Below are 57,671 nucleotides of genomic sequence, written 5' to 3'. Positions count from 1 at the left end.
ACGCGCGAACCCCACCTCCGGGCTATTGCTACGACAGTTGCCGATCGAAGGCATCGACACGAAATGGATAGGCGCACACGAGAGCCTGGTCCTCGCACTCCTCGGAGACGAACCGAACCCCGACCTCTCCAACGACGAGCCGCCCCAATCCCGCAAGCGCACCCTGCACGCCCGACTGGGCCTGCGGGTCGTCCCCGAACTCGTCCAAGTCACCGTCTGCGATCCAAAGCTGCGCCATCAACTGGCAGGTATGCGCCACCTCGCTGCCCCGGTCGACGATCTCAACCGATGGCCGCATCACCCCACCACCGTGGTAATTCTGGAAAACAAGGAAACCGCCTTCGCCGTGCAAGATGACCACCTCGGCACGGTCATCTTGCACGGCCACGGCTTCTTCGTCGATCAGTACGCCCGAATCACCTGGGTACGCGACGCCGAACGCGTCATCTACTGGGGCGATATCGATATTCCCGGCCTGCAGTTCGTCAGCGACCTACGCGGCCACGATATCCCCGCCATCACCATCCTCACCGATACCACCGTCCTCGACCGCTACCGGCACCTGTCAGTTGAAGGTGCACTGCCGCAACGCAACTCGACACCCCCACATCTGACCGACCACGAACTCCAGCTGTATCGTCACCTCGTCGAGCACGCGACCGAACACGGGACAGGACTGTTACTCGAACAGGAGCGAATCCCCTGGGAGAGCGCCTACCCGCAGCTCGTGAACGCACTCCGGCAGGAGGTTTCTCGCCGCGACCGAAAGCCTTATCCGGCCTGATCGCCGGAGGTTGCGTCCAATCGACTGCAAGGGACCAAACGCATCTGGGCTACAGGGGAATCCGCACGGACCCGGATGATAGCCGTCCGATTCGGTGCCCCGGCCGGGGTTCACTGATCTTGCGAGCTTCGAGGACGTCCACGGTCAACGCGCGCGGCAGCGCGACGGATCGGGGCATTGGCAGGTAGGTCCTAGTGCTCGGCGATATTCTGCCGGTTTCTCCTCCGCAAAGCTGCGGCGTGGGTAAATCTTTCAAAATCGGCAATATTCCGCTGATTTTGGTGTTCATTCGGGTAGTCTGGTTGAATCTGCACGATATCGGCAGAATGTTGCCGATTGATGGAGGTGATGCGATGACCGTGGCATTGAGCATCGGGGATGCCATTCGCGCGGCACGCCGCCGTCACCGACTGACGCAGGAGCAGTTGGCGGAGCTGGCGGGCACCTCCACTCGCACAGTACGCGAGATCGAGCACGGCAGCGGCTCGACCAGTATCGCCACTGTCGCCGCCGTAGCCGACGTGGTCGGACTCACCCTGGGTGTCGTCGGTTGAAGGATCTCGAGGAGCTCCGGCGGGTTGCCCGCGCAGAGGTGTACAAGGCCGGTCGACGCGCCGCTGTCCTGAAGCGGACAGCGGAGGGCGGGACCGAATTCCGCTACGAGAAGGACTATCTCGCCGACGGTACGCCGGTAGCCACGACGCTCCCACTCGGCCCGGACCCGGTGCGCAGCATCGCCGGTGCGGTGCCGCCCTTCTTCGAAGGTCTTCTGCCCGAAGGACATCGGCTCACGGTGTTGCAGCGTGCGGTCAAAACCAGCATCAACGACGAACTGAGCCTGCTGCTGGCGGTGGGGAACGATGTGCCCGGGGACGTGCAGATCATCCCTGCTGATCAGCCACTCACCGACAGTCCGTCACTGGTTGAGGGGGACTCGCCCGCTGAACTCGAGTTCGCGCGATTCGTAGACGAAGTCGATACCCATGCGCTGCCGGGAGTGCAGCGTAAAGCCAGTGCCTCGATGATCAGTGTGCCGTTCTCTGCTCGGTACGGGCGGTTCATTCTCAAGCTCTCGCAACCGGAGTACCCCCATCTGGTGGAAAACGAAGCGGTGCATCTGAAAGCGGCCAGGTTGATGAAAATCCCTGTCGCCGAGGCGAACCTGGTAACCGACCGGATTGGCGACACCGGTTTGCTGGTGCGGCGGTTCGATCGGGTGCACGAGGGTCGGTCGTGGCGACGCTTGGCGTTCGAGGACGCGACACAGGTGCTCGGCCTCCCCCCGGCCTCGAAGTATCAGCCAGATGCGGCCACCGTCGTCAACGCACTCGCGCAGATCACCGAGGCTCCGACAGTGGCCCGCCGCAACCTCTACTTGCAGTTTCTCTTCGCCTGGCTCACCGGAAACGGTGACCTGCACGCAAAGAACGTCGGCGTCGTCGAGGTGCCCGGCGGGAAATGGGGTATCGCACCGATATTCGACATCCCGTGCACTCTGGTCTACGGAGACGACTCGATGGCGCTGCCGATCTCCGGCCGGACCCGGAAGGTACGGTCCCGCGACTGGGCCGCGTTCGCCGCAGAGATCGGACTCACCGAGCGAGCCGCGGATTCGGCGCGCGCCGTCGCACTCCGAGCGGCCACAGCGGTCGACTACGCCGCCCTGCCGTTCTCGGGATCGCCCATGCACAGAGCGGAGCGCGAATTGCGTTGGCGACGTGCCGAACTCGGCCACTGAACGCTGAAGGGAACGGCTTCTGAGTGCCGCCACGTCAAGGCCCCACACTGCCCCTCGCGTCGAAGCTGCGAGCGATGCTGGTAAGCGCCCTTCGGCAACCGTCGGGGACCTGGCCGGAGGCGAGATTTGGCATCAGGAAGTACTGACCGAGGTTGTCGGGTCGCTGGAGACCAGACCAGATTCTCGGCGGCGGTGAGGGTGTTCGGATTCGACCCATCCCAAACCTTCCCCAAAAATTCAAGACCGCTACGCGTAATTCGGATCGCAAACCTGCACGTCGTGCGCCGCCACTGTCAGCATCTACTTGATCCCAGAACCCTGTCTACCATTGGATATCTAGGTACTACCTGCGCGCTGACTGGAACTCTCCAACAGCGGGTTCGGGGTTCGAGTCCCTGATGGCGCACAACAATGAAGCCTCCCAGACGAGCCCTCGTTGCCGCTCAGCAGTGCTTCCGTATCCGATCGGTGCCGCCGCTTCCAGACGAAACCGACATCTGCCCACCGACTCATACCGACCACGGTGTACAAGAATGAAGGGCGAGACCTGGTGGTCTCGCCCTTCTCTGGACGTACCCTTGTTCAGCCCCTGTTCCAGAACTCGGTCAGGACGGCACCGATTCTCGCCAGGGAGGCGTGCTCGGACATCCGCCAGTGGGTGACCGGGACCGGGTGGTCGTGGACTGTGCCGTCGACCGTGTTCGACCAGGTGGTCGCTCCTGTCGTGCCGGGTGGGGTGGTTTCGGTGGCGGTGAAGTAGACGATGTCGCCGTGGAACTTCACGGGGGCCTGGTAGCCGGATGTCAGCGCGGCCATGTCGAGGTTCGACTGGACGAAGCGGGTGATCCGCTCCGCGCCGAGGGAGGCGAACGGCTCGGGCAGGGCGGCCAGTTGGTCGGCGATGGCCGACACGTCGGTGCTCTCGTCGAGCCGCAGTTCGACCGCGCGGTCGCCCAGTAGGCCACCCAGCAGCTCCTGCAGGGGAATCGCGCCCGGGCCGGCGTTGTCGGCGGCCTCCGCGCCCTCCCGGAGGTGGCTGTCCATCATCGCCAGCAGGGCCACCTGCTCGCCCTCGTCCTGCAGTTGCACGGCCATGGCGTGGGCCAGGACGCCGCCCAGGGACCAGCCGAGCAGGTGGTAGGGGCCCGTCGGCTGGACCGAGCGGATCTCCTTGACGTACCGCTGTGCCCACTCCTCGATCGAGTCCGGCAGGGCCGACTCGTCGGCGGACAGACCCGGGGACTGCAGACCGTAGATGGGGCGGTCGGGATCCAGGTGCGCGGCCAGACCCGCGAACGACCACGCGATGCCGCCGAAGGGATGCACGCAGAACAGCGGCTCGGCGGTACCCGACGCACGCAGTGGCAGGAGCACGTCGAAGGCGGCCTCGACGTCCACACCGCCGGCGCGGTGGTTCTCCAGTTCGACCGCCAGCGCGCCCGGTGTCGGTGCGGTGAACAACCACACCATGGGAACCTTCCAGCCGAGTTCGGTGCTCAGCCGGGCGGCGGCGCGGGCGGCCAGCAGCGAATTGCCGCCGAGCCCGAAGATCGAATCGTCCAGGCCCATGCGGTCGACGCCGAGCAGATCCGCGAAGACCTCCGCGACGAGCTGCTGCATGGGTGTCTCCGGGGCACGGAACTCCCGCGCCTCGAACACCGGCTCCGGCAACGCCTTCCGGTCCACCTTGCCCGAACTGCTGAGCGGCAGCGCATCCAGCACGACCACCGCGGACGGCACCATGTAGGACGGCAGGCGCGCGGCGGCGAACCGGATCAGCTCGGCCGAATCCACCGGAACGCCCTGCGCGGCAACCACATACGCCACCAGCTGCTGGCCGGTCACCGCATCGACCACCAGCACCGCCACCTGCGACACCGACGCGTGCGCCAGCAGCGCGGCTTCGATCTCACCCAGCTCGACACGCTGACCGCGCAGCTTAACCTGGAAATCGGTGCGGCCGATGTACTCCAGTTCGCCGGAAGCGTTCCAGCGCACCAGATCCCCGGTCCGATACATCCGCTCACCAGCCGCACCGAACGGGTCGGCCACGAACCGATCCGCCGTCAGATCCGGGCGGCCCTGATAGCCGCGCGCCAACTGGGAACCCGCCAGATACAACTCGCCACGCACACCCACCGGCACCGGCCGCAGCCGCGAATCCAGCACGTACGCACGGGAGTTCCACACCGGGCCACCGATCGGCACCACCGCACCCGGCACCGCCTCGTGCACGCGCCGGCCGGTCGCGGTGATCGTGACCTCGGTCGGGCCGTAGGTGTTGTACACCGCCGCGTCCGACACCGCGCGGAACTCGGTCACCGTGGCGGGTGAGAGCACTTCGCCGCCCGCGAGAACCGTTCGCAGCGAACGGATTTCGCCGGGCGTGGCGGCCGTGGCGAGCACCGACAGCAGCGACGGCACGATTTCCATCATGGTGACCCCGTGCCGCGCGATCAGCTCGATCTGCTGGTTCGGATCGCGATGGCTGTCGGGTCCACCGACGACCAGGCGCGCGCCGATCAGCAAGGGGGTGAACAACTCCCACACCGACGGATCGAAGGTGAAGGGCGTCCGCTGCAGGATCACGTCCGTGTCGTCGATCCGGTAGTCGCCGATCATGCAGCTCAGCTGATTCAGCAGCGCCGCATGGCCGACGGCCACGCCCTTCGGGCGACCGGTGGAACCCGAGGTGTAGATGACGTAGGCCGTATTCTCCGGCCGCAGCGGCGCGGACCGCTCCGCGTCGGTGACCGGCGCATCCGAGAAGCCCGACACATCCAGGGTGTCGATCTCCACCCGGCGCACCGTCTCCGGCAGCTCCAGCGTGTTCCCGGATGTCGTCAGCACACACGCCGGGAGCGCGGTATCGAGAATGTGGGCGATGCGCTCGGCCGGATGATCCGGATCGACCGGCACGTACGCGCCACCGGCGGCCAGCACCGCGTAGGCGGCCACCAGCGTATCGACCGAGCGGCGGATCGCGATCGCCACCAGGGTCTCGGGACCGACGCCGGCGCCGATGAGCGCACGCGCCAGGCGATTGACCCGGCCGGAGAATTCGCCGTAGGACAGCTGCCGCACCACCGCGCCGGCGCCCGGATCGGAGATCAGCGCGATGGCGTCGGGCCGAGAGCGGACCTGCTCCTCGAACAGATCCAGCACACCGACGACGGCGGGCACCGGCGCAGCGGTGTCGTTCCACTGCCGCAGCACCACGGCCCGCTCGGTCTCACCGAGCAGATCGATATCGCGTACCAGCCGTCGCGGGTCCGCCGCGATCGCCCGCAGCACCCGCAGATAGCGATCGGCGAGCGCCTCGATCGCCGCCGCGTCGAAGATGTCGGTGGCGTAGTTGAAGCCGATGACCAGCTCGCCGAGGGTCCGGTCCGCGTGCACGACGGGATCCATGCCGATGGTCAGGTCGACCTTCGCCACCGCCTCACCGTGGTGCACGCCCGCGATGGTCAGTCCGGGCAGCTCGAGCTTCGGGGCCTCCATGTTCTGGAATGCCAGCAGCACCTGGAACAACGGATTCTGACCACGCGCCCGGTCGGGCACGATCTCGTCGATGACATGGTCGAAGGGCACATCGGCGTTGTCGAATGCGGCCAGATCGGTGTCCCGGACCCGATCGACGAAGGCGTCGAACCCGAGCGTGTCGTCCACCTCGGTGCGCAATGCCAGGGTGTTGACGAACATGCCCACCAGGTCGTCCAGCACGCGCGCGCCCCGGCCGGCGATCGGGGTGCCGATCGCGATGTCGGACCGGCCGCACTCCCGGGCCAGCAGTACCGCGAGCGCCGCGTGCACCACCATGAAGAGCGTCGCATTCCGTTCGCGCGCAATACGATCCAGTTCCCGGTGCAGCTCCGCCGGTATCGTGAGCGTGGTCACCGCGCCCTGCAGGGACCGGGCCGGCGGGGTGGGGCGGTCCTGCGGCAGACCCGGGTGGGCGGACAGCCCGGCCAGATGATCACGCCAGTACGCCAACTGGCGTGCGGCGAAGGAATTCTCGTCTTCCTCGTCGCCGATCGTCCGGTGCTGCCACAGCGCGAAGTCGGCGTACTGGATCTCGAGCGGGGACCAGGCAGGCGCGTTGCCGGCGCTGCGGGCGAGGTAGGCCGTCATGAGGTCGCGCGCCAGCGGCGCCTCCGAGGAACCGTCGCTGGCGATGTGGTGCACCACCATCGTGAACAGGTACTCCTGCTCACCGTGGGTGAACAGCACCGCCCGCACCGGAACCTGCTGTGTCACATCGAATCCGATGGACATCAGCGCGGTGGCGTCGGCCAGGGGGTCGGTGGTCGTCCGGACCGCGAGGCCGCCCGGCAGCGCCTCGTCCGCGGAGAGAATCTGCTGATAGGGCAGGCCGGTGGCGCCGTCTGCCGGATACCGGGTGCGCAGCGACTCGTGGCGTTCCAGCACGTCGTGAACCGCCGCGCGGAGGGCGTCTACATCCAGGGTGCCGGTGAGCTGCAACGCCATCGGAATGTTGTACGCGGGCGACGCGGGATCGATCTGGTTCAGCGTCCACATCAGCTGCTGGGCCAGCGACAGCGGAATCCGGTCGGGCCGTTCGACCGCGACCAGTTCCGGGCGCGGGGTTGCGAGGGCTCCGGGCACGATGCGTTCGGCCAGTGCGGCGACGGTGGAGGCCTCGAACAGCACCCGGACCGCGACGCTGCTCTCGGTGGCCTCACCGAGTCGCGCGGCGGCGCGGGCGGCCAGCAGCGAGTTGCCGCCGAGCTCGAAGAAGGAATCGTCCAGGCCGACCCGCTCGACGCCGAGCAGATCGGCGAACACGCCCGCCACGATCTCCTGCATCGGGGTCTCCGGGGCGCGGAACTCCCGCGCCTCGAACACCGGCTCCGGCAACGCCTTTCGATCCAGCTTGCCCGAGGTGTTGAGCGGGAACTCGTCGAGCGCCATGAACACCGACGGCACCATGTAGGACGGCAGGCGCTCACCGGCGACACCGGTGAGTTCCAGCGAATCGACCGAGAAACCCTGTGCGGCAACCACGTATGCCACCAGATGCTGGCCGGTGGCGGTATCCACCACCAGCGCGGCCGCCTGCGACACCGACGGATGCTCCAGCAGCACGGCTTCGATCTCGCCCAGTTCGATCCGCTGACCGCGGAACTTCACCTGGAAGTCGGACCGGCCGATGTACTCCAGCAGGCCGGAAGCATTCCAGCGCACCAGGTCTCCGGTGCGGTACATGCGCTCGCCGTCGGCGCCGAACGGATCGGCGACGAAACGCTCGGCGGTCAGGTCGGGGCGGCCGTGGTAGCCGCGCGCCAGCTGCGCACCCGCGAGGTACAGCTCGCCGCGCACACCCACCGGTACCGGCCGCAGGGCCGAATCCAGCACGTACGCCCGCGAATTCCAGCCCGGACCACCGATGGGAACCACACCGGCACCGGCCGCGCCCACGCGTCCCAGGCTCGCGCTGACGGTGAATTCGGTGGGACCGTACGAGTTGACCAGGGCCGCGTCCGACACCTGCCGGAAGGCAGTCACCAGGGCGGGCGGCAGCACCTCGCCGCCGACGAGAACGGTGCGCAGCGAACGGATCTCGTCACGCGCGGCGACCGTGGCGAAGACCGACAGCAGTGACGGCACGAATGCGGTCACGGTGACCCCGTGGCGGGCGACGAGCTCGGCCAGATGCCGCGGATCCCGATGACCGTCGTGCGCCGCGATGATGGTGCGCGCACCGATCATCAAGGGGGCGAACAGTTCTCGCACCGACGGGTCGAAGGTGAACGGCGTCTTGAGCAGCACCACGTCGGAATCGGCGAGACCGATTTCGTCGATCATCCAGCTCAGGTAGTTGACCAGCGCGGCATGGCTGACGGCCACGCCCTTCGGCCGGCCGGTGGAGCCGGAGGTGTAGAGCACGTAGGCGGTGTTGCCCGGACGCAGCGCGCCGCGCCGCTCGTGCGCCGCGATCGGTGCGGCCGAACGCGCCGACAGGTCGAGTTCGTCGAGCCGCAGCACGGGCGCACCGGCGGAGCCGATGGCGTCCCCGTCCGCGCGCGTTGTCAGCACGACCGCCGGACGCGCACTGTCCAGCACGTAGTCGATGCGCTCGGCGGGGTATTCCGGATCCACGGCCACATACCCGCCACCGGCGGTCAGGACCGCGTGGACGGCCACCAGCATGTCGACCGAGCGGCGGATGCCCACCGCCACCAGCACTTCGGGTCCGACGCCGCGGTCGATGAGTTCCCGCGCCAGCCGGTTCACCCGGGCGGCGAACTCCGCGTAGGTCAGCTGTTCGGCTGCCGCGCCGTCGCCCGGATCGGACACCAGCGCAACGGCATCCGGCCGCGCACGCACCTGTTCCTCAACTTGATCGAGCACGCTGACGAGCTCCGGCACCGCGTGCGCCGTGCGATTCCACTGGCGCAGCACCAGTTCCCGCTCGGCGTGCTCGAGCAATTCGATGTCGCGCACCCGCTGCTGCGGATCGCGGGCGATCGACTCCAGCACGCGCAGATAGCGGTCGGTCAGACGCGAGACCGTGGCGGCATCGAAAAGATCCGTGGCGTAGGAGAATTCGGCCACCAGGCCGGGCACGTCGGATTCCTCGGCCACGCCCTCGCGGATGGTCAGCGACAGATCGAACTTCTCGGTGACCTTTTCGAGCTCGACGCCGGACACCGTCATACCGGGCAGTTCGAAGCTACCCTCGGGCAGGTTCTGGAACGACAGCATCACCTGGAACAGCGGGTTGCGGTTCAGGGCGCGATCGGGTGCGAGCAGGTCGACCAGGCGCTCGAACGGGATATCCGCGTGCGCGAACGCCTGGATATCGGATTCCCGTGTGGCGGCGAGCAATTCGGCGATCGTGTGGTCGCCGCGGACCCGGGAGCGCAGCACCAGGGTGTTGACGAACATGCCGACGACGTCGTCCAGTTCGGCTTCACCGCGTCCGGCCACCGGGGTGCCGATCGCGATGTCGTCGGTTCCGGACACACCGGCCAGCAGCAGGGCCAGCGCCGCGTGCAGCACCATGAACAGCGAACCCTGCTGGTCCCGGGCGACCTCCTGCAACCGCCGGTGCAGATCGGCGCCGATCGGGAACATCACATGGTCGCCGGCGAAGGACCGGGTGGCCGCACGCGGCCGGTCGAAGGGCAGTGACAGTTCGTCCGGGATGCCGTCGAGCGTGGTGCGCCAGAACTGCGCCTGGGCCGAGATCAGGCTCTGCGCATCGTCTTCCGAGCCGAGCACGCCGCGCTGCCAGATGCTGAAGTCGGCGTACTGGACCGGCAGCGGCGACCACGCGGGCGCCTGTCCGGCGGCGCGGGCGACGTAGGCGGTCATCAGGTCGGTGGTCAGCGGGCCGAGCGACCAGCCGTCGCCGGAGATGTGGTGCACCACGCAGACCAGGACGTGTTCGGTCGCGCTGATCCGCAGCGCGCGCACCCGCAGGGGCGGCGCGGTGGTGACGTCGAACGCCGTGGCGAAGGTGTCGACGACCAGGTCGCGGATCTGGTCGAGGTCGGCGTCCACCACCGGGAGTTCGGGTACCGCGCGGGGGTCGTCGAGGTCGAGCACCACCTGGTAGCCCTCACCGTCGAGTCCGGGGTAGATGGTGCGCAGCACCTCGTGCCGCTCGACCAGATCGCGCACCGCGATCCGCAGCGCGTCCAGATCCAGGTGGCCGGACAGCCGCACCGCGAGCGGGATGTTGTCCACCACGCTGTCCGGGTCGAACCGGTTCAGGAACCACATGCGCTGCTGCGCGTAGGACAGCGGGATGCGCTCGGGTCGCGGCATCGGCTGCAGCTTCTGGACCTCGGCGCCGGCCGCTGCCCCGGCATGGAGTTCCAGCTGTGCGGCCAGTTCGGACACGGTGCTGGCCTCGAAGACCAGATGCAGCGGGATGCGGGTGCCGAGCGCGGCGCCGAGCCGCGCGGCGACCTGGGTGGCCAGCAGCGAGTTGCCGCCGAGTTCGAAGAAGTCGTCGTCCGCGCCGACGGGCTCGTCCTCGTCGGGGCGCAGTACGCCCGCGAAGACCTCGGCCACGATCTCCTCGGCCCGGGTGGACGGCGCGCGGAATTCCCGTGCGGCGAAGACGGGTTCGGGCAGGCGGGCCCGGTCCAGCTTGCCGACCGGGGTCAGCGGGATCTCGTCGAGCATGGTGATCGATTGCGGAACCATGTAGGCGGGCAACGACTTCGCGACGAAATCCGCCAGATCGGAGGGCTTCAGGACGGCGTCGGGCTGCGCCATCACATAGGAGACCAGCGCGGTGGCTCCGGACGGGAGCTGCTTGCCGATGGTGGCGGCGTAGGCGACGTCCGGGTGCTGCTCCAGCGCGCTGTCGATCTCGCCGAGCTCGATGCGCAGGCCGCGGATCTTCACCTGGAAGTCGGAGCGGCCCAGGTACTCCAGCTCCCCCGCCGGGCCGCGCTTCACCACGTCGCCGGTGCGGTAGATGCGCGAGCCGGACCCGTCGGCGTCGAAGGGGTTGGCCACGAAGCGCTCGGCGGTGAGGCCGGGGCGGAGGTGGTAGCCCTCGACCACGCCGTTGCCCGCGAGGTACAGCTCACCGGCCACACCCGGCAGCACCGGCCGCAGCTGCGAATCCAGCACCAGCACCCGGACACCGGCCAGACCGCTGCCCAGCATGATCGATTCGGAGGTGGTCAGCAGCTGTGAGGTGGCGAAGACGGTGGCCTCGGTGGGGCCGTAGACGTTGAAGACGTCGCGGTGGTCGGCGAGCCACCGGTCGACGAGATCGGTGCCGAGCCGCTCGCCGCCGATCATCGAGACCCGCAGGTCGTTCAGCACGGCGGGGTTCACCGACTCCAGCGCGCCCGGGGTCATCATCAGGTGCGTGACGCGCTCGCGGCTGAGCAGATCGGTGAGTTCGGCGCCGGCGAACACCGAGGGCGGCGAAACCACCAGCGTCGCACCGGCGGTGAACGCGTACAGGGTCTCGGCGATGTGGAAGTCGAAGCTCGGCGAACTCACGTGCAGGATGCGGGCATCCTCGGTGACGTGGTGCAGCAACCGGCTCGAGGCCACGCCCGCCAGCCCGGAGTGCGGAACCGTGACGCCCTTCGGGCGGCCGGTCGAACCCGAGGTGTAGATGAGGTAGGCCGGATGGTGCTCGTACAGCGGCCGCACCCGGTCCATGTAGGAGACGGCGCGCGACGGCAGGGCGGCGACCCGGGCCGCATGCCCCGGATCATCGAGCTCGACCCAGTCCACGGTGGTGCCCAGCGCCGGCCGGTGCACCGAGGTGGTGAGGCCCATCGTGGCCCCGGCATCGGCGAGGATGTACTCGATCCGATCCTGCGGATAGTTGGGATCGATGGGCACGTAGGCCGCGCCGGTCTTGGCGATCGCCCACATGCACAGGATCGATTCGATCGAGCGCGTGATGCCCATGGCGACCTTGTCGCCGGGGCCCGCGCCGCGCGCGATCAGTTCCCGCGCCCACTGCGACGACGCCTCGTCCAGTTCGCGGTAGGTCAGCTGTCGCTGATCGGCGGGATCACCGGTGGGGTTGAAGCGCACCGCCACGTTGTCCGCGGCGGTGTCGACCATCGAGGTGAGCAGCTGCCCGAAGAGCGGATTTCCCGACCGGCGGCGACGACCGGAACGCCCTTCACGACGTGCGTTCACCATTCCCACATCCTCACTCCACGCGGAGATGTCGACAGGTCACTGTCACACCTCCGATTCCAATCAGCTTTCGGCAATACGAAAGACCCTCGGCGTGCTCGTGCTGTCCGAGGGTCGTTCGGTTTCCGCGGCTACGCGACGACGGCGCCATCCGTCGATGCCATCGCATCGCGCAGGCTCTTCGGTCGCATATCGGTCCAGTTGGCTTCGACGTATTCGACGCAGGCCGCACGGGGAGCCTCCCCGAAGACGACCGTCCAGCCGCTGGGCACCTCGGCGAAGGCCGGCCACAGCGAGTGCTGGTCCTCATGGTTGACCAGCACCAGGAATACGCCCTGCTCGTCGTCGAAAGGGTTCGTGCTCACTTACTTCATTCCGATCATCAGGCCGGGATTTCCATTCCGTTGGCCAGAATCGGCCAGGAGTCGCGGAACGTTTCATCCCAGTACTTCCAGCGGTGGGTGCCATACGGGAAGAAGCCGTAGGTGGCGGGGATGTTGATCGAGTCCAGCTTGTTCTTCAGGTTGTGCGTGCAGGTGTTGGTCGCGGCCTCGATGACCATGCCGACGGTGAGGTCCACATTGCCCTGCACACCCGGGTTGACCGTCTGGTAGTAGTCGTAGTCGTCCTTCACCGGGACGCCGGTCGAGCTGGACAGGTAGATCTGGGTGCCGCGCAGCTTCTCGGCATTGATGACCGGATCGTGCTCCGCCCAGGACGGGCTGTCGGCCGGGCCGTACATATTGTCGACATTGCCGCCGCCCCAGACCTCGACGGACAGCTTCAGCGCCAGCCGGCCGAGCGGATCGGCGATCTGGGCGCAGCCGCTGTAGGCCGCGACGGACTTCCACAGGCCGGGCTTGGCCTCGGCCAGCCGCAGCACCGAGGTGCCCGAGGTGGAGACGCCGGACAGCGCGTTGAGGCCGGTCGAGTTCAGCGTCTCGTCCAGCAGCGGCGGGAGCTCCTGGGTGAAGAAGGTCTCCCACTTGGCCACGCCGATCTTGGGATCGGGCTTCTCCCAGTCGGCGTAGTAGGTGGCGCGGCCGCCGATCGGCTGGATCACGTTGACCTGCTTGGCGGCCAGGAAGTCCACCACGCTGGTCTCGGCTTTCCAGTTCGCGGTGCCCAGGCCGGCGTCGAGTCCGCTCAGCAGATAGAGGTTCGGCGCGGGCTTGGACTCGTCGACCGGACGCTGCACGTCGACGGTGATCTCCTTGTCCATCGCGGCCGAGTACACCTTCAGGTGCCAGGTGCGCCCGTCCTTGACGACGGAGGTGACCGACGGCGCCTTGGCGGGATCGGCGGTCGCGGCCCCGCACAGGGCCGTCAAGGAAACCGCGGCGGCCAGGGCCACCGCCAGGCTGCGCGATGCGCGAGCAAGTACGGAACGCTTCATCAGGCTGAGGCTCTCCCACGGCAGAAGGCAGCCGGCTCCCCCGGCCGCGCGGGCCGGGGGAGGGCGTGCTTTTCGATCATTGGATCCAGAGTTTACGAAACCTCGGGGTGATTTCATCACCGCTGAGGGTGACCGGGCTAGTCGGCGACGATCCGGAGCACGGCGTCGTCCACCTCCCCGGCCGCTTCGTCCCGGCCCGCGAACCAGTGCGTGACCTCGCCGTTGTCGCAGTCCTCGGCCGGGTCGCCGGTGGGCAGCACCGACAGCGCACCGGTGGTGCCCGAGGCCAGGAACTCGTCGAGGGCGGCCGGACCCGCGGCGGTGGTCGTGTAGGTCACCGCCTCGTAGTCGATCCCGTGGTCGGCGCACAGGGTGCTCGCCCGCTCCAGGGCCTGCGCCTGGGTCAGGGTCGTCACCGCGTCCGTGCCCACGACCACGAAGGCCGCGTCGTCGGCGCGCACCGGGCGGACCCGGTCGGCATCGGACACCGGATGCGCCGCCGCGGCCGCGAGCTCCGCCCGCACCTGCTCATCGGTGAGCGCCAGCCAACGCAGCGGACCCTCCGCCGGTTCGGTGGTGATACCGAATTCGGCTCCGGCGCCGACGATTTCGTCGACGGACAGACCGTCGGCGAACAGCGCCGCGGCGCCGGTCTTCTGCACCGCCCACAGCGCGACCACCTGATCGACCGTGTGCGGCAGGGCCACCGCGACGGTGTCGCCCGGGCCCACACCGCTGCCGATCAGCACGCGCGCCAACCGCGAGGACCGCGAATCCAGCTGGGAGAACGGGATTTCGGTGTCCCCGTCCAGCAGTGCCAACGCCTGCGGATCCTCTTCGACGACCGCGCCGAGCACCTCGGCGACGCTCCGCTCCACGGCCCGCACCGGCGCGAATTCCGGTGCGGCCGTGCCGGATTCACCGAGCAGCAGGGCGCGCTCCGCGGCATCGAGCACATCGATGTCACCGATGCGGCCCTGCGGGTCGCCGAGCAGACCCTCGAGCGCCCGGACCAAGCGAGCGGCGAGTACCGCCACCTCGTCGGCGGTGAAGTGGTTGTCCTGGTACTTCCAGGTCAGCTCCACCGTCGATTCGGCCGTCACCACCAGCGTCAGCGGGTAGTTGGTCGCGGTGTCGGCCACGTCGACGCCGCTGATGGTGAGACCGTCGATCGCCGTCGCGGCCTCGATGGCCGCCTTGTCGATCGGGTAGGACTCGAACACCAGCAGGGTGTCGAAGTGCGATCCGGCGCCGGCGGCCCGCTGAATGTCGGTCAGGCCGACATAGTGGTGATCCATCAGTTCGGCCTGCTCGCGCTGCAGAGCCTGCAGCTGCTCACCGATCGGCATGCGACCGTCGAGGCGGACGCGGGTCGGCAGCGTGTTGATGAACAGGCCCACCATGGATTCCACGCCGGGCAGTTCGGCCGGGCGGCCGGACACGGTCGCGCCGAACACCACGTCGGAGCGACCGGTGAGACGTCCGAGCACGATGCCCCAGGCCGCCTGGATCAACGTGTTCACCGTGATGCCGAGTTCGGCGGCATGTTTGGTGATCCGGCCGGTGAACTCGACGTCCAGGTCGGTGGTCAGCTGACCGATGACGCCGTGCTCGGCCCGCGCCTGCGGCGCGAGCTGGGTCGGATCCTCGGGGCCGGTCAGCGCCCGCTGCCAGGTGCGCAGCGACTCCTCGCGGTCCCGTTCGGCCAGCCAGGCCAGGAAGTACCGGTACGACGGCACCGCGGGCAGCGCCGCGCTGTCACCGTGCACCGCGTACAGCACCAGCAGGTCCCGCATGAGCAGCGGCTGCGACCAGCCGTCGAGCAGGATGTGGTGAGTGGTGACGGCCAGCTGCCAGCAGCCCGCGCCCGGTTCGGCCGGGGTTCCGTCGGCGTCGATGTCGGTGCGGTACAGGGTGAATCGGACCAGCGGCGCCGAGGTCATGTCGAAGCGGGCGGCCCGCTCGGCGTCGACCAGGCGGCGCAGCTCCGCGTGCCGCTCGGCCTGCGGCAGCGTCGTCAGATCCACTTCCTGCCAGGGCACGTCCACATGCTCCTGGATCACCTGGACCGGCCGGCCCGCGGCGTCCGCGACGAACGCGGCCCGCAGGTTCGGGTAGCGGTCCACGATGCCCTGGGCCGCCGTCCGCAGCCGGGCGGCGTCGAGCACGCCACCGAGTTCGATGACCGACTGCATGGTGTAGACGTCGGTCTCGGACTGGCTCATCTGCGCGTCGAACAGCAGACCGGACTGCAGCGGGGCCAGCGGCCACACCTCGTCCAGGGCCGGGTAGGCCCGCTCCCAGCCGTCGATGTCAGCCTGTCCGACCGAGACCAGCGGCAGGTCCGACGGGGTGCGACCACCCGCGTCGGGCCGCTGCGCGTGCGCGGCCAGCGCGGTCAGCGCCTGCACCCACAGCTCGGCCAGTTCCCGGACCCGGGCCCGGGTCAGCAGACCGGACGGGTAGGAGAACGAGGTGCTCAGCCGGGTGCCGTCGGAGCCCTCGGTGACGGTGGCGCACACATCCAGCGCGACCGTGACCGGGCAGGCCGGATCCCGGTCGATGTGCGGGATGCCCAGTTCGGCGGTCTGCAGCCAGCCCGCCTCGGCGGAGCCGTCGACCTCGGCCGCACGGTCCCGGTACCGGAAGCCGATCTGGCCCGCGGCGCCGAGTTCGGCGGCGGTGTCCTGGTTCAGGTGCCGCAGCAGGCCGTAGCCCAGACCGGAGTCCGGCACCGCGAGCAACTGCTCCTTGACCGACTTCAGGACCCCGCCCAGGGCGGCGCCACCGGTGTACGCCTCGGCCAGGTCGGTCCCGGCCGTATCCACGCGCACCGGGTACTCGTGGGCGAACCAGCCGACGGTGCGGGACAGGTCCACACCGGCGACGGTGTGCGCGCGCCCGTCGGATTCGAGCCGGAGCACGGTCGTACCGCCGGTCGTCTCGCCACGCCAGCGGCCGATGGCCAGCGCCAGCGCCGACACCAGGCCGTCGGTGGCTCCGGCGCGGTACAGGCGTGGGATCGCGGTGAGCACCGCGTCGGTGATTTCGGCGGGCACGGTTACCTCGACCCGCTCGACGGTGGCGGCCGTGTCGATCTCGGGATCGAACGCGCGGTCGCCGAGCAGCGGTTCCGGCGTGGCCCCTGAAACCTTTTGCCAGAACGGCAGTTCCGCGATCCGGTCCGGATCGTGCGCGGCGTCGGCGAGGGCGTGCGCCCAGCGCCGGAACGAGGTTCCGGCGGCGGGGAGCTCGACCGCGCGACCGGCCGGGCGCGACCAGGCCGCGGCCAGATCGGCGAGCAGGATGCGGCGCGACGCGTCGTCGGCCACGAACTGGTGCGCGACCATCAGCAGCGCGTCGGGCTGTTCACCGCCGAACGCGAACCACACGAACTGGATGAGCACCGCGTTCGCCGGATCGAGCCGCTCCAGGGCGGCGTCGTATTCGGCGCGCGCCACCTGCGACAGTTCGGCCGCGCCGAGTCCGCCGGGGACGTCGACCCGGTGCAGGAGCGCGGCGGCGTCCACGGTTCCGCGTTCCTGGGTCTCGAGGACCCAGTTCGCGGCCGTCTCGCCGACGGGTTCCCGGCGCAGTCGCGCCCGCAGCACATCGTGGTGGTCGACCAGTGCGCCGATCGCCGCGACCAGGGTCTCCCGGTCGATGGTGGCGGGCAGTCGCACCGCGGAGGACCGGACCAGCCGGTCCGCGCCGTCGGCCACGATGGCCGCCATGGTCGGCGGCAGCGGAATCGTGCCGATGCCGCCGCCGGGCAGCTCCGGCAGCAGCGACTGCACGGCCGCGCCGTCCAGCGTGGCGATCTCGGCCAGCGCGGCGACACTGCGGCGTTCGAACACGTCGCGCGGGCTGAACCGCACGCCGTGCGCGAGGGCCCGCGACACCAGCTGGATCGAGCGGATGGAATCGCCGCCGAGACTGAAGAAGTCGTCGTCCGCGCCGATGTGCTCGGTGCCGAGCACCTCGGTGAACACCCCGGCCACGATCTTCTCGATCGGGGTGGTCGGGGCGCGGAACACCGCCTTCTCGAACACCGGCTCCGGCAGGGCCTTGCGGTCCAGCTTGCCGTTGGCGTTGAGCGGCAACGCGTCCAGCACCATGAACACCGACGGCACCATGTACGACGGCAGTTCCACGCTCAGCGCGGACTGCAGCGCCCGCTGGCCGAGGGACTCCCCGACCACGTAGGCGACCAGGCGGTCACCGGCGTGCGAATCGGTGTGCGCGAGCACCGCGGCCGCGGCCACGCCGGGCTGGCGCAGTAGCGCCGCCTCGATCTCGCCGAGTTCGATGCGGAAGCCGCGGATCTTCACCTGGAAGTCGGTGCGGCCCCGGTACTCCAGCTCGCCGTCCTCGGTCCAGGCCACCAGGTCGCCGGTGCGGTACATGCGCTCGCCGGTGCCGAAGGGGCTGGCCACGAAGCGATCCGCGGTCAGGTCCGGGCGGCCGAAGTAGCCACGCGCCAGCTGGGCGCCGGACAGGTACAGCTCGCCCGACACGCCCACCGGCACCGGCCGCAGGCGGCCGTCCAGCACGTAGACCCGCGAATTCCATTCCGGCGCACCGATGGACACCGACACCACGTCGGCGTCGGTGACCCGGTGGTTGGTGATGGACACCGCGGCCTCGGTCGGGCCGTACAGGTTGTACAGCCCGGCGGCATTGGTGCGGCGGAAGCGCTGCGCGGTCACCGCGGGCAGGGCCTCGCCGATGGCCAGCACCCGCCGCAGTGACGGGCTCAGCACACCGTCGGACTCGATGAGCAGTGCGTCGAGCATCGACGGAACCACGTGCAGCGTGGTCACCTCGGCCGCGCGCATCAGCTCGTTGAGGTAGCCCGGATCCCGATGGCCCTCGGCAGCCGAGATCACCAGGCGGCCACCGGATACCGCGGCCGACCAGAATTCCCAGACCGAGAGGTCGAAGGTGGCGGCGGTCTTCAGCAGCACCGCGTCTTCCGCGCCGAGCTCGAATTCGGCTGTCTTCCACAGCAACTGGTTGACCACCGCCGCGTGCGGCACGGCCACGCCCTTCGGACGGCCGGTCGAGCCGGACGTGAAGATGACGTAAGCCGTGTTGGTGACCCCGAATTCGCGGACCAGCTCGGACCGGACCAGCGGCTGACCGCCGAAGCCCGAGAGATCGAGCTCGTCGACGGCCACCCAGTCGAGGGTGTCCCCGTCCGCGCCGGCGCGGCGGGCGGCGAGGTCGGCCGTGGTCAGCACGCAGGACGGCGCGGACGTCTCGACGATGTAGTCCAGGCGGTCCGCGGGCTGCGACGGATCCAGCGGCACGTAGGCGGCGCCGGTGCGGGCGACCGCGTACATGGCGACGACCAGATCCACCGAGCGTGGAATGGCCAGGGCCACACGGTCTTCCGCGCCCACACTGCGCTCGATCAGGTACCGCGCCAGGCGGTTGACCCGATCGTCGAGCTCGGCGTAGGTCAGCACCCGGTCGAGGGTGCCCGAACCCGATTCGTCGGCGGCCAGGGCGACCGCGTCCGGACGGGCGGCGGCGCTGGCGTCCAGCAGCGACACCAGGGTGGCGGAGCGGTCCACCGCGTGCGCGGTGTCGTTCCAGGAGGACACGATCCGCTCGTGCTCGACCGGGCCGAGCAGGTCGATGTCACCGACCCGCACCGACGGATCCGCCATCACCACATCGAGCACCCGCAGGAAGCGATCCGCGAAGGCGCGCACCGTGGACTCGTCGAAAAGATCTGTGGCGTAGGTGAATTCGGTGGCGATCTCGGCCGGTGCGCCGTCTTCGGCGTACTGGTCGTGCACCGTCACCTGCAGGTCGGTCTTGGCGAGCTGGGTGTCGAAATCGACGGCGCTCACCGACAGGCCCGGCAGTTCGAAGGCGGCGTCGGCCAGGTTCTGGAACGAGAAGCCCACCTGGAACAGCGGATTGCGCGCGGTGGAGCGGACCGGGTTGAGGACCTCGACCAGCCGCTCGAACGGCACGTCCGCGTGGGCGAACGCCTCGAGGTCGCGCTCACGCACGTCGGCCAGCAGCTCCGCGTAGGTCGCGCCGGCGTCCACCCTGGTGCGGAACACCAGCGTGTTCACGAACATGCCGATCAGATCGTCGAGTTCGCGTTCACCACGACCCGCGATGGGCGTGCCCACCGCGATGTCGTCGGTGCCCGACAGCCGGGCGAGCAGCACCGCGAGCGCGGTGTGCATGACCATGAACAGCGACGCGTTGCGTGCCCGCGCCACCTCGTGCAGGCGGGCGTGCCGCTCGGCGTCGATCGTGAACCGGATGGCCCGGCCCTGGAAGGATTGCGCCGGCGGGCGCGGCCGATCGGTGGGCAGCTCCAGCTGGTCGGGCAGCCCGTCCAGCGCTCGCACCCAGTACGCGATCTGCTGCGCGGCAAGCGATTCCGGGTCCTCCTCGACACCGAGCACCGCCCGCTGCCACAGCGCGTAGTCCGCGAACTGCACCGGCAGCGGCGCCCACTGCGGGGCCTCGCCTTCCGAACGCGCCAGGTAGGCAGTCATGACGTCGCGGGCCAGCGGCACCATGGACGAACCGTCCGCCGACACGTGGTGCACGGTGAAGGCGAGCACGTGCTCGTCGACGTCACCGGCGTGGCCGACGATCCGGAACAGCGCCACCTTCAACGGCACCTCCACGGTGACGTCGAACGTGGTCAGCGCGCATTCCGTCACCGCCGCAATGATTTCCGACTCGGAAACCTCGACCGGGACCAGCGGGCGCAGGACCGCCGCCGCGGGCAGGATCACCTGCTGCGGCCCGTCGTCCTCGGTGCGCGGGTAGATGGTGCGCAGCACCTCGTGGCGGGTGATGAGGTCACCCAGCGCCTGCTCCAGCGCCGCGACATCGAGGTCGCCGGACAGGCGGATCGCGAACGGAATGTTGTCCACGGCCGAGGTGGTCGTGTCGAACTGGTTCAGGAACCAGTAGCGCTGCTGTGCCAGTGACAGCGGAATCCGCTCGGGACGCTGACCCGCGACCAGGCGCGCCCGCACCCGGCCGCTGCCGTCGCCGCGTTCGGCGCGTGCGGCCAGGGTGGCGACGGTGGACGCCTCGAACAGGTCGCGCACCGCGAGGTGCGCGTCCAGGGCCTCGTTGATCCGCGCGACGGCGCGCGTCGCGATCAGCGAGTTGCCGCCCAGGCTGAAGAAGTCGTCGTCCACGCCGATCTGCTGAGCGCCCAGCAGTTCGGCGAATACGGCCGCGACGGCCTGTTCGATCGGGGTCGACGGGGCGCGGAACACCGCGGAACCCACGAATTCCGGTGCGGGCAGGGCCTTGCGGTCCAGCTTCCCGTTCGGGGTCAGCGGCAGCGCCTCGATCGCCATGATGGCGTCCGGGACCATGTAGCCGGTCAGGAATTCGCCCACGGCCGTCCGCAGTGCGAGCGGATCGAGGGCTTGCGCGGAGGCTTCGGCGACGACGTAGCCGATGAGGCGATCGCCGATCCCCTCCTCGGTCCGCACCAGGGCCACGGCCTGGGCCACGCCCGGCAGCCGCAGCAGCGCGGCCTCGATCTCGCCGAGTTCGATGCGGAAACCGCGCAGCTGGACCTGGGAGTCGCTGCGGCCCGCGTATTCCAGCACCGCCGTGTCGTCGCGACCGGCCCAGCGGCCGACGTCGCCGGAGCGGTACATGAGCGAGCCCGCCGGTCCGTACGGGTTGGCGACGAACCGCGCGGCGGTCAGGCCCGGCCGGCCGAGGTAGCCCCGGCTCAGCTGGGCGCCGGCGATGTAGAGCTCACCGGCCACGCCGACCGGCGCCGGGGTGAGCCTGCGGTCCAGCACGTAGGTCTGCAGACCCGGCAGGCCGCGACCGATCACGCTGGCGTGACTGAGCGCCATCTGCTCGTCGAGGGCCTGGTAGGACACGTGCACCGTGGTCTCGGTGATGCCGTACATGTTCACCAGCAGCGGTGCGTCGACCGCGTGCCGCTCGTACCAGCGCTGCAGCTGCCGCAGGTCCAGCGCCTCGCCACCGAAGATGACGTAGCGCAGGGACAGTTCACCGGTGCCGTGCGCGACGCGATCGGCCTCGGCCAGCTGGTAGAACGCGGACGGCGTCTGGTTGAGCACCGTCACCCGCTCGCGGACCAGCAGCTCCCGGAACTGTTCCGGCGAGCGCGAGGTCAGCTGATCGACGACCACCACGGCGGCGCCGTCGGCCAGCGCGCACCACAGCTCCCACACGGAGAAGTCGAACGCGAAGGAGTGGAACATGGTCCACACATCCGAGTCGCGGAAGTCGAACCGCAGTCCGGCATTCGCGAACAGTTCCAGCACATTCGCGTGGGTGACGGCCACGCCCTTGGGCACGCCCGTGGAGCCCGAGGTGTAGATGATGTAGGCCAGATTCGCCGGCGCCAACGGTGCGACCCGTTCGGCATCGGTGACCGGAGCGGCGGCGAATTCGCCGACCTCTTCCAGCAGCACCACGGCGATGTCGTTGGCGGGCAGGGCCTCCCGTGCCTCGGCGGTGGTCAGCACCACCGTCGGCGCCGCGTCGGTGAGCATGAACTCGAGTCGCTGCACCGGGTACGCGGTGTCGATCGGCACGTAGCCCGCGCCCGCGATCAGCACGCCCAGCAGGGCCACCGGCAGCTCCGCGGTTCGCGGAACCGCCACGGCCACCCGGGATTCCGGTCCCACGCCGTGCGCGATGAGCGCACGCGCGACCTGGTTGGCGCGGCCGATCAGCTGGGTGTAGCTCAGCGTCTGGTCCCCGGCGCGGATCGCGACCGCGTCCGGTCGCCGGGTCGCCTGCGCGGCGATCCGGTCCACCAGGGTCTCCGGGGTGACCAGGGTGCCCGCCGCATGCCAATCCCGCAGCAGCGCTTCGCGTTCCCCGGCATCGAGCACGTCGATGGCGCCGACGACCACGGTCGGGTCGGCGGTCACCGCCGCCAGCACCCGGGAGAACCGCTGCGCGAACGCCTCGACCGTGTCCCGATCGAACAGATCGGTGGAGTAGCCGAACGCGGCGGCCAGGCCGGCCGGAGCGGCCCCGGCGTCGAGGTGTTCGGTCTCCTCGATGTTCAGCGACAGGTCGAACTTCGCGATGTCGACGTCGAAGTCGACCGCGGAGATCCGCAGGCCGGGCAGCTCGAAGCTGGACTCCGGCAGGTTCCCGAACGACAGCGACACCTGGAACAGCGGGTTGCGGGCCGCCGAGCGCTGCGGGGCCAGCAGGTCCACCAGGCGCTCGAACGGAATGTCGCTGTGCCCGAAGGCGGCCAGGTCGGTGTCCTTCACCCGCGCCAGCAGTTCGACGAAGGTCTCGTTGCCGGACACCTCGGTGGCCAGCACGAGCGTGTTGACGAACATGCCGACCAGGTCGTCGAGGCCCGCCTCGCCGCGGCCCGCGATCGGCGTGCCGACCGCGATGTCGCCGGTGCCGGACATGCGCGACAGGAAGACCGCCAGGGCGGCGTGCACAACCATGAACACCGACGCGTTCTGTTCGCGCGCAATGGCTTTCAGGCCATTGTGCACGTCGGCGTCGATGGTGAAGGGCACCTGCCCGCCGGTGTAGGACGGCACCGCCGGGCGCGGGCGGTCGAACGGCAGCGCCAGTTCGTCCGGCACCCCGGCCAGCGCGTGCCGCCAGTACTCGGCCTGCGCCGAGATCAGGCTCTGCGCATCGTCTTCCGAACCCAGCAGCTCACGCTGCCAGATGCTGAAGTCGGCGTACTGCACCGGCAGCGGCGCCCACTCCGGCGCCTGCCCGTTCGCGCGGGAGGCGTAGGCCAACATCAGGTCCCGGGTCAGCGGGCCCATGGACCAGCCGTCCGAGGCGATGTGGTGGGCAACGAACACCAGCACGTATTCGCGTGCGCCGCCGTCGATTTCGAACAGACCGACCCGGAAGGGCACCTCGGCGGTGACATCGAAGCCCCGGCCGACGAAGGCGTGCACCTCGGCCACGATCCGGTCCTCGCCGATCGGCACCGGCGGCAGCGCCACCGGCACGTCGGCCGCCGAGAGCACCTGCTGCACCGGGCCGTCCGCGGTTTCGGGATAGCGGGTGCGCAGGGTCTCGTGGCGGGCGACCACGTCGGCCATCGCCTGTTCCAGCGCGACCACGTCGAGATCGCCCGACAGGCGGATGGCGGCCGGCACGTTGTACACCGCGGCGGTGGGATCGAACCGGTTGAGGAACCACATCCGCTGCTGTGCGTAGGACAGCGGCACCAGTTCCGGTCGGACACCGGCGCTCAGACGCGGCCGGACGATGCCGGTGCCCGCGCTGTGCTCGGCCCGGACGGCCAGCGCCGCCACCGTGGACACCTCGAACAGATCGCGCACCACCAGCTGCGTGTTGAGCGCGGCGTTGATGCGCGCCACCGCCTGGGTGGCGATCAGCGAGTTGCCGCCGAGGGCGAAGAAGTCGTCGTCGAGGCCGGCGCGCTCGGCGCCCAGCAGTTCGGCGAAGACCTCGGCCACGGCCTGCTCGATCGGGGTGGACGCGGCCCGGAACTCGCGGGCCTCGAAGACCGGCGCGGGCAGCGCCTTGCGCTCCAGTTTGCCGTTGGCGTTGACCGGCAGCGCGTCCAGCACCACCAGCGCCGACGGCACCATGTAGGCGGGCAGCCGCTGTGCCAGCTCGGCGCGGACACCCTCGACGTCGACGGTGTGACCGGCCGCGGGCACGACGTACCCGACGAGCTGATCGCCCAGGCGCTCGTCCGAGCGCACCACGACCACCGACTGGGCCACCGAGGCCACGCCGGTCAGTGCGGTCTCGATCTCGCCGAGCTCGATGCGCAGACCGCGCAGCTTCACCTGGAAGTCCGTGCGGCCCAGGTACTCCAGCTCACCGGCGGCACTCCAGCGCACCAGGTCACCGGTGCGGTACATCCGGGAACCGTTGTTGGCGAAGGGGTTCGCCACGAAACGGTCGGCGGTCAGATCGGCTCGCGCCACATAGCCGCGCGCCAGCTGCGCGCCGGCCAGGTACAGCTCACCCGGCACGCCCGCCGCGACCGCGTGCAGACGCGCGTCCAGCACGTAGACCTGAGTGTTGTACACCGGACGGCCGATCGGCACCGACACCACATCGGCATCGGTCACCTCGTGATAGGTCACATCGACCGCGGCCTCGGTCGGGCCGTACAGGTTGTGCAGGGCCGCACCGGTGCGCGCACGCAGTTCCTGCGCCGTGGAGACCGGCAGGGCCTCACCGGAGGCGAACACCAGGCGCAGCGAATCACACTGCGCCGCAGCCGGTTCGGCCACGAACACCGACAGCATCGACGGCACGAAGTGCACCGTCGTGACCCGCTCGGCCTGGATCAGCTCCGCCAGGTAGGCGGGGTCGCGATGGCCGTCGGGTTTCGCGATGGTCAACCGCGCGCCGACCTGCAGGGGCCAGAACAACTCCCACACCGACACGTCGAACGTCGCCGGAGTCTTCTGCAGCACAACATCTTCAGCCGTCAGGCCGTAGGCGTCCTGCATCCACACCAGACGGTTCACGATCGCCGCATGACTGACCGCCACGCCCTTCGGACGACCCGTCGAACCCGACGTGAAGATCACATACGCCACATCCGAACCACGCAGCGGCACAGCACGATCCGCATCCGTCACCGGCGCGGCCGAGTAGTGCTTCACGTCGAGCAGGTCGATGCGCACCTGCGCGATGTCGAACTCGAGATCGGCACCGCTGGTCAGCACGGTGGCCGGATTCGCGATGTCGAGGATGTGCGCGATGCGGTCGGCCGGATGGTCGGGATCCAGCGGCACGTACGCGCCACCGGCCGCGACCACGGCATACGCACCGACCAGCAGGTCGATCGAACGCCGCATTCCCAGCGCGACAGTCGATTCCGTGCCGACGCCGCGCTCGATCAGCCAGCGGGCCAGCCGGTTCACCCGCGCCGAGAACTCGGCGTAGGTGAGGGTTTCACCGGTGTCCGGCTCGCTCAGTGCGATCGCGTCGGGGGTGGCCTGCGCCTGCGCGTCGAACGCGTCGAGCAGGGTCACCTCGGCGCCCGCGCCGGGCAGGGCACGTGCGGTCCGATTCCAATTGACCAGCTGCAGTGCCTCACGGGCGTCCAGCAGCGGGATGTCGCCGACCGGGGCCTGCGGTGCGGTGACCACCGCGGCCAGCAGGCGCAGGAAGCGCCCGGCCATCCGCTCGATCGTGGTGGCGTCGAAAAGATCTGTCGCGTACACGAATTCGGCGCGGATGCCGGAGCGGCCGGGCACACCCGAACCGTTCGCCGCCGCGTCGGGGGCGCCGGTCAGCTCGGTCAGCACGACCTCGAGGTCGAACTTCGCGGTGATGACCGGCAGATCCACCGCGCCCACGGTCAGGTCCGGCAGTTCCAGGGAGGTGAGGCCCAGGTTCTGCAGCGACAGCATCACCTGGAACAGCGGATGCCGCGCCTGCGAGCGCGCCGGGTTGAGCACCTCGACCAGCCGCTCGAACGGCAGGTCCGCGTGCCCGAAGGCGGCGATGTCGTCGGTGCGGACAGTCTTCAGCAGGTCGCTGAACGAGCTCGCGCCGTCCACCTCGGTGCGCAGCACCAGGGTGTTGACGAACATGCCGATCACGTCGTCCAGCGCCGCCTCGCCACGGCCGGCCACCGGGGTGCCGATCGCGATGTCGGTCTCCCCGGACAGTCGCGACAGCAGCACCGCGAGCGCCGCGTGCGCCACCATGAACAGGGTCACGCCCTGCGCCTGCGCCAATTCGGCCAGGCCCGAGTGGGTTTCGGCGTCGATGGTGACGGTGTGCACCGCGCCGTTGCCCGACGCGACCACCGGTCGCGGACGGTCGGCGGGCAGATCCAGCTGATCGGGCAGGCCCGCCAGCGCGTCACGCCAGTACGAGACCTGCTGCGAGATCACCGATTCCGGATCGTTCTCGGCGCCGAGGACCTGGCGCTGCCAGAGCGCGAAGTCCGCGTACTGCACCCGCAGCGGCTCCCAGGCGGGTTCGCCGCCGCCGACGCGGGCGCTGTAGGCGGTCATCACGTCGCGGGTCAGCGGGCCCACGGAGAAGCCGTCGGCCGAGATGTGGTGCACCACCAGCATGAGCACGTGCTCGGTGGGGCTGATCTCGAAAAGCCTTGCCCGGAACGGAACTTCGACGGTGACGTCGAATCCGGCGGCCACCATCCCGAACAGCTGATGCGGCAGTTCGGCTTCGGTGACCTCGACCGGCGTCAGGTCGGGGATGACCCGGCCGGTCGCCACGACCTCCTGATGCGCGACGCCGTCCACCTCGGGGTAGCGGGTGCGCAGGGATTCGTGGCGGGCCAGCACGTCGGCGACCGCGATCTGCAGCGCCTGCCGGTCCAGCAGACCCGACAGCCGCACGGCCACCGGGATGTTGTCCACCGCGGAGGTGGGGTCGAACCGGTTGAGGAACCACATGCGCTGCTGTGCCAGCGACAGCGGCACCAGCGCCGGGCGGCGCTGCGGCACCAGGGCGGCGCGACCGCCTGTGCCGGTGGCGCTTTCCGCGCGCGCGGCCAGTGCGGCGACGGTGGAGGCCTCGAAGATCTCCCGCACGCCGACCTGGGTGTCCAGCGCCGCGGACAGGCGCGCCGCCACCTGGGTCGCGATCAGCGAGTTGCCGCCGAGGGCGAAGAAGTCGTCGTCCAGGCCGACCCGTTCGACGCCGAGCACCTCGGCGAACACCGCGGCCACGATCTCCTCGGCAGGTGTGGTCGGCGCGCGGAACTCCGCCGCCTCGAACACCGGCGCGGGCAGGGCCTTGCGATCCAGCTTGCCGTTGACCGTGAGCGGGAACCGTTCGAGCACCATCAGCACCGACGGCACCATGTAGACGGGCAGCGTGTCCGTCAGCTGGGCCCGCAGCGCCTCGGTGTCGACGGTGGTCTCGGGGACCACGTAGCCGACCAGCTGATCGCCCAGGCGGTTGTCCGAGCGGACCAGGACCACGGCCTGCGCGACCTCGGGCAGCGCCATGAGCGCGGCCTCGATCTCGCCGAGCTCGATGCGGAAGCCGCGGATCTTCACCTGATCGTCGGCACGGCCCAGGTGCTCGAGTTCGCCCTGGGCGTTCCAGCGGGCGAGGTCGCCCGAGCGGTACAGGCGGGTGCCGGGCGCACCGAACGGGTTCGCCACGAACCGCGCCACGGTGAGATCGCCGCGGCCCAGGTAGCCGCGGGTCAATTGCGGTCCGGCCACGTACATTTCGCCCGGGACGCCGACCGGCACCGGATGCAGCCGGGTGTCGAGAACGTACACCGACAGGCCCGCGATAGCCCGGCCGATGACCGAACCGGTTGCGGCGGTGATGGTTTCGGCGTCGAGGACGCGGTGCGAGACGTGCACCGTGGTCTCGGTGATGCCGTACATGTTGACCAGGCGCGGTCCGGCCGAGTCGGCCACACCGTCACCGTGGCGCGCGACCCAGTCCGCGAGGCGCGGCAGATCCAGCGCCTCGCCGCCGAACACCACGTAGCGCAGGGCCAGCGGAGCCCGGCCCGGCGTCAGGCGGTCGGCCTCGGCGAGCTGGTAGAACGCCGACGGCGTCTGGTTCAGCACCGTCACGCGCTCACGGCGCAGCAGTTCCAGGAACTCCTCGGGCGAGCGCGAGGTGAAGTGATCGACGACCACTACGGTGCCGCCGTAGAGCAGCGCGCCCCACAGCTCCCAGACCGAGAAGTCGAAGGCGGCGGAGTGGAACAGCGTCCACACGTCGTCGGGCCCGAAGCCGAACTCCCGGTCGGTGTTCGCGAACAGGCGCACCAGGTTTCGGTGCGTGACCTGCACACCCTTGGGGCGTCCGGTGGAACCGGAGGTGTAGATGACGTAGACGATATTGTCCGCGGCGATCGGCGCCCGGCGATCGGCGTCGGTGACCGGCGACGCGTCACCGGTGCCGAGGTCGTCCATCGTCATGACCGGCAGCCCGGCGGGCAGCGCCACCTCGGTGTCGGCGGTGACGATCGCGGCGGCGGGCCGCGAGTCCGCCAGCACGTAGGCGATGCGATCGGCCGGATAGGTCGGGTCGATCGGCACGTAGCCCGCACCGGACTTGACCACCGCCAGCAGCGCCACCACCAGCTCGGCCGAGCGCGGCAGCAGTACCGCGATCAGCGAGTCGGGTCCCGCTCCCGCGGCGATCAGCTTGCGCGCCAAGCGGTTCGCTCGCTGATCGAGTTCGGCGTAGGTGAGGGTGGTGTCACCGAAGCGCACCGCCGTGCGCGTGCCGTGCGCGGCGGCCGCGGCGTCGAACAGGGCCGGGGCGGTCGCGGTGGGCTCGGCGAAGAGCCCACTGCCGCAGTCGGTTCCGGACGAGACCCAGTGCCGCACGACATTTGCGCGCTCTTCCGCGTCGAGCAGTTCGATATCGCCGACGGGCGTGCCGGGTTCGGCGGCGAGGGCGGTCAGGACCCGGGTGAGCCGGTCCGCGATGCGGCGGGCCGCGGTTTCGTCGATCAGGTCCCGCAGGTAGCCGACCCGGACGCGCAGCCGGTTGTTCAGCTGGGCGATCAGGGTGAGCGGGTAGTGGGTGGCGTCGGCGACGTCCAGCCCGGTGACCGCCATGCCGTCGATATCGGCGGCCTGCGCCTGGATGCCCTCGGCGTCGACCGGGTAGGACTCGAACACCACCAGGGTGTCGAAGAGCCCGCCGACGCCGGTGGCGGCCTGGATGTCGGCCAGCCCGAGGTGGTGGTGATCGAGCAGATCGGCCGCCTCCGCCTGGACCCGCGCCAGCAGGGCGTCGGCCGGCTCGGCCGGGTCGAAGGCCACCCGCACCGGGACGGTGTTGATGAACAGGCCGACCATGTTCTCCACGCCCGCCAGCTCGGCGGGACGGCCGGAGACGGTGGTGCCGAAGACGACATCGTCACGTCCGGTCATGCGGCCCAGCACGATTCCCCACGCGGTCTGCAGCATGGTGTTCGCGGTGACGCCGAGCTCGGCGGCGCGGGCGGTCAGCCGCGCGGTGGCGGCGTCGTCCAGCTCGACCACGAGTTCACCGGACAGGGCGGTGATCTCGCGTCCGGCGGCCGGGCGGGCCAGCAGGGTGGGCTCCGAAACCCCTTGCAGGGCACGAGTCCACGCGGCGCGCGAGGCGTCCTGATCCTGCTGGGCGGTCCAGTCCAGGAACTGGCGGTAGGACCGCACCGGCGGCAGGGCGCTCGCCTCGGCGTGGGTGGCGTACAGCACCAGCAGATCCCGCATGATCAGCGGCATCGACCAGCCGTCGAGCAGGATGTGGTGGTTGGACACCGCCAGGTTCCACACCGTGTCGGAGACCTGGATCAGGGTGAACCGGATCAGCGGCGGGCTGGTCAGGTCGAACCGCTTCATGCGGTCGGCCTCGATCAGATCGCTCGCGTCGCCGCTCGCACGGCGATCGTGCTCGGCCCAATCCACCCGGACGTTGTCGAGCACCAGCTGCACCGGATTGCCCTGGGCATCGGTGACGAAGGCGGTGCGCAGGTTGTCGTAGCGATCCACCAGAGCCTGTGCGGCGGAACGCAACCGGGTCGCATCGACCCGTCCGGTCAGGGTGAGCACGGCCTGCGCGGTGTACACGTCGACCGAGGTGGCGGCCAGCTGCGCGTGGAACAGCAGACCGGCCTGCAGCGCCGACAGCGACCAGACGTCGGTCAGCGCCGGGAAGCGGCGCTCCCAGCCGTCGATGTCGGTCTGGGTGGCCCGCACCAGCGGGAAGTCCGACGGGGTGTGGCCACCCGCGTCCGCCGATTCCGCGTGCCGCACCACCGCTTCCAGCGCCCGGGTCCACAGCCCGCCGAACTCGGCGACCTGGTCGGCATCGAACAGCGTTGCGGGGTAACCGATCTCGGCGGACAGGCGGTCACCGGACACGACCGCGTTGATATCCAGCGGCGCCATGGCCGGCAGGTCGGCGTCGTAGGCGCCGCCCAGCTCGCCGAGGTCGGCGGCCGGGATCCAGCCGAAGCCGCGCAGGGCGTCGGGCACCGCACCGTCGTTGAGGCGGCCCAGGTAGTTGAAGCTGATCTGCCCCGGCTGCCGCGCGGGCAGTTCGGTGGCCGTCTCGGGGTTCAGGTAGCGCAGCAGGCCGTAGCCGAGGCCCTTGTCGGGCACCGCGAGCAGCTGCTCCTTGACCGCCTTGATGGCGCGGCCCATCTCGGCGGTACCGGCCAGCGCGGCGTCGATGTCGATGCCGGCCAGGTCGAAGCGCACCGGGAAGATGGAGGTGAACCAGCCGACGGTGCGCGACAGGTCGGCGCCGGGCACCAGATCCTCCTCGCGCCCGTGGCCTTCCAGGCGGATCAGCGCGGCATCCTCGCGAATGCCTTGCTGCGCGCGCCATTTCGCCACGGCCAGGGCCAGAGCGGCCAGCAGGCCGTCGTTCACGCCGCCGTGGTACAGCGCGGGCACGGTGGTGAGCAGGGCCTTGGTGACCTCCGCCGACACCTCCACCCGATGCTTGGCGACGACCGCGGCCACATCCACCGCCGGATCGAACGCGCGCTCGCTGAGCAGCGGATCGGGTCCGTCGAGGACGCCGTGCCAGAACTCGAGCTCACCGGTGCGCTCGGCGGCGACTCGCTCGAGCGCGTGCGCCCAGGTGCGCACGCTGGTCACCGGGGCCGCCAGCTGCGGCGCCTGACCCGCTGACAGCTGTCCCCAGGCGGTGACGAAGTCGGGCACCAGGATGCGCCAGGACACGCCGTCGACCACCAGGTGGTGGGCGGCGACGATCAGGCGTCCGGCCCGACCGGTCGCGGCGTCGGGCTCGAGCCAGGTGAACCGGATCATCACGCCCGCTTCGGGATCCAGCCCGTCGAGGGTGGCGTCCAGTGCGGCCGTGGCGATCTCGACCAGCTCGGCGTCGGAGGCGTTCGCGTCGAACACGGTCCGGTCGATGAGCGCGTCGACGTCGACGGTGCTGGGCGCGGTGGTCTCCAGGATCCACCGGTCCCCGGCGTCCCGCAGCAGTCGCGAGCGGAGCATGTCGTGCCGGTCGACGACGGCGGTGAGGGTGGCCACGATGCCCGCACGGTCGATGCCCTGCGGAAGTTCCAGCGCCACACTCTGATTGAAGCGGCGGTAGTGGCCCGGTCGTTCCACCATGAACCGCGCGACCGGGGTGAGCGGCATGACGCCCACTCCCCCGCCGGGCAGTTCGGCCAGCACCGGCGCGGACTCCTTCTGGCCCGCCGTGGTTTCCGCGACGGCCGCCAGCCCGGCGACGCTGCGCTGTTCGAACACATCGCGCGGGGAGAACACGACTCCGCGCGCCTTGGCGCGCGAGACCAGCTGGATGGAGATGATCGAGTCGCCGCCCAGCGCGAAGAACGAGTCGTCGATGCCGACCCGCTCCACGCCCAGCACCTCGGCGAACACCTCGGCGATGGTGTGCTCCAGCGGATTTCGCGGCGCACGGTAGCCGGCCTCGGTGGCGAACACCGGTTCCGGCAGGGCCTTGCGGTCCAGCTTGCCGTTGGCGTTCAACGGCAGCGCGTCGAGCACCACGATGGCGGCCGGGACCATGTAGGACGGCAGTCGCGCACCGAGATGCGTTGTCAGAGCGGCGATATCGACAGTCGACACCGCGTCGCCGTGCCGTGCCGCGACCACGTAGGCGACCAGCCGGTCGCCGGTGCGGGCATCGGTGCGCACCAGCGCTACCGCCTGCGCCACCGACTCGTGCGCGGTCAGCGCGGTCTCGATCTCGCCGAGCTCGATGCGCAGACCACGCAGCTTCACCTGGAAATCGGTGCGGCCCAGGTACACGATGGCGCCGTCCGCGCCGCGGCGCACCAGGTCGCCGGTGCGGTACATGCGCGCGGCCTCGCCGAACGGGTTGGCCACGAAGCGATCCGCGGTCAGATCGGTGCGGCCGAAGTAGCCGCGCGCGAGCTGATCGCCCGCCAGATAGAGCTCACCCGCGACACCGGTCGGCACCGGATGCAGGCGCGCGTCGAGCACATAGGCCTGCGCGTTCCACACCGGCAGGCCGATCGGCACCGCACCCGACTCCACACCGGCGGCCGGCGCGTGCGTCGCGTGCACGGTGAACTCGGTCGGGCCGTACAGGTTGAACAGCGCCGCGTCGCCGACCCGGCGGAAGGCCGCCACGTGTTCGGCGGTGAACGCCTCACCGGCGATCAGCAGCGTGCGCAGCGAAGCGATGGACTCGGGCGTCACCGCGTCGGAGAACACGCTCAGCATGGACGGCACGAACGAGGTCATCGTGATCTGTTCGGCCGCGATGACATCGGCGAGATACTGCGGATCCCGGTGTCCGTCCGGCGCGGCCACCACCAGGCGGCCGCCGACGCTCATCGGACCGAACAGCTCCCACACCGACACGTCGAAGGTGGCGGGGGTCTTGAACAGCACCACGTCGGCGGCGTCGATGCCGTATTCGCCGGTGATCCAGCGGATCTGGTTCACCACCGCGGAATGCGGCACCTCGACGCCCTTCGGGCGGCCGGTGGAACCGGAGGTGAAGATCACGTACGCCGGATGCGCCGGATGCAGCGGCTCGATCCGATCCGCGTCGGTGACCGGGGTCTCCGGGTATCCGGACAGGTCCTCCTCGTCGAGCACCAGATGTTCGAGCGCCAGACCCAGCTCGGCGGCGGCCACATCGGCGGAATCGCGGGTGGTGGTCAGCACGCAGACCGGGTTGGAGATATCGAGCACGTAGCCGACGCGGTCGGCCGGCTGGTCCAGATCCAGCGGCACGTAACCGCCGCCGGCCTCCAGCACGGCGTACACCGCGACCACCAGGTCCAGCGATCGCCGCAGTCCCAGCGCGACCAGGGTCTCCGGGCCGACGCCCTCGTCCACCAGCCGGTGCGCCAGCCGGTGCACGCGGGTGGCGAACTCGGCGTAGGTGAGCGACTCGCCCGCTTCGCGATCGACGATGGCGATCGCATCCGGGGTGGCCGCCGCCTGCTCGGCGAACAGCTCCGGAAGCGTTGCCGCCGTGCCGATCTCGCGCGCGGTGGCATTCCAGCCGCGCAGCTCCTGCGCCGCCTCGGCGGCATCGAGCAGCGGGATGTCGCCGACCACGATCTCGGGTGCGGCGGCAACCGTCCGCAGCACCCGCAGCCAGCGCCGGATGATGTCGTCGGCGGTGGCCTCGTCGAACAGATCGGTGGCGTAGGTCAGGGTCAGCGCCATCCCACCGGTGGCCGAATCATCTTCCCGCGCGGGGATTTCCGACAGCGTGAACTGCAGGTCGAAGCGGGAGGTGGTGTCCTTCATCTCCAGCTCGGACACCGACAGGCCGGGCAGCTCCAGGGTGGAGCGGTCCATGTTCTGGAACGCCAGCATCACCTGGAACAGCGGGTTGCGCGACTGCGAGCGCTCCGGCGCCAGCAGTTCCACCAGCCGCTCGAACGGCACATCGGCATTGCCGAAGGCGTCCAGGTCACTGTGGCGGACCCGCTGCAGCAGTGCGGCGAACGACTCCTCGGGATCGATCTGCGTCCGCAGCACCAGCGTATTGACGAACATGCCGACCAGACCGTCGAGAGCGGCCTCGCCACGGCCCGCGATCGGGGTGCCGATGGCGATGTCGTCGGTGCCGCCGAGCCGGCCCAGCAGCACCGCCAGCGCGGCGTGCGTGACCATGAACAGCGACGAACCCTGCTGGCGGGCAACCCGATCCAGCGCGGTGACCAGCGGGGCGGGCAGCGTCGCCGACAGTTCCGCGCCCCGGTTCGAGGCGAGAGCGGGACGCGGCCGGTCCGACGGCAGCACCAGTTCGTCGGGCACACCGGCCAGCGCCTCGCGCCAGTAGCCGACCTGACGAGCCAGCAGCGAGGCCGGATCGTCCTCGACGCCCAGCACCTCACGCTGCCACAGCGCGAAGTCGGCGTACTGCACCGGCAGCGGCGCCCAGGCGGGGACGCTGTCCTGGATGCGCGCGGAGTAGGCGGTCATCACATCGCGGGCCAGCGGGGCCATCGAGAAACCGTCGGCGGCGATGTGGTGCACGACCACCACCAGCACGTGCTCGCCGGCCTCGACGCCGCCCGCGGTGGTGTCAGCCACCCGGAACAACCGGGCGCGCAGCGGAACCTGTTCGGACACATCGAATCCGGCCGACACGTACGCCGTGACCACGGCGGCCAGCTCGGCCTCGGCGGTCACATGCGGTCGCAGATCCAGGGTGAGGTGCTCGGCCGCCTCCACGACCTGCACCGGGGTGCCGCCGTGCTCGGGGTAGCGGGTGCGCAGCGACTCGTGCCGGCGCACCACATCCAGCAGCGCGGATTCCATTGCGGCGGTATCGAGTTCGCCGGACAGGCGGATGGCCAGCGGCAGGTTGTAGGCGGCGGAGGTGGTGTCGTACTGGTTGAGGAACCACATCCGCTGCTGCGCGAACGACAGCGGCACCAGTTCCCCGGCCTCGCGGGGACGCGCGGCCAGCAGCGGCCGCGCCTCGTCCGCGGTGTGCGATTCGGCGCGCGCGGCCAGCGCGGCCACGGTCGGCGCCTCGAACAGCACGCGCACCGGGATCTGGGTCGACAGCGCCGCACCCAGACGCGCCACCACCTGCATGGCGACCAGCGAGTTGCCGCCGAGGGCGAAGAAGTCGTCGTCGACGCCGACCTGCTCGATACCGAGCAGCTCGGCGAAGATGCCGGCCACGATCTCCTCGACCGGGGTGGACGCGGCCCGGAAGGCCTTGGCCTCGAACACCGGCGCGGGCAGCGCCTTGCGCTCCAGCTTGCCGTTGGCATTGACCGGCAGCGCGTCCAGCACCACCAGCGCCGACGGCACCATGTAGGCGGGCAGGGCCGCGGTCAGTTCGGTCCGCACGCTCTCGATGTCGACGGCGCGACCGGCGACCGGCACGACATAGCCGACCAGCTGATCGCCCAGACGTTCGTCCGAGCGCACCACGACCACCGACTGGGCCACCGATTCCTGCGCGGTCAGCGCGGCCTCGATCTCACCCAGTTCGATGCGCAGACCGCGCAGCTTCACCTGGAAGTCCGTGCGGCCCAGGTACTCCAGCTCACCGGCGGCACTCCAGCGCACCAGGTCACCGGTGCGGTACATGACCGCACCGCTGTCACCGAACGGGTTGGCCACGAAACGATCCGCGGTCAGGTCCGGGCGGCCCACGTAGCCGCGGGCCAGCTGGGTTCCGGCCAGGTACAGCTCACCCGGAACACCCGCGGCGACCGGATGCAGGCGCGCGTCCAGCACGTAGACCTGAGTGTTGTACACCGGACGGCCGATCGGCACCGACACCACATCGGCATCGGTCACCTCGTGATAGGTCACATCGACCGCGGCCTCGGTCGGGCCGTACAGGTTGTGCAGCGCCACGCCCGGGATCAGCCCGCGCAGCGCCTGCGCGGACGACACCGGCAGCGCCTCACCCGAGGCGAACACCATCCGCAGCGAATCACACCGCGCCGCAGCCGGTTCGGCCACGAACACCGACAGCATCGACGGCACGAAATGCACCGTCGTCACCCGCTCGGACCGGATCAGCTCCGCCAGGTACACGGGATCGCGATGGCCGTCCGGCTTGGCGATCACCAGGCGCGCGCCGACCTGCAAGGGCCAGAACAACTCCCACACCGACACGTCGAACGTCGCCGGAGTCTTCTGCAGCACAACATCTTCAGCCGTCAGGCCGTAGGCGTCCTGCATCCACACCAGACGGTTCACGATCGCCGCATGACTGACCGCCACGCCCTTCGGACGACCCGTCGAACCCGACGTGAAGATCACATACGCCACATCCGAACCACGCAGCGGCGCAACACGATCCGCATCCGTCACCGGCGCGGCCGAATAGCCCGACACATCCAGCTCGTCGATCGACAGCACCGCCGCGGCAGCGGGCAGCTCCAGATCGGCGAGATCGGCCGCGGTGCTCAGCACGCACACCGGGTTCGCGGTATCCAGCACATATCCGGTGCGCTCGGCCGGGTGATCCGGATCCAGCGGCACGTACGCGCCACCAGCGACGGTGACCGCGTACATGCCGACCAGCAGATCCAGCGACCGCCGCATACCCAGCGCCACCAGCGAATCCGGACCCACACCCAGCGAGATCAGGTGGCGGGCAAGACGATTCACCCGCTCACCGAACTCGGAATATGTCAGCGTCGCGACGCGACTCGATGAGGGGTGGTGGTCGGGCGACGGGTGGGCCAGAGCTGTCCCCTCGAACCACACCGCGGCCGTGTCCGGCGTCGCCTCGGCCTGCGCCTGGAACATCGACGCCAGCGTCGCCGACACCGGCACCACGTGCGCGGTGGCGTTCCAGCCGTCCAGAATCCGGGAGCTCTCGACCCAATCCAGCAGCTCGATGTCACCGACCGGCACGCTCGGATCGGCGACGACCTCGGTCAGCACCCGCAGCAGCCGGTCGGCGAGACCGGCGACCGTATCGGCATCGAAAAGGTCTCGCGCATAGACGATTTCGGCGTCCATGCCGTCCACCTGCCCGTCGGCGCCGATTCGATCGGCCAGGTTCACGTGCAGGTCGAACTTGGTGGCGCCGGTGTCCAGCGGCACCCCGGCCACGGTGAGACCGGGCAGGGCGAAGGTGGTGTCAGTGGTGTTCTGCAGCGACAGCATCACCTGGAACAGCGGATGCCGAGACTGCGAGCGCGCCGGGTTGAGCACCTCGACCAGCCGCTCGAACGGCACGTCGGCCTGCGCGAAGGCGTGCAGGTCGGTGTCACGGACCTCGGCGAGCAGCTCGGTGAACGAGCGCGCGCCGACGACATTCGTACGCAGCACCAGGGTGTTGACGAACATGCCGATCAGGTCGTCCAGCGCGGCCTCGCCACGACCGGCCACCGGAGTGCCGACGGCGATGTCGTCCGTGCCCGACCAGCGGGCCAGCGTCACGGCCAGCGCACTGTGCAGCACCATGAACAGCGAGGCATTGCGCTCGCGGCCCAGCGCGACCAAGCGCTGCTGCAGGTCGGCCGGGATCACGAACCGGTGCATGCCGCCGCTGTAGGAGGCCACCATGGGACGCGGCCGGTCCGCGGGCAGCACCAGTTCGTCGGGCAGCACCGCCAGTTGCTGCTGCCAGTAGCGAATCTGACTGGAGATCAACGACTCCGGATCGTCCTCGGCACCCAGGACCGCACGCTGCCACAGCGCGTAATCGGCGTACTGCACCGGCAGTTCGGTCCAGCCCGGCTGTTCGGACGCGGTCCGCGCCGCGTAGGCGACCATGACATCGCGGGCCAGCGGGCCCATCGACCAGCCGTCCGCGGCGATGTGGTGCACCACGAGTACGAGCACATGCTCGGACCCGGTCACCCGCAGCAGCGTGGCCCGGATCGGGATCTCCTGCGTCACATCGAAATACGCACCGGCGAGGTCGGCCACACGGGCCTCCACGGTGGTGGCGTCGACCGACTCGGTGGCCAGTGCGACGGCGACCTCGTCGATCGCCAGCACCTGCTGGGTACCGACACCGTCCACCTCGGGGTAGATGGTGCGCAGCACCTCGTGGCGGGCCAGCACATCGCGGATGGCCGCGTCGAAGGCGTCGACGTCCAGCGCACCGGACAGGCGCAGCACGGCCGGGATGTTGTTGACCGTGTCGCGGTTGTCGAACCGGTTGAGGAACCACATCCGCTGCTGTGCCAGCGACAGCGGCACCTGCTCGGGCCGCGGCCCGGCGGTCAGCGCGGCCCGGCGGCGTCCGCCGGACAGGGTTTCCAGCTGCGCGGCGAGCGCGGCCACGGTGCCCGACTCGAACACCATGCGCACCGGGACATCCGCCGCCACCGCGTCACCGAGGCGGGCGACCACCTGGGTGGCGGTGAGCGAGGTACCGCCGAGCGCGAAGAAGTCGTCGTCCAGACCGACCCGCTCGGTGCCGAGGACCGAGGCGAACACCTCCGCCACGGCCCGCTCCATCGCGGTCCCCGGAGCGCGGTACTCGCGCTGCCGCAGCACCGGCTCGGGCAGGGCGGCCCGATCGAGCTTGCCCGCCGGGGTGAGCGGCAATGTGGTCAGGACCGTGATCGCCTGCGGCACCATGTATTCCGGCAGGCGAGCGGCCAGATGCGCGCGCAGCACGGCGTCGTCGAGTTCGTAACCGTCGACCGGCAGGACATAGGCGGCCAGAATGGTCGCGCCCGTCGATGTCCGGTGGCCGATCGTGACGGCGAAGTCGACGCCGTCGTGCGCCTGCAGCACCGAGTCGATCTCGCTGAGCTCGATCCGGAAGCCGCGGATCTTCACCTGGAAGTCGTTGCGGCCCACGTACTCCACGGACCAGCCCGCACTGTCGTGCCGCCAGCGCACGATATCGCCGGTGCGGTACATGCGCGCGCCGTCGCCGTACGGGTTGGCCACGAAACGATCGGCGGTCAGACCCGTCCGGTCGAGGTAGCCCCGCGCCAGCGCGGGTCCGGACACATACAGTTCACCGGCCACGCCGACCGGAACCGGCCGCATCCGGGCGTCGAGGATCAGGGCCTGGACGCCGTCGACCGGGCCACCGATGGTGACCGGCTGACCGGGCGTGAGCTCGGTGCCGTTGGTCTGGACGGTGGCCTCGGTGGGGCCGTACGCGTTGTGGAAGGTGCGCACCGTCCCGTCGGGCAGCGGCACCGCCCACTTCGCCACCAGATCGGCGGGCACCGCCTCGCCGCCGGAGGCCACCACGCGCACGCTGTGCAGGCCCGCCGGATCGAGCGTGGCCAGCGCGGCCGGGGTGACGAACAGATGCGTGACCTCATGGCCCGCAACGATTTCGGTGAGCTCCGCGCCACCGTAGACGCCGGGCGGCACGATCACGAGGGTGCCGCCGGCGCCGAAGGCCAGCAGGTACTCCAGCACCGAGGCGTCGAACGACGGCGATGCGAAATGCAGTGTGCGGCTGTCGATGCCGAGGCCGTAGTTGCGGACCTGGAAGGCGTTGAAGCCCGCCAGGCCGGTGTGGGTCACCACGACGCCCTTGGGCACACCGGTGGAACCGGAGGTGTAGATGACGTAGGCGGGGTGCTCGGGGCGCACCGGCGCGGTCCGGTCGGCATCGGTGATCGGTGCGTCCGAACGGGTTTCGAGGCCGGCCCGCACCTCGTCGGTGTCGAGCACGATCCACGCGCCGCCGGCGGGCGCCGGGAGCGCGTCCGCGTGCGCGGCCGTGGTGAGACCGAAGCGGGCGCCCGAATCGGCCATCATGTGCGCGATGCGATCCACCGGGTAGGCCGGATCGACGGGCAGGAAGGCCGCACCGGCCTTGGCGACGGCCCAGATGCTCAGCACCGAGTCCAGCGAACGCGAGATCGCCACGGCCACCAGGGATTCCGGCCCGGCTCCGTGAGCGATCAGCTCGCGGGCCAGTCGGGTCGCCCGGGTGTCGAGTTCGGTGTAGGTGAGTCGCTGATCCCGGTCAATGACGGCGATCCCGTCCGGGTTGGCCGCGACCGCGGCGGACAGGATGCCCGGCAGGGTCGCCACCGCCTCGACCGGCTCGCCGACGCGTGCGGTCAGCGCCCGCTCCTCCTCGGCGGCCAGCATGTTCACGTCACCGACCGGTGTGTACGGGTTGGCGACGAGCTCGGCCAGCAGGCGGCTGAAGCGCTGCGCGAACCCGGCCACGGTGGCCCGGTCGAACAGGTCGACGGCATAGGTGAACAGCGAATCCCAGCCGCCGTCCGCGCCGTCGCGGATGACCAGCGCCAGATCGAACTTCTCGATCTCGATCTCGAGATCGAGCACGCCGACCCGCAGGCCGGGCAGTTCGAAGGTGCCGGTGGGCAGGTTCTCGAACGACAGCGCGATCTGGAACAGCGGATTGCGCGCGGCGGAGCGCTCCGGGTTCAGCAGCTCCACCAGGCGTTCGAACGGGATGTCGGCGTGCGTGAACGCCTGCAGGTCGACATCCTTGGCCTGTGCCAGCAGATCGGTGAAGGTGTCGTTGCCCGTCACACGGGTGCGCAGCACCAGCGTGTTGACGAACATGCCGATCAGGTCGTCGAGCGCGGCCTCGCCACGACCGGCGACCGGGGTGCCGATGGCGATGTCGTCGGTGCCCGACAGACGCGCCACGAAGACCGCCAGGGCGGCGTGCAGCACCATGAACGGGGTCACCTGCTGCTCGGTGGCGAGCTCCTGCAGGCGATCGCGCACCTCGGCGCCGATCGGGAACCCGACCGCGCCGCCCCGGTAGGAGGCCACCGGCGGGCGGGGCCGGTCGGCGGGCAGGCTCACCTCGTCGGGCAGGCCCACCAGCTGCGACTGCCAGTAGGCGGCCTGCTGAGCGATGAGGCTCGCGAGATCGCTTTCCGCGCCGAGCATTTCGCGCTGCCAGATGGCGTAGTCGGCGTACTGCACCGGCAACTGCGCCCAGCCGGGCTCACCGCCCTGGGTGCGTGCCGTGTAGGCGATCATCACGTCGCGGGCCAGCGGGCCCATCGAGAAGCCGTCGGCCGCGATGTGGTGCACGACGACGACCAGGACGTGCTCGGTCGCGGGGCCGCCCAGGTCCACCTGGAACAGCCGGGCGCGGACCGGGATCTGCTGTGCCACATCGAATCCGACGGCCGCGAAGGCGGCCACGGCGCCCCGCAGCTCGGTCTCGGTGAGCAGTTCGGGACGCAGGTCCACATCGACGGACTCGACCGGCAGCACCTGCTGCACGGGCGCGTCCCCGGCATTCGGGTAGCGGGTGCGCAGCACCTCGTGCCGGTGCAGCACATCGCGAACGGCCGATTCCAGTGCGGCCGTGTCGAGTTCACCGGACAGGCGAATCGCCAGCGGCATGTTGTACGCCGCGGAGGCGGTGTCGTAGCGGTTGAGGAACCACATCCGCTGCTGCGCGAACGACAGCGGCACCGCCTCGGGGCGGGGTCGGCGCGAAAGCTGCTGGCGGGCAGCGGTTCCCACATGAGATTCGGCACGGGCCGCGAGCGCGCCCACGGTGGGCGCCTCGAACAGCACGCGCACGCCGATCTGGGTCGACAGCGCCGCACCCAGTCGCGCCACCACCTGGGTGGCGATCAGCGAGTTGCCGCCGAGCGCGAAGAAATCATCGTCGACGCCGACCCGCTCGGCCCCGAGCAGCTCGGCGAAGATACCCGCCACGATCTCCTCGACCGGAGTGGACGGCGCCCGGAACGACTTGGCCTCGAACACCGGTGCGGGCAACGCCTTGCGATCCAGCTTGCCCGACGCGTTCACCGGCAGCTCGGCCAGCACCACGATCGCCGACGGCACCATGTAGCCCGGCAGTCGCTGCGCCAGGTCCGCACGGGCGGCCTCGACGTCCACGTGCCGGCCGGACGCGGGCACGACATAGCCCACGAGCTGATCGCCCAGGCGCTGGTCGGACCAGACCACGACGACCGCCTGGCCGACCGAATCCACTGTGGCCAGGGCATTCTCGATATCGCCCAGCTCGATGCGCTGACCGCGGAACTTCACCTGGAAATCGGCGCGGCCGATGTACTCCAGTTCGCCGGAAGCGTTCCAGCGCACCAGATCCCCGGTCCGATACATCCGCTCACCAGCCGCACCGAACGGGTCGGCCACGAACCGATCCGCCGTCAGATCCGGGCGGCCCTGATAGCCGCGCGCCAACTGGGAACCCGCCAGATACAACTCGCCACGCACACCCACCGGCACCGGCCGCAGCCGCGAATCCAGCACGTACGCACGGGAGTTCCACACCGGGCCACCGATCGGCACCGAACCCGCAGGCTGCTCGCCCACCTGATGTGAGGTCGCGATGATGGTGAATTCGGTGGGTCCGTAGGTGTTGTACACCACCGCGTCCGACACTCGGCGGAATGCGGCCACCGTCGTCGGCGGCAGAGCTTCACCGCCCGGGAAAACCGCTCGCAGCGAACGGCATTCCGCCCGCGAGGAGAGGTCGGCGAAGACCGACAACAGCGACGGGACCACGTCCAGCAGGGTGACCCCGTACCGCCCGATCAGTTCCGCCTGATGCTTCGGATCGCGATGACCGTCGGGCGCGGGAATGATCAGTCGCGCGCCGATCATCAAGGGAACGAACATCTCCCACACCGACGGGTCGAAGGTCAGCGCCGTCTTCTGCAGCATCACATCGGCGTCGCTGATCGCGTATTCGCCGATCATCCAGCTCATCTGGTTCATCATCGCGGTGTGACCGATGGCCACACCCTTCGGACGGCCGGTCGAGCCGGAGGTGTAGATCACGTAGGCGGTGTTGCCCGCCAGCAACGGCGCCCGCCGGTCCGCGTCGGTCACCGGCGCATCGGAATGACCCGCGAGATCGAGCTCGTCGACGCAGAGCACCGGCGCCACACCGGCCGCTCCCCCGCCGATGCCCGAAACGGCCTCGTCACGACGGGTCGTCAGCACGCACACCGGCCGTGCGGTCTCGAGCACGTGGGCGATGCGCTCGGCAGGGTGATCCGGATCCACCGGCACATATCCACCGCCGGCGGCCAGCACCGCGTAGATCGCGACCAGGGTGTCGACCGACCGGCGGATACCGACGGCCACCAGGGTCTCGGGCCCCACGCCTGCGGCGATGAGCGCGCGCGCCAGCCGGTTCACCCGCGCGGAGAACTCCGCGTAGGTCAGCTGCTGAATCGCGCCGTCGCCCGGATCCGCGATCAGCGCCACGGCATCCGGCCGCGATCGCACCTGGGCCTCGAACAGCTCCAGCACGCTCACCGCATCCGGCACCGGGTGCTCGGTGCGGTTCCACTCGCGCAGCACCAGCGCCCGCTCGCGGTCCCCGAGCAGATCGATGTCACGCACCCGCAGGTGCGGGTCGGCGGCGATCGACGCCAGCACCCGCAGATACCGGTCCGCGAAGCCCTCCACCGTCGCCGCGTCGAAAAGATCTGTCGCGTAGGAGAATTCGGCTGCCAGACCGGACGCACCCGGCTCGGCGCCGGCGACCGAGACCTCGCCGACGGTCAGCGACAGGTCGAACTTCTCGGTGGCGTTCTCGTATTCGACACCCGAAACATGCAGTCCCGGAAGCTCGAAGGTGGTCTCGGGCAGGTTCTGCAGGGCCAGCATCACCTGGAACAGCGGATTGCGGCTCATGGAGCGCTCGGGCGCGAGCACGTCGACCAGGCGCTCGAACGGCACGTCGCTGTGTGCGAACGCCGCGAGATCGGCATCGCGGACCGCGGCGAGCAGCTCGGCGACACCGAGTTCGCTGCTGATGCGCGTCCGCAGCACCAGGGTGTTGACGAACATGCCGATCAGATCGTCGAGCGCCGCCTCACCGCGACCGGCCACCGGGGTGCCGACGGCGATGTCATCGGTGCCCGACAATCCCGCCAGCGTCACCACCAGCGCACTGTGCAGCACCATGAACAGCGACGCGTTGTGCGCACGGCCCAGATCGATCAGCTGCCGCTGGAGTTCAGCGGAGATCACGAACCGGTGCACGGCGCCGTGATAGGAGGAAACCATCGGGCGCGGCCGGTCCGCGGGCAGCACCAGTTCGTCGGGCAGTTCGGCCAATTGCCGCTGCCAGTAGCGAATCTGACTGGAGATCAACGACTCCGGATCGTCCTCGGAACCGAGGACCTCGCGCTGCCACAGCGCGTAATCGGCGTACTGCACCGGCAGCGGCACCCAGGCCGGCTGCTCCCACGTGGTCCGGGCGGCGTAGGCCGTCATGACATCGCGCGCCAGCGCGGCCATCGACCAGCCGTCCGCCGAGATGTGATGCACCACCATGCCGAGCACGTACTCGGACTCGCTGAGCTCGAACAGCGCCGCGTGCAGCGGCACCTCACCGGTCACGTCGAAGGCCATCGACGCCAGGTCGATCAGATGCTCGAGCATATTCGTCTCGGTCACCGGGACCGGGGTCAGGTCCGGAACGATCTGTGCGGCATCCAGAATCGTTTGCACCGGACCGTCACCGGTCTCCGGGAAGACGGTGCGCAGCGACTCGTGCCGATCGATGACGTCGATGACCGCCACCTGCAGCGCGGCCACATCGAGCTCACCCGAGAGCCGGATGGCGATCGGGATGTTGTCGACCGAGCTGGCGGAATCGAAGCGGTTCAGGAACCACATCCGCTGCTGCGCCAGCGACAGCGGCACCGTCGCGGGCCGCTCGCGCGCGACCAGGGCCTTGCGCGCGCCGTCACCGGCGTGCGACTCCACCCGCGCCGCCAGTGCGGCGACGGTGCTGGCCTCGAACAGCATGCGCACCGGCACCCGGGTGTCGAGCGCGATGCCCAGGCGGGAGGCGACCTGGGTGGCGATCAGCGAGTTGCCGCCCAGTTCGAAGAAGTCGTCGTCGGCGCCGACGCGGGCGACGCCGAGCACCTCGCCGAAGGTCTGCGCGACGATCTCCTCGATCGGCGTCGTCGGCGCGCGGAAATCACGCACCTCGAAGACCGGGGCGGGCAGCGCGCGGCGATCCAGCTTGCCGAGCGGGGTCAGCGGCACCTGGTCGATCACCATGATCGACGAGGGCACCATGTACCCGGGCAGCCGACGGCTCAGATGGGAGGTCAGCGCCACCACATCGACGAAACGTCCTTGCGCGGCAACCACATACGCCACCAGCGAGGTGATGCCGACCTTGTTCTTGTGGCCCACGGTGACCGCGAAGTCGACCGATTCGTGGGCGGACAGCGCGGCGTCGATCTCCCCGAGTTCGATGCGGAAACCGCGCACCTTCACCTGGAAGTCGGAGCGGCCGACGTATTCGACCGCGCCGTCCGGAGTCCAGCGCACCACGTCGCCGGAGCGGTACATGCGCTCGCCGTCGGCGTACGGATTGGCCACGAACCGCTCGGCGGTCAGGCCGCCGCGCGCGTGATAGCCGCGCGCCAGCTGGATGCCGGACAGATACAGCTCACCCGGCACACCCACCGGCACCGGCCGCAGCCGGGAATCCAGGATCAGCGACCGCATACCGCGGATGGGACCACCGATGGTGACCCGATCACCGGAGGTCAGCGGATCACTGACATTGGTGGCGATGGTCGCCTCGGTGGGGCCGTAGGCGTTGAAGAACTTGCGCTCCTCGGTGCCCGCCCCGGTGAAGCGGGCGATCAGTTCGGCCGAAACCGCCTCGCCGCCCGCGATGATCACCCGCATACCGGCCAGCGTGGCCGCGTTCATCGACGCCAGCACCGACGGCGTGATGATGGCATGGGTGACCCGCTCGGCGCGGATCAGCTCGGCCAGTTCCGCGCCGCCGTAGACCCCGGTCGGGACCACCACCAGCGTGCCGCCGCCACCGGCGGCGAGCAGGAACTCGAGGATCGAGGCGTCGAAGCTCGGCGACGCGAAATGCAGTGCGCGCGTGTCCTTGTCGAGGCCGTAGCGGGCGTTCTGCTCGGCCCGGAAGTTGGCCAGGCCGATATGGCTGACCACGACGCCCTTGGGCACACCGGTGGTGCCCGAGGTGTAGATGGCGTACGCCGGATGCGCGGGATGCAGCGGCCGCACCCGCTCCGAATCCGTCACCGCCGCACCGGAATACCCGTCCAGGTCCAGTTCGTCCACGACCAGCCAGTCCACGCCGTCCGGCAGGTACTCGCGTGCCTCGGACACGGTCAGGCCCAGCGGCGTGCCGGAGTCGGTGACCATGTGGGTGAGCCGGTCCATCGGCAGGTTCGGGTCGATCGGCAGGAACGCCGCACCCGACTTGGCGACCGACCACTCGGAGAAGTAGGACAGATCCGAGCGCGGCACCGCCACCGCGACCAGGTCCTCGGGGCCGACGCCGCGCTCGATCAGCAAGCGCGCCAAGCGGTTCGAGCGCTCGTCCAGCTCGCCGTAGGTGGTGTTGTAGCCGTCGAAGACCACGGCGACGGCCTCCGGATCGGCGGCCGCCTCGGCCAGCAGTTCCGGCAGCGTCCGCACCGGTTCGGCGGGCAGCCCGGCGCGCGCGATCAGATCGGCGTGCTCGTCGACGTCGAGGATGTCGATATCGTCGACCGCGATCGAGGAGTCGGCCGCGATCGTGGTCAGCACCCGCAGCCAGCGCCGCATGATCTGGGTCGCGGTCGCCTCGTCGAACAGATCGGTGGCGTAGGTCAGCGCCAGGGACATGCCACCGGCGGCGGAGTCCACGGCGGGCACCTCGGAGACCGCGAACTGCAGATCGAACTGCGCGACCTCGACGGCCAGCTCCTGCGCCTCGACGGTCAGGCCGTCCAGCTCGACGCTCACCCGGTCGAAGTCCTGCACCGAGAGCATCACCTGGAACAGCGGATGCCGGGCCTGCGACCGGCGCGGGTTCAGCACCTCCACCAGACGCTCGAACGGCACCTGCGCGTGCGCGAACGCCGCCAGATCGGTTTCCCTTGTGCCGGAAACGAATTCAGCGAAGGACTGGGAGCCGTCGACCTGCGTGCGCAACACCAGCGTGTTGACGAACATGCCGATCAGATCATCCAGCGCCGCCTCGCCACGACCCGCCACCGCGGTGCCGACCGCGATATCGGTGGTACCCGACAGCCGGGCCAGCAGCACCGCGAGCGCGCTGTGCAGCACCATGAACATCGACGCGCCCTGCGCCCGTGACACATTCAGCAGCCGGGCATGCAGGTCGGCGGGGATCTCACCGGTGACCCGGCCGCCCTGGAAGCTCTGCACCGGCGGCCGCGGCCGGTCGGTGGGCAGATCCAGCTGATCGGGCAGTTCGGCCAATGCCGCACGCCAGTAGGCGATTTCGCGCGCGGCGGCCGACTCGGCATCCTGCTCGGACCCCAGCAGCTCCCGCTGCCACAGGGTGTAATCCCGGTACTGCACCGGCAGCGGCGTCCAGCTGGGCTCCTGACCGGTGGCCCGCACCAGGTAGGCCTGCGCCATATCGCGGGCCAGCGGCCCGAAGGAGAAACCGTCCACCGCGATGTGGTGCAGCACGACCGCGACCACGTACTCCTCGCGGCCGTCGACCTGGAAGATCCGCACCCGGATCGGCAGATCGCGGGTCACGTCGAAACCGTCGCGCGCGAAGTCCAGCAGTCGAGCGGGCAGCTCGGCCTCGGTCACGGCCTGGACCTCGATGCCCAGATCGACCTCGGACATCGGCAGCACGTGCTGGTAGCCACCCTGACCGGACTGCGGGAAGACCGTGCGCAGCGCCTCCTGCCGCTCCAGCACATCGGTGAGCGCCGCGCCGAACGCGTCGAGATCGACCGCACCCTGCACCCGGACCGCGAACGGCACGTTGTAGGCCGGCGTGGTCGGATCGAACTGGTTGAGGAACCACATGCGCTGCTGCGCGGGCGACAGCGGAACCTGTTCCGGCAGTTCACGAGCCACCAGCGGCGCGGCATCGGCCGGCGCGGCGGTCTCGAGCCGCGCGGCGATACCCGCCACGGTCGGCGCCTCGAACAGCACGCGCACCCCGAGCCGCACCCCGAAGGCCGCGGACACCCGCGCCATCACCTGGGTGGCGACCAGCGAGTTGCCGCCGAGCTCGAAGAAGTTGTCGTCGATGCCGACCAGATCCTGGGCCAGCACATCGGCGAACGCGCCGGCGACGATCTCCTCGGCGTGATTGCGCGGCGCGCGGTAGTCGGCGGTCCGCGCGGTGAACACCGGCTGCGGCAGCGCCTTGCGATCCAGCTTCCCGGAGGCGTTGAGCGGGAAGGCATCCAGCACCATGATCGACGCGGGCACCATGTAGGACGACAGCTGGGTTCCGGCGAAACGGGTCGTCTCCACCGGATCGACCACGAATCCCGGCGCGGGAACGACATAGGCCACCAGCTGCTGACCGGTGGCGGTATCGGCGACCAGCACCACGGTCTGGCTGATCGACGGATGGGCGAGCAGCACCGACTCGATCTCACCGAGCTCGATGCGCTGGCCGCGGAACTTCACCTGGAAGTCGGTGCGGCCCAGGTACTCCAGCACGCCGACCGGCTCGACGCCGACCGGACGCCCGGAGCTCGGATGCGGCGCGGCGCCGGCCGGACGCTCGGCCCAGCGCACCAGGTCACCGGTGCGGTACATGCGCTCGCCCGGCTGGAAGGGGTTGGCCACGAAGCGATCCGAGGTCAGATCGGGGCGGCCGCGGTAGCAGCGGGCCAATTGCCTTCCGCCCAGGTACAACTCACCCGCGGCGCCGATCGCGGCCGGACGCAGCCGCGAATCCAGCACGTAGACTTCGACATTCCATTCCGGAACGCCGATCGGCACGGTGGTGGTGTCGGCGGCGGTGGCCTCCCAGTAGGTCACCGACACCGCGGCCTCGGTGGGGCCGTAGAGGTTGTGCAGCCCGGCGGTGGAGATGCTCCGGAACGCGGCGCAGGTCTCCGGCGGCAGTGCCTCGCCGATCACGAAAACCGCACGCAGCGTGGCACATTGCTCGGCGCTCGCGCTGGTGACGAACATGGTCAGCATGGACGGCACGAAGTCGGTGAGGGTGACCCGGTAGCGCTGGATCTGCTCGGCGACGAACAGCGGATCGCGGTGCCCGTCCGGGCCGAGCACGACCATCTTTCCGCCCACCAGCAGCGGCATGGCGTAGCCCCACTGCGCCACGTCGAACGTGGTCGCGGCCTTCTGCAGGTAGACGTCGTCCGCGGTGACCCCGTACTCGTCCAGCATCCACAGCTGCTGGTTGACGATGGCGTGGTGGGTGACCGCCACGCCCTTGGGCCGGCCGGTGGAACCGGAGGTGAAGATGACGTAGGCGGTATTCGACGTGCGCAGCGGGGCACGCCGATCCGCGTCGGTCACCGGCTCGGCGGAGTACGCCGACAGGTCCAGGACATCGACGTCGTCGCGCCGCATCCCCTCCGGCAGTTCCATCCGGGCGTCGGAGACACTGAGCACCAGTACCGGCGCGCTGGCCTCGAGGATGTAGGCATTGCGATCGGCCGGCTGGTCCGGGTCGATCGGCACGTACGCACCACCCGACCGCAGGATGGCCTGCATGGCGACCACGAGCTCGATCGATCGCGGAATGGCAAGTCCGACAAGCGATTCCGGACCGACTCCGGCCTCGATCAGGTGCCGGGCGAGCCGGTTGGCCCGGTCACCCAGCTCGGCGTAGGTGAGCGTTCCGGCATCGGACTCGACGGCGACGCGTTCCGGCGTGGCAGCGATCTGCGCGTCGAGCAGCGCGGTCAGCGTGACATCGGGCACCTCGTGCGCGGACTCGTTCCAGCGCACCAGGGTTCGCCGCAGTTCCTCGGCTCCGGTGATCGGCAGCTCCCACACCGGCTGCTCGGCCGCGGCGGCCAGGAAGCGGTCGAAGAACTCGAGGAAGCGCGCGTGGTGGCGGGCCGTCTCGTCCTCGGTGTAGTTGTCCGGGTTGGTCTGCAGATCGACGTGCGTCCGCGCGCCGCCCTGCGAGCGGTAGAAGTTGAACGCCAGATCCGCGATCGCGCCCGTCGCCAGCACATGCATGTGGCCGGTGGCCGGGCCGAGGGTGAGCTCGTCGTGGAACAGCATGATGTTGACCAGCGGGCCGAAGTAGCCCGCGTCGATATTGGCCGTCCCGGCGTCGCCCGCCGCCACCCGGCGGATGTCCTCGTGCCGGTAGCGCTGGTGGCGCAGCGCGCCCGACACCGCGACGGTGACATCCTTCAGCAGTGCTTCGACGGTGGTCTCGGGGTTCACGGTCAGGCGCAGCGGCACGATATTGGAGGCCACGCTGCCCGCGCGGCGCATGCCGACCGTGGTGCGCGCGGTCACCGGCAGGCTCAGGGTGACGTCCTGGGTGCCGGTCCACTGCGCCAGGTAACCGGCCACGGCCGCGAGCAGCAGCACCGCCGGAGTCGAATCATGGCGTGTGCCAGCCGATTCCAGCAGGTCGGCCTGATCCGGCGAGAGCGCGGCGCTCTGCGTCAGGTGCAGCAGCCCGGCCGAGGTGGAACGCGCGGACAGGGTGTTGCCCGAACCCTCGAGTCCGGCGACCTGTTCGGTCCAGTACTTCTCGTCGGCCTGGAACCGGCTGGTCTCGCGGTAGTCGTACTCGGCCTTGACCAGTTCGGGCAGCCCGGCCGGTTTGAACGCCGGGGCCTCGGCGCCGGACACCGCGGCGGTGTAGAGCTCGGTGATGCGGTTGACGAAGGTGCCCGCGCCGAAGCCGTCGAGCACGATGTGGTGGGCGCGCAGGTACCAGAACCAGCGGTCCTCGGCCAGCTGCAGGGTCGCGATCCGAACCAGTCGGTCGGTCAGCAGATCCAGCGGCTGATTCCACTCGGCGCGCATCCACTCCTGCGCGGCCGCCTCGGGGTCGGCCTCCTCGCGCAGATCGAGGTAGAGCACATCGTCGCGATCCTGAATGGTCGTGTCGACGTACTGCATCGGCTCGCCGTCACGTTCGGTGATGACCAGGAAGCCCGAGCCCATCTCCACCGAGGCGTCGATACTGGCCTGCCGCAGGGCGGCACGATCCAGCTCACCGCGCAGATCGACGTACTGGGCGATATTGATCGGCGTGGCCGGATCCAGGTGCTGGGCGTACCAGATGCCGAGCTGCGCCGGTGAGAGCGGGAACAGCTCCCCTGTCGTCGGTGCGACGTTGCCCGCCGTCTCGTCGTTACCGCCGAAGTCCAGCCGATCCACCCGTAACCTCACTTCTGCAGCGCCGCGGGAGCACTGCGTCCTGCCACGCCGGCGCCGGGGCGCGCCGGTCGCGGCGCGGCGCCCGGCGGGCGGGCTACTTCGATCTCAAAAACCAATGCGGATAATTCGTCAGCAGATTGTCAGCTCACGATTGAGCACCTCCGCCAACGAAACCGCACCGCCCTCGACGAGATACTCGTCGACATACTGTCTGGTGAAGAGATAGGCGCTGAGCCGGCTCAGCTCCGCGCCGCGCGCGTTCCAGGACCGCAGCCCGAAGGGGTAGCAGCGCAGCTGGTCGCGGATGTCCGCGTCGACCATCCGCCGGCCCCAGTCGACCATCTCCTCCACGCTCGCGAGGTCGGCGTATTCGCACACCTCCGCGATGGAACGCAGTGCGCTGTCGGCGCACAGCGCGGTGGTCAGATCGCCGTGCGCCGCGGACCAGTAGGCCGGCACCCCGTCGATCCGGCGCTCGCCGAGCATGCCGTAGCCGCCGGGATCGGCCCCGATCGCGACGCCGGCCGGACGCAGCGGATCGGAGATGAGCGCGCACCCGGCGATCCGGGCCCGCCACCGCGGGTCGGCCGACGCCGCCGCGGCGAGATCGCCGACGATGGCCGCGCCCTGCGCGTAGCCCGCCAGCACCACCGGACCGGAACCGCGGCGCAGCTCGTCGAGCAGGGCCGAGCGGCCGCCGCCGGGGGCGGAGTAGGACAGCACGCGCGGGCTGAACCGAGCCGGATCCAGTGCCCCGGTGAACGCGTCGACAACCGGATGCTGCGCGGTCGCCCAACTGGCCCCGAGGATCAGTACATCGATCACCGGCTGCCCCAGGCCGGCGGCCGGTACGTCTGCCTCGGCATGAAACACCGGCCCACCTTTCGGTCACAGTTCTCGAACGTACGGAATGACGATGCCTCAGTACCCGGGGTGATTGCGTCGCCGTACGGGGTGAGCGGTGTCGTAGGAGTCCCGACAGCAGCGATCCGGGGTGAGGAACGAATCACCCCGGACGGGTGACGACCTCACCCCGGATCCCCAGTCAGAATCGCGGTATCGATGGACATCGGCGACGAGTGCACAAACGTTACGGTCGGTCCGGACGATAAATGGCGCATGTGAGACACCTGCACAGCTGCGCCCGAGTATCGGTGAGCGCTATGGCTTTTGCCACTCTGTCCGGCTGATCTGCGCCGACGCGGAACCGATCCTATTGGTGTTTAAATAGGGGCATGCACTCTGTCGACATGCCGACTTCAACGCGTCCGGCACCCGAACCGCGCGCGCACTGCGACGGCCAGGGCACCGCGCGGGTGGCCGGCGGCGCCGACCCGACCACGCAGACGCCGGGCACCCGGTCGGCGTCCGTGGCGCGAGAGGCAGTGTTGGCCGAGCGGGTCCGCATCTCCCGGGAGATCCACGACGTACTGGCCGGTTCGCTGGGAGTGCTGGGTATTCAGCTGCAGGTCCTGCACACCGTTCTGGCCGATCTCGGCGACGTGGACAGTGCCGTGAAGTTGCTGGAGGAGCTGCAGCTCACCACCCAGGAGGGCCTGCGCGAGACGCATCGCGCGGTGCACGCCCTGCGTCGCGACCCGCAGCCCCTCGGCGAGCAACTGGCCGCCCTGGTGGACCGGCATCGACGCAGTCTGCAGGCTCGGGCCAGCCTCACCATCGAGGACGAACCGGACTGGCTGCCGCCGGAAACCTCTCAGGCCCTGCTGCGCGTGGTCGGCGAAGCCCTGCTGAACGCGGCCAAACACGCACCCGGCCAACCGGTCAGCGTCGTGCTGAGCTATCGCCTCGACGAGGTCGTGGTCAGCATCGCCAATCCACTGGGCCACGGCGAGCCCGACCGCTACTACCGCGACGTGGACGGCGGCTACGGCCTGCTGGGCATGCGCGAGCGGCTGCTCCCGCTCGAGGGTTCGGTCACCGCCGGCGCCGACGGAGACCGCTGGGTCGTCACCGCCCGCGTGCCGTCCACCCCGCACTCCACCGCACCCACCGGGGAAATCACCCCATCACGGTGATGACATCACCCCGCCGATCACTCAATTGCTACACTGGCCCGCCTCCGAGACCACGGTAGCCGCTATAGCTCGTCACACTGTGCAGGAAGGGGAGGCACCAGTGAACTCGAATGTCCAGACCGACCAGATCCCTGTGGTGACCCTCGCGTGAATTCGGGAACCAGCGCCGACCAGCCGCTGCGCATCGTGGTCGCCGACGACCAGGCCAGCGTGCGCGAAGGTCTGGCGCTCATGCTCAACGTGCTGCCCGATATCGACGTGGTGGCCACCGCCGCCGACGGCCAGCAGGCCCTGGAACGGGTCGCCGAGCACAATCCGGACGCGGTCCTGCTGGACCTGCGCATGCCGGTCCTCGACGGCATCGAGACGGCCACGCGCATGGCCGTCGACTACCCCGACGTCGTCGTGGTCATCCTGTCGACTTACGCCGACGACGCCTCGGTATTGGCCGCACTGCGCGCCGGCGCCCGCAGCTTCCTCACCAAGGACGCCGACCGGGCCGGCATCGCCCGCGCCCTGCACTCCGCGGTGAGCGGTCTGGCGGTGATGGACCCGCAGGTGCAGGACACCCTGCTGGCGGCGGCCCGCGGCATCCCGGAAGCGCCCCGGCTGCCCGACGGCCTGACCCGGCGCGAAGCCGAGATCCTGTCCCTGGTCGCCCGCGGTATGACCAATGCCGAGATCTGCAAATCACTGTTCCTGAGCGCGAATACGGTCAAGACCCACATCAACCGGATCTTCGCCAAGACCTCCTCCCGCGACCGCGCGGCGGCGGTCGAATACGCGCGACGGCACGGCCTGGCCTGAGAGCTTTTCCGTTTTCCGCGAGGCGCGGCTCCCGGCGGACGAGGATGGGGTGGTGAACCTCACCGCACGTCGCTAAGGAGCAGGCCATGGTAGAGATCTCACAGCCCCAGCCGTACGGCACGCCCACCTGGGTGGACCTCGGTGTGCCCGATCACCGCGCCGCGATGGAGTTCTACGCCGCGGTGTTCGGATGGGAGTTCCTCGAGGGTCCGGCCGAGATGGGGTACTACACCATGTGCCTGGTGCGCGGGAAACCCGTGGCCGCGCTCATGAAGAACCCCGACCCGGAGGCCACCGAATTCTGGTGGAACATGTACTTCGCCACCGATGATGTGGACGGCACACTCAAGCGCATCAGCGATGCGGGCGGCCGGATCCCCATGGCCGCAATGGATATCACCGATCAGGGGCGCACGGCCATCGGCGTCGATCCGGTGGGCGGGCAGTTCGGACTGTGGGAGGGCCGGGCGCACATCGGCGCGCAGATCGTGAACGAGCCGGGCACCCTCGTGTGGAACGAACTGCTCACCGCCCAGCCGCAGCCCGCGCGCGAATTCTATTCCACCGTCTTCGAATTCCGGCTCGAACCGCTGCCCGACATCGACTACACGGTGCTGCATCGCGCCGACGACCGTGCCGTCGGCGGCATCGAGGGCGACCCCACCGGATCCAAACCACTGTGGGTCACCTATTTCGAGGTGGCGGACACCGACGCCACCGTGGACCGCGCGACCACCGCCGGCGCCACCGTGACCCTCACCGCCCAGGACACGCCGTTCGGGCGGATCGCGGGACTGCGCGATCCCTTCGGCGCGGATTTCCGCATCATCCGTTCCGCCCCGCCGTCCTGATCGACCGTCGCCCCGGTGGTCAACAGGTCCAATCCAGCACCGGGGCAAGGGCTTTGAACTGCGCCGACGCGGGCGTCAGACGCATGATCGCGGCGCGGAGCGCGACCAGCGGGGCCGACTCCCATTGGGCCACAGCGCCGATCCGATAGGAACGGGACGCGATCATCCGGGTGCGCGGGCGGCGTTCGCCGTCGTAGGCGGTGAGCGGACCGCCCGCGGCGGCCACCCGGGCCAGCACGACGGCGTCCTCCAGTGCCTGGCACGCGCCCTGCCCGAGATTGGGGGTCATGGCGTGGGCGGCGTCGCCCACCAGGGCGATACGTTCGCCCACAAAGCTTTTCAGGGCGGGCAGATCGTAGATGTCATTGTGCAGGACGGCCGCTTCGTCGGCGGCGGCCAGCAGCGCCGGGATGGGATCGTGCCAGTCGCCGAAGCGACGGCGCAGCTCCGCGAGCCCGCCCCCGGGAGAATCGGCCGGAGCGTTGGCGGTGGCGAAGCAGTAGACGCGGCCGTCGGCGAGAACGCCGTAGCCGAAACGCTCACCGCGGCCCCAGGTTTCGCCCATTCTGGTGATCGGCTCGGCGGGTGCGACCACCACCCGCCAGGCGGTGTAGCCGCTGTAGCGCGGCTGGATGTCGCCCAGCAGCGCGCGGCGCACGGTACTGCGAATACCGTCGGCGCCGACCACCAGATCGCCGGTGGACTCACCCCGCGAGTGCGCGACGGTGCCACCGGCACGCACGCCGGTCACCGAAATACCGGTGCGCAGTGCGGTTTCCGGGACTGCGGCGCGCAGGATGTCGAGCAGGTCGGCGCGATGCATCATGATCGGGCTGCCGTAGCGTGCCCGGACAGCGGCCTCGTCGGTGCGAGACAGCCAGCGGCCCTTGGCATCCCGGATTCCGGCCGAACCCTCCTCGAGCGCACGGGCCCGCACCTGCTCCCCCACGCCCAGGGCGTCCAGCGCGCGCAGCGCATTGGGCCAGATGGACAGTCCCGCACCGACTTCGGTGATCGAGGCGGCCTTCTCGAGCACCTCGATCTCCCAGCCGCGACGCTGGAACGCGATGGCGGTTGCCAGACCGGCGATACCGCCGCCGACGACGATCACCTTGGGCATGGACCTGTTCCCTTCACTCCGGCCCGGCATCGAGCCGGACGAGAATGACCGTACTACAGCTGTAGTATTCCATACTACAGCTGTAGTGCATGTCACTACTGATGTAGTCTCCGGGCATGTCCACCAAGCGCGAACTCGTCCTGGACGCGGCCATCGAACTACTCGGCAGCCGTGGCCTGCGCGCGCTCACCCACCGCGCGGTCGACGAAGCCGCGGGCATGCCCGCCGGATCCAGCTCCAATTACTTCCGCACCCGCGAAGCCCTGCTCTCGGGGATCGCCGAACGGCTCGAGCAGCGCGATCACCACGACTGGGCCGCGCTCAGCCACCGGCCCGCACCGACCACCATCGACGAGCTGGTGGCGGGAATGGCCGAATTCATCCGGCACGCGGCGACCACCGACCGGATCCGCACCCTGGCCCGATACGCATTGTTCATGGAAGCGCAGACGGTGGTCCCGCTGCAGGAATCCGTGCAGCGCGGCCATCGCGCGCTGACCGCGTGGGCCGAAAGCCTGCTGACCCCGCTGCATCCCGACCGCAGCGTAGCGAAACTGCTGGTCGACTACGCCGACGGCGTCATCCTGCACCAGCTGGTGAGCCCCGAGCCGGAATTCGACCCGCACGCCGCGCTGGATCGGCTGGCTCGCGCGCTGTTCGCGGCCCCGGAATAAATACGACTAGCCTTCCAGCAAATTACCGGCGGTATACACGGCACAAACGAAAGAAGCCCCGCACCGTATGGTGCGGGGCTTCTCCCAGGTCACGCTAATCAGATAGCGCGGACGTCCGTCGCCTGCGGGCCCTTCTGGCCCTGCTCCACGCCGAACTCGACGCGCTGCCCCTCTTCGAGGGACTTGTAACCCGAGCCACCGATGGCCGAGTAATGCACGAAGACGTCAGGGCCGCCTCCGTCCTGAGCGATGAAGCCGAAGCCCTTCTCGCTGTTGAACCACTTCACACTGCCTTGAGCCATGCTGTTTACAACTTCTTTTCTGTAGGTGAGCCGAGCGCGTTTCTCGGTGAAACTCCCGTTCTCGACATCAACTATGCCATGCCGAGCGCGGATTCCCACGTTCCGGGCCCTGACCTGTGAGGCAACAGACAAGGATCGCAATCTGTGGGCAATTCGTAATTACTGCTCACGGCCCGGCTCGCGGACCCCCGGGCGGGGGGGTTGTTAGGTTCGCGGGGTGGATCCGAATCAGGCTCTGCCGCCGGAACCCGCCGTCTCGCCGCGGCTGGCGAAGTGGGTGATCGGGGTGTGCGTGGTCGCGCTGGTGGGGTCACTGGCGGGGATCGGGTGGCTGGCCGTGCGGGAGGTGCGGCCGGAGGCCGAGGAGCGCGGGCGGATATCCAGTGCGGCGGCGGGGATGAGTTTCGTACCGCCCGAGGGGTGGGCGCAGATGCCCGACGAGGACGACGGCCGGCTGGTGTTCGGGCAGGTGGCGCTGCAGCGGGAGGGGGCGAGCGGGATGCTCCTGCTCGGGAAGCTCGACGGGTCCATGTTCGCCTCCGAACATGCCGACGACGGATCGGCCGCCTGCGCGCTCGGGTCGGGGATGGGGGAATTCTTCTTTCCCAGTCCGGGAACCCGGGTGGATCGGGAGACCCTGGACGTGAAAGGCCGTGCGGTGACCGGGAAGTCGTGCTTCTACCGGGTGGACTTCGACAGCTCGCGGAATCCACGCGCCGAGGTGTACGCCGCGGTGGTGCGGGCGGAGTCGCGGCGCTGGTGGGTCAGCTGGCTCGGGGACGCCGAATCGCCGGTGGATCGGATTGCGGCGCAGAAGCTGGCGGAATCGATTCGGCCACT

General features: G+C 69.7%; 15 protein-coding genes (2 of these 15 running past the window's edge). 8 read left to right on the top strand and 7 right to left on the bottom strand.

The genetic code is table 11. The features are described from left to right. The 3 genes from JK358_RS28555 to JK358_RS28545 all read left to right on the top strand — a co-directional run. A protein-coding gene (locus JK358_RS28555; RefSeq protein ID WP_201953542.1) for a DUF3322 domain-containing protein crosses the window boundary here: on the top strand, positions 1-784 show its 3' portion. It extends 440 nt beyond the left edge of the window; the window shows 784 of its 1,224 coding nt (coding positions 441-1,224); the start codon falls outside the window, past its left edge; its stop codon occupies positions 782-784. A 194-nt stretch (positions 785-978) separates the two neighbouring features. Beyond that, positions 979-1,338, top strand: a complete 360-nt coding sequence (locus JK358_RS40455) for a helix-turn-helix domain-containing protein (RefSeq protein WP_201953539.1) — start codon at positions 979-981, stop codon at positions 1,336-1,338. 38 nt (positions 1,339-1,376) lie between these two features. Then, positions 1,377-2,522, top strand: coding sequence for a type II toxin-antitoxin system HipA family toxin (locus JK358_RS28545; RefSeq protein WP_307817784.1), 1,146 nt, complete (start codon positions 1,377-1,379; stop codon positions 2,520-2,522). Between the two features lie 582 nt (positions 2,523-3,104). Here the strand turns inward: JK358_RS28545 and JK358_RS28540 are convergent. From JK358_RS28540 to JK358_RS28520, 5 genes are all read right to left on the bottom strand, one after another. Next, positions 3,105-12,176, bottom strand: a complete 9,072-nt coding sequence (locus tag JK358_RS28540; RefSeq protein WP_201953532.1) for a non-ribosomal peptide synthetase — start codon at positions 12,174-12,176, stop codon at positions 3,105-3,107. Positions 12,177-12,304: 128 nt separating this feature from the next. Beyond that, a complete protein-coding gene (locus tag JK358_RS28535) occupies positions 12,305-12,538 on the bottom strand; it encodes an MbtH family protein (RefSeq protein WP_201953529.1) in 234 nt (77 codons plus the stop codon). Positions 12,539-12,555: 17 nt separating this feature from the next. Continuing rightward, positions 12,556-13,569: an alpha/beta hydrolase gene (locus JK358_RS28530; protein WP_201953526.1), complete on the bottom strand. Its 1,014-nt coding sequence runs from the start codon at positions 13,567-13,569 to the stop codon at positions 12,556-12,558. Between the two features lie 137 nt (positions 13,570-13,706). After that, the gene (locus JK358_RS28525; RefSeq protein WP_201953523.1) at positions 13,707-51,041 is read right to left on the bottom strand and encodes a non-ribosomal peptide synthase/polyketide synthase; all 37,335 of its coding nucleotides are present in this window, start codon (positions 51,039-51,041) and stop codon (positions 13,707-13,709) included. 129 nt (positions 51,042-51,170) lie between these two features. Further along, positions 51,171-51,914, bottom strand: coding sequence for a hypothetical protein (locus tag JK358_RS28520; protein ID WP_201953509.1), 744 nt, complete (start codon positions 51,912-51,914; stop codon positions 51,171-51,173). 377 nt (positions 51,915-52,291) lie between these two features. On the opposite strand from JK358_RS28520, the gene JK358_RS28515 reads away from it, so the two are divergent. The 3 genes from JK358_RS28515 (at position 52,292) to JK358_RS28505 (ending at position 54,735) form a co-directional block, all read left to right on the top strand. Then, on the top strand, positions 52,292-53,077 hold the full coding sequence (locus tag JK358_RS28515; RefSeq protein ID WP_201953506.1) for a sensor histidine kinase: 786 nt from the start codon (positions 52,292-52,294) through the stop codon (positions 53,075-53,077). Between the two features lie 147 nt (positions 53,078-53,224). Continuing rightward, positions 53,225-53,884 carry a response regulator gene (locus JK358_RS28510; RefSeq protein ID WP_307817782.1) on the top strand — a complete coding sequence of 220 codons (660 nt, stop codon included), beginning with the start codon at positions 53,225-53,227 and terminating at the stop codon, positions 53,882-53,884. Between the two features lie 86 nt (positions 53,885-53,970). Beyond that, the gene (locus tag JK358_RS28505; RefSeq protein WP_201953502.1) at positions 53,971-54,735 is read left to right on the top strand and encodes a VOC family protein; all 765 of its coding nucleotides are present in this window, start codon (positions 53,971-53,973) and stop codon (positions 54,733-54,735) included. A 19-nt stretch (positions 54,736-54,754) separates the two neighbouring features. On the opposite strand, the gene JK358_RS28500 is transcribed toward JK358_RS28505, so the two are convergent. Continuing rightward, positions 54,755-55,855 carry an FAD-dependent oxidoreductase gene (locus JK358_RS28500; RefSeq protein WP_201953499.1) on the bottom strand — a complete coding sequence of 367 codons (1,101 nt, stop codon included), beginning with the start codon at positions 55,853-55,855 and terminating at the stop codon, positions 54,755-54,757. A gap of 116 nt (positions 55,856-55,971) precedes the next feature. On the opposite strand from JK358_RS28500, the gene JK358_RS28495 reads away from it, so the two are divergent. Next, positions 55,972-56,529, top strand: a complete 558-nt coding sequence (locus JK358_RS28495; RefSeq protein WP_201953496.1) for a TetR/AcrR family transcriptional regulator — start codon at positions 55,972-55,974, stop codon at positions 56,527-56,529. A gap of 98 nt (positions 56,530-56,627) precedes the next feature. On the opposite strand, the gene JK358_RS28490 is transcribed toward JK358_RS28495, so the two are convergent. After that, positions 56,628-56,831, bottom strand: coding sequence for a cold-shock protein (locus JK358_RS28490; RefSeq protein ID WP_201953492.1), 204 nt, complete (start codon positions 56,829-56,831; stop codon positions 56,628-56,630). 217 nt (positions 56,832-57,048) lie between these two features. Here JK358_RS28490 and JK358_RS28485 point away from each other — a divergent pair, with 217 nt between their 5' ends. Then, positions 57,049-57,671 carry the 5' portion of an APA family fibronectin-binding glycoprotein gene (locus tag JK358_RS28485; RefSeq protein ID WP_201953489.1) on the top strand. 4 nt of this gene lie beyond the right edge of the window, so the window shows 623 of its 627 coding nt (coding positions 1-623); it begins with the start codon at positions 57,049-57,051; the stop codon falls past the right edge of the window.

The organism is Nocardia acididurans, assembly GCF_016741815.1.
In the GTDB taxonomy this organism is placed as follows: Bacteria; Actinomycetota; Actinomycetes; order Mycobacteriales; family Mycobacteriaceae; genus Nocardia; species Nocardia acididurans.
This window is presented reverse-complemented; position numbering and strand designations above follow the sequence as displayed.

Coding starts and splice junctions, on each gene's coding strand:
- JK358_RS28540 (WP_201953532.1), bottom strand. CDS start 12,176: ATGGTGAACGCACGTCGTGAAGGGCGTTCCGGTCGTCGCCGCCGGTCG.
- JK358_RS28530 (WP_201953526.1), bottom strand. CDS start 13,569: ATGAAGCGTTCCGTACTTGCTCGCGCATCGCGCAGCCTGGCGGTGGCC.
- JK358_RS28515 (WP_201953506.1), top strand. CDS start 52,292: ATGCCGACTTCAACGCGTCCGGCACCCGAACCGCGCGCGCACTGCGAC.
- JK358_RS28505 (WP_201953502.1), top strand. CDS start 53,971: ATGGTAGAGATCTCACAGCCCCAGCCGTACGGCACGCCCACCTGGGTG.
- JK358_RS28500 (WP_201953499.1), bottom strand. CDS start 55,855: ATGCCCAAGGTGATCGTCGTCGGCGGCGGTATCGCCGGTCTGGCAACC.
- JK358_RS28495 (WP_201953496.1), top strand. CDS start 55,972: ATGTCCACCAAGCGCGAACTCGTCCTGGACGCGGCCATCGAACTACTC.
- JK358_RS28490 (WP_201953492.1), bottom strand. CDS start 56,831: ATGGCTCAAGGCAGTGTGAAGTGGTTCAACAGCGAGAAGGGCTTCGGC.